This is a genomic window from Rhodococcoides fascians A44A, assembly GCF_000760735.1.
Taxonomy (GTDB): Bacteria; Actinomycetota; Actinomycetes; order Mycobacteriales; family Mycobacteriaceae; genus Rhodococcoides; species Rhodococcoides fascians_E.
Window position 1 is genome coordinate 248,947 of the sequence record NZ_JMEX01000004.1, and the last position, 56,516, is coordinate 305,462.

59 protein-coding genes and 2 tRNA genes (1 of these 61 running past the window's edge) are annotated in these 56,516 nt (G+C 64.4%); 35 read left to right on the forward strand and 26 right to left on the reverse strand.

Annotation, left to right across the window (positions count from 1 at the left end; translation table 11 throughout):
* The 4 genes from BH95_RS29355 to BH95_RS02145 all read left to right on the forward strand — a co-directional run.
* Positions 1-447: aldehyde dehydrogenase family protein (locus BH95_RS29355; protein WP_244164776.1), on the forward strand; the 447-nt coding region annotated here is incomplete at its 5' end.
* Positions 448-603: 156 nt separating this feature from the next.
* Entirely contained in the window at positions 604-1,761 is a 1,158-nt protein-coding gene (locus tag BH95_RS02135; RefSeq protein ID WP_037180822.1) for an iron-containing alcohol dehydrogenase, read from the forward strand.
* A 114-nt stretch (positions 1,762-1,875) separates the two neighbouring features.
* Positions 1,876-2,478: a superoxide dismutase gene (locus tag BH95_RS02140; protein ID WP_037142115.1), complete on the forward strand. Its 603-nt coding sequence runs from the start codon at positions 1,876-1,878 to the stop codon at positions 2,476-2,478.
* 54 nt (positions 2,479-2,532) lie between these two features.
* Positions 2,533-3,468: an NAD(P)/FAD-dependent oxidoreductase gene (locus tag BH95_RS02145; RefSeq protein ID WP_037180825.1), complete on the forward strand. Its 936-nt coding sequence runs from the start codon at positions 2,533-2,535 to the stop codon at positions 3,466-3,468.
* Here BH95_RS02145 and BH95_RS02150 read toward each other — a convergent pair.
* The 6 genes from BH95_RS02150 to BH95_RS02175 form a co-directional block, all read right to left on the reverse strand.
* Positions 3,465-4,256, reverse strand: a complete 792-nt coding sequence (locus BH95_RS02150; protein ID WP_020111574.1) for an MHYT domain-containing protein — start codon at positions 4,254-4,256, stop codon at positions 3,465-3,467. The genes BH95_RS02145 and BH95_RS02150 overlap by 4 nt on opposite strands.
* A 10-nt stretch (positions 4,257-4,266) precedes the next feature.
* The gene (locus BH95_RS02155) at positions 4,267-4,851 is read right to left on the reverse strand and encodes a GTP-binding protein (RefSeq protein WP_019667411.1); all 585 of its coding nucleotides are present in this window, start codon (positions 4,849-4,851) and stop codon (positions 4,267-4,269) included.
* The gene (locus BH95_RS02160) at positions 4,832-5,209 is read right to left on the reverse strand and encodes a DUF742 domain-containing protein (RefSeq protein WP_051127756.1); all 378 of its coding nucleotides are present in this window, start codon (positions 5,207-5,209) and stop codon (positions 4,832-4,834) included. The genes BH95_RS02155 and BH95_RS02160 overlap by 20 nt, the downstream gene beginning before the upstream one ends.
* 120 nt (positions 5,210-5,329) lie before the next feature.
* On the reverse strand, positions 5,330-5,743 hold the full coding sequence (locus BH95_RS02165) for a roadblock/LC7 domain-containing protein (RefSeq protein WP_019667414.1): 414 nt from the start codon (positions 5,741-5,743) through the stop codon (positions 5,330-5,332).
* Entirely contained in the window at positions 5,740-8,466 is a 2,727-nt protein-coding gene (locus tag BH95_RS02170; RefSeq protein WP_037180827.1) for a sensor histidine kinase, read from the reverse strand. Before BH95_RS02170 ends, BH95_RS02165 begins: the two co-directional genes overlap by 4 nt.
* Before the next feature lie 234 nt (positions 8,467-8,700).
* A complete protein-coding gene (locus BH95_RS02175) occupies positions 8,701-9,564 on the reverse strand; it encodes a LysR family transcriptional regulator ArgP (RefSeq protein ID WP_037141869.1) in 864 nt (287 codons plus the stop codon).
* Between the two features lie 69 nt (positions 9,565-9,633).
* On the opposite strand from BH95_RS02175, the gene BH95_RS02180 reads away from it, so the two are divergent.
* Genes BH95_RS02180 through BH95_RS02190 form a run of 3 tightly spaced genes read left to right on the forward strand, consistent with a single transcriptional unit; the run spans position 9,634 to position 11,147 of the window.
* Positions 9,634-10,257 (forward strand): LysE/ArgO family amino acid transporter, encoded by a 624-nt coding sequence (locus tag BH95_RS02180; protein ID WP_052059942.1) that lies wholly within the window; start codon positions 9,634-9,636, stop codon positions 10,255-10,257.
* 30 nt (positions 10,258-10,287) lie between these two features.
* A complete protein-coding gene (locus BH95_RS02185) occupies positions 10,288-10,737 on the forward strand; it encodes a MarR family winged helix-turn-helix transcriptional regulator (protein WP_037180829.1) in 450 nt (149 codons plus the stop codon).
* Positions 10,734-11,147 (forward strand): DUF5313 family protein, encoded by a 414-nt coding sequence (locus BH95_RS02190; RefSeq protein WP_037180833.1) that lies wholly within the window; start codon positions 10,734-10,736, stop codon positions 11,145-11,147. Before BH95_RS02185 ends, BH95_RS02190 begins: the two co-directional genes overlap by 4 nt.
* Here BH95_RS02190 and BH95_RS02195 read toward each other — a convergent pair.
* Positions 11,113-11,772, reverse strand: coding sequence for a TetR/AcrR family transcriptional regulator (locus tag BH95_RS02195; RefSeq protein ID WP_019667420.1), 660 nt, complete (start codon positions 11,770-11,772; stop codon positions 11,113-11,115). The genes BH95_RS02190 and BH95_RS02195 overlap by 35 nt on opposite strands.
* Positions 11,773-11,838: 66 nt before the next feature.
* Here BH95_RS02195 and BH95_RS02200 point away from each other — a divergent pair, with 66 nt between their 5' ends.
* A complete protein-coding gene (locus tag BH95_RS02200; protein ID WP_020111580.1) occupies positions 11,839-12,456 on the forward strand; it encodes a TetR/AcrR family transcriptional regulator in 618 nt (205 codons plus the stop codon).
* A gap of 114 nt (positions 12,457-12,570) precedes the next feature.
* Here BH95_RS02200 and BH95_RS02205 read toward each other — a convergent pair.
* The 3 genes from BH95_RS02205 to BH95_RS02215 form a co-directional block, all read right to left on the reverse strand.
* Positions 12,571-12,645 (reverse strand) — tRNA-Val (locus tag BH95_RS02205).
* A 119-nt stretch (positions 12,646-12,764) separates the two neighbouring features.
* Entirely contained in the window at positions 12,765-13,229 is a 465-nt protein-coding gene (locus BH95_RS02210; protein WP_019667426.1) for a peroxiredoxin, read from the reverse strand.
* A gap of 28 nt (positions 13,230-13,257) precedes the next feature.
* The gene (locus tag BH95_RS02215) at positions 13,258-13,680 is read right to left on the reverse strand and encodes a DUF3052 domain-containing protein (RefSeq protein WP_026348189.1); all 423 of its coding nucleotides are present in this window, start codon (positions 13,678-13,680) and stop codon (positions 13,258-13,260) included.
* 321 nt (positions 13,681-14,001) lie between these two features.
* Between BH95_RS02215 and aceE the strand changes: the two genes are divergently transcribed.
* The 6 genes from aceE (at position 14,002) to BH95_RS02245 (ending at position 22,503) form a co-directional block, all read left to right on the forward strand.
* Positions 14,002-16,770: a pyruvate dehydrogenase (acetyl-transferring), homodimeric type gene (aceE, locus tag BH95_RS02220; protein ID WP_230594158.1), complete on the forward strand. Its 2,769-nt coding sequence runs from the start codon at positions 14,002-14,004 to the stop codon at positions 16,768-16,770.
* Between the two features lie 167 nt (positions 16,771-16,937).
* Positions 16,938-18,224, forward strand: a complete 1,287-nt coding sequence (locus BH95_RS02225) for a PucR family transcriptional regulator (RefSeq protein ID WP_371828068.1) — start codon at positions 16,938-16,940, stop codon at positions 18,222-18,224.
* 128 nt (positions 18,225-18,352) lie between these two features.
* Positions 18,353-19,261: an ACP S-malonyltransferase gene (locus tag BH95_RS02230; RefSeq protein ID WP_020111582.1), complete on the forward strand. Its 909-nt coding sequence runs from the start codon at positions 18,353-18,355 to the stop codon at positions 19,259-19,261.
* Between the two features lie 144 nt (positions 19,262-19,405).
* Positions 19,406-19,708, forward strand: a complete 303-nt coding sequence (acpM, locus tag BH95_RS02235) for a meromycolate extension acyl carrier protein AcpM (RefSeq protein ID WP_019667431.1) — start codon at positions 19,406-19,408, stop codon at positions 19,706-19,708.
* An 8-nt stretch (positions 19,709-19,716) separates the two neighbouring features.
* Positions 19,717-20,967: a KasA/KasB family beta-ketoacyl-ACP synthase gene (locus tag BH95_RS02240; protein WP_026348190.1), complete on the forward strand. Its 1,251-nt coding sequence runs from the start codon at positions 19,717-19,719 to the stop codon at positions 20,965-20,967.
* Between the two features lie 102 nt (positions 20,968-21,069).
* Positions 21,070-22,503 (forward strand): acyl-CoA carboxylase subunit beta, encoded by a 1,434-nt coding sequence (locus BH95_RS02245; protein ID WP_020111583.1) that lies wholly within the window; start codon positions 21,070-21,072, stop codon positions 22,501-22,503.
* Between the two features lie 71 nt (positions 22,504-22,574).
* Here the strand turns inward: BH95_RS02245 and BH95_RS02250 are convergent, their stop codons facing one another.
* From BH95_RS02250 to BH95_RS02265, 4 genes are all read right to left on the reverse strand, one after another.
* A complete protein-coding gene (locus BH95_RS02250; RefSeq protein ID WP_019667434.1) occupies positions 22,575-23,003 on the reverse strand; it encodes a cold-shock protein in 429 nt (142 codons plus the stop codon).
* A 106-nt stretch (positions 23,004-23,109) separates the two neighbouring features.
* Positions 23,110-23,622, reverse strand: a complete 513-nt coding sequence (locus BH95_RS02255; protein WP_019667435.1) for a DUF3145 domain-containing protein — start codon at positions 23,620-23,622, stop codon at positions 23,110-23,112.
* A gap of 141 nt (positions 23,623-23,763) precedes the next feature.
* On the reverse strand, positions 23,764-24,576 hold the full coding sequence (locus BH95_RS02260) for a serine hydrolase domain-containing protein (RefSeq protein ID WP_019667436.1): 813 nt from the start codon (positions 24,574-24,576) through the stop codon (positions 23,764-23,766).
* Between the two features lie 43 nt (positions 24,577-24,619).
* The gene (locus tag BH95_RS02265) at positions 24,620-24,973 is read right to left on the reverse strand and encodes a hemophore-related protein (RefSeq protein ID WP_019667437.1); all 354 of its coding nucleotides are present in this window, start codon (positions 24,971-24,973) and stop codon (positions 24,620-24,622) included.
* A gap of 232 nt (positions 24,974-25,205) precedes the next feature.
* Between BH95_RS02265 and BH95_RS02270 the strand changes: the two genes are divergently transcribed.
* From BH95_RS02270 to BH95_RS02280, 3 genes are all read left to right on the forward strand, one after another.
* A complete protein-coding gene (locus BH95_RS02270; RefSeq protein ID WP_037180836.1) occupies positions 25,206-27,341 on the forward strand; it encodes a molybdopterin-dependent oxidoreductase in 2,136 nt (711 codons plus the stop codon).
* Positions 27,342-27,379: 38 nt separating this feature from the next.
* A tRNA-Ile gene (locus BH95_RS02275) sits at positions 27,380-27,453 on the forward strand.
* Positions 27,454-27,518: 65 nt separating this feature from the next.
* Positions 27,519-28,613, forward strand: a complete 1,095-nt coding sequence (locus BH95_RS02280; RefSeq protein ID WP_037180839.1) for a hypothetical protein — start codon at positions 27,519-27,521, stop codon at positions 28,611-28,613.
* Positions 28,614-28,656: 43 nt separating this feature from the next.
* Here BH95_RS02280 and BH95_RS02285 read toward each other — a convergent pair whose 3' ends face one another.
* Entirely contained in the window at positions 28,657-29,124 is a 468-nt protein-coding gene (locus BH95_RS02285) for a universal stress protein (RefSeq protein WP_019667440.1), read from the reverse strand.
* 144 nt (positions 29,125-29,268) lie between these two features.
* Between BH95_RS02285 and BH95_RS02290 the strand changes: the two genes are divergently transcribed.
* Positions 29,269-29,724 (forward strand): cupin domain-containing protein, encoded by a 456-nt coding sequence (locus BH95_RS02290; protein WP_037180841.1) that lies wholly within the window; start codon positions 29,269-29,271, stop codon positions 29,722-29,724.
* Between the two features lie 110 nt (positions 29,725-29,834).
* Positions 29,835-30,557, forward strand: coding sequence for a GAF and ANTAR domain-containing protein (locus BH95_RS02295; RefSeq protein ID WP_170947465.1), 723 nt, complete (start codon positions 29,835-29,837; stop codon positions 30,555-30,557).
* A gap of 6 nt (positions 30,558-30,563) precedes the next feature.
* On the opposite strand, the gene BH95_RS02300 is transcribed toward BH95_RS02295, so the two are convergent.
* Positions 30,564-32,048 (reverse strand): DHA2 family efflux MFS transporter permease subunit, encoded by a 1,485-nt coding sequence (locus tag BH95_RS02300; RefSeq protein ID WP_020111608.1) that lies wholly within the window; start codon positions 32,046-32,048, stop codon positions 30,564-30,566.
* Entirely contained in the window at positions 32,045-32,662 is a 618-nt protein-coding gene (locus BH95_RS02305) for a PadR family transcriptional regulator (RefSeq protein WP_244164779.1), read from the reverse strand. The genes BH95_RS02300 and BH95_RS02305 overlap by 4 nt, the downstream gene beginning before the upstream one ends.
* 188 nt (positions 32,663-32,850) lie before the next feature.
* Here BH95_RS02305 and BH95_RS02310 point away from each other — a divergent pair, with 188 nt between their 5' ends.
* From BH95_RS02310 to BH95_RS02320, 3 genes are read left to right on the forward strand one after another with little or no spacing between them, the layout of a single operon-like run.
* Positions 32,851-36,981 carry a bifunctional nitrate reductase/sulfite reductase flavoprotein subunit alpha gene (locus tag BH95_RS02310; protein ID WP_037180847.1) on the forward strand — a complete coding sequence of 1,377 codons (4,131 nt, stop codon included), beginning with the start codon at positions 32,851-32,853 and terminating at the stop codon, positions 36,979-36,981.
* A 13-nt stretch (positions 36,982-36,994) separates the two neighbouring features.
* Positions 36,995-37,549 (forward strand): isochorismatase family protein, encoded by a 555-nt coding sequence (locus tag BH95_RS02315; RefSeq protein ID WP_037180850.1) that lies wholly within the window; start codon positions 36,995-36,997, stop codon positions 37,547-37,549.
* A gap of 44 nt (positions 37,550-37,593) precedes the next feature.
* Positions 37,594-37,986: a VOC family protein gene (locus BH95_RS02320; protein ID WP_019667447.1), complete on the forward strand. Its 393-nt coding sequence runs from the start codon at positions 37,594-37,596 to the stop codon at positions 37,984-37,986.
* Positions 37,987-38,013: 27 nt separating this feature from the next.
* Here the strand turns inward: BH95_RS02320 and BH95_RS02325 are convergent, their stop codons facing one another.
* Positions 38,014-38,403, reverse strand: coding sequence for a VOC family protein (locus BH95_RS02325; protein ID WP_019667448.1), 390 nt, complete (start codon positions 38,401-38,403; stop codon positions 38,014-38,016).
* Positions 38,400-38,705 (reverse strand): ArsR/SmtB family transcription factor, encoded by a 306-nt coding sequence (locus BH95_RS02330; RefSeq protein WP_019667449.1) that lies wholly within the window; start codon positions 38,703-38,705, stop codon positions 38,400-38,402. Before BH95_RS02330 ends, BH95_RS02325 begins: the two co-directional genes overlap by 4 nt.
* A gap of 53 nt (positions 38,706-38,758) precedes the next feature.
* Between BH95_RS02330 and BH95_RS02335 the strand changes: the two genes are divergently transcribed.
* Positions 38,759-39,052 carry a hypothetical protein gene (locus tag BH95_RS02335; RefSeq protein WP_026348192.1) on the forward strand — a complete coding sequence of 98 codons (294 nt, stop codon included), beginning with the start codon at positions 38,759-38,761 and terminating at the stop codon, positions 39,050-39,052.
* 59 nt (positions 39,053-39,111) lie between these two features.
* Positions 39,112-39,534 carry a DoxX family protein gene (locus BH95_RS02340; RefSeq protein ID WP_037141849.1) on the forward strand — a complete coding sequence of 141 codons (423 nt, stop codon included), beginning with the start codon at positions 39,112-39,114 and terminating at the stop codon, positions 39,532-39,534.
* A 9-nt stretch (positions 39,535-39,543) separates the two neighbouring features.
* Here BH95_RS02340 and BH95_RS02345 read toward each other — a convergent pair whose 3' ends face one another.
* Positions 39,544-39,999, reverse strand: a complete 456-nt coding sequence (locus BH95_RS02345) for a MarR family winged helix-turn-helix transcriptional regulator (protein ID WP_019667452.1) — start codon at positions 39,997-39,999, stop codon at positions 39,544-39,546.
* A gap of 33 nt (positions 40,000-40,032) precedes the next feature.
* The gene (locus tag BH95_RS02350) at positions 40,033-40,608 is read right to left on the reverse strand and encodes a TetR/AcrR family transcriptional regulator (protein ID WP_230594140.1); all 576 of its coding nucleotides are present in this window, start codon (positions 40,606-40,608) and stop codon (positions 40,033-40,035) included.
* 88 nt (positions 40,609-40,696) lie between these two features.
* Between BH95_RS02350 and BH95_RS02355 the strand changes: the two genes are divergently transcribed.
* Together BH95_RS02355 and BH95_RS02360 are read left to right on the forward strand one after the other, a co-directional pair.
* A complete protein-coding gene (locus BH95_RS02355; protein ID WP_019667454.1) occupies positions 40,697-42,910 on the forward strand; it encodes a glycoside hydrolase family 3 C-terminal domain-containing protein in 2,214 nt (737 codons plus the stop codon).
* A complete protein-coding gene (locus BH95_RS02360; protein WP_230594139.1) occupies positions 42,907-43,785 on the forward strand; it encodes an alpha/beta fold hydrolase in 879 nt (292 codons plus the stop codon). The genes BH95_RS02355 and BH95_RS02360 overlap by 4 nt, the downstream gene beginning before the upstream one ends.
* Before the next feature lie 11 nt (positions 43,786-43,796).
* Here BH95_RS02360 and BH95_RS02365 read toward each other — a convergent pair whose 3' ends face one another.
* Positions 43,797-44,120: an ArsR/SmtB family transcription factor gene (locus BH95_RS02365; protein ID WP_244164783.1), complete on the reverse strand. Its 324-nt coding sequence runs from the start codon at positions 44,118-44,120 to the stop codon at positions 43,797-43,799.
* Positions 44,121-44,136: 16 nt separating this feature from the next.
* Here BH95_RS02365 and BH95_RS02370 point away from each other — a divergent pair, with 16 nt between their 5' ends.
* Together BH95_RS02370 and BH95_RS02375 are read left to right on the forward strand one after the other, a co-directional pair.
* Entirely contained in the window at positions 44,137-44,607 is a 471-nt protein-coding gene (locus tag BH95_RS02370; RefSeq protein ID WP_019667457.1) for an SRPBCC family protein, read from the forward strand.
* Positions 44,608-44,626: 19 nt separating this feature from the next.
* A complete protein-coding gene (locus tag BH95_RS02375) occupies positions 44,627-44,992 on the forward strand; it encodes a RidA family protein (RefSeq protein ID WP_019667458.1) in 366 nt (121 codons plus the stop codon).
* A 79-nt stretch (positions 44,993-45,071) separates the two neighbouring features.
* Here the strand turns inward: BH95_RS02375 and BH95_RS02380 are convergent, their stop codons facing one another.
* A complete protein-coding gene (locus BH95_RS02380) occupies positions 45,072-45,698 on the reverse strand; it encodes a dihydrofolate reductase family protein (protein ID WP_037180855.1) in 627 nt (208 codons plus the stop codon).
* Between the two features lie 299 nt (positions 45,699-45,997).
* Here BH95_RS02380 and BH95_RS02385 point away from each other — a divergent pair, with 299 nt between their 5' ends.
* The 5 genes from BH95_RS02385 to BH95_RS02405 are packed head-to-tail and all read left to right on the forward strand — an operon-like array spanning position 45,998 to position 53,099.
* Positions 45,998-46,096 carry a potassium-transporting ATPase subunit F gene (locus tag BH95_RS02385; RefSeq protein WP_019667462.1) on the forward strand — a complete coding sequence of 33 codons (99 nt, stop codon included), beginning with the start codon at positions 45,998-46,000 and terminating at the stop codon, positions 46,094-46,096.
* 5 nt (positions 46,097-46,101) lie between these two features.
* Complete coding sequence (kdpA, locus tag BH95_RS02390) at positions 46,102-47,856, forward strand: potassium-transporting ATPase subunit KdpA (protein ID WP_033190474.1); 1,755 nt, start codon at positions 46,102-46,104, stop codon at positions 47,854-47,856.
* Positions 47,853-49,967 carry a potassium-transporting ATPase subunit KdpB gene (gene kdpB / locus BH95_RS02395; protein WP_037180858.1) on the forward strand — a complete coding sequence of 705 codons (2,115 nt, stop codon included), beginning with the start codon at positions 47,853-47,855 and terminating at the stop codon, positions 49,965-49,967. The genes kdpA and kdpB overlap by 4 nt, the downstream gene beginning before the upstream one ends.
* A 1-nt stretch (position 49,968) precedes the next feature.
* On the forward strand, positions 49,969-50,601 hold the full coding sequence (locus BH95_RS02400) for a potassium-transporting ATPase subunit C (RefSeq protein ID WP_037180861.1): 633 nt from the start codon (positions 49,969-49,971) through the stop codon (positions 50,599-50,601).
* The gene (locus tag BH95_RS02405; protein ID WP_037180865.1) at positions 50,601-53,099 is read left to right on the forward strand and encodes a sensor histidine kinase; all 2,499 of its coding nucleotides are present in this window, start codon (positions 50,601-50,603) and stop codon (positions 53,097-53,099) included. Before BH95_RS02400 ends, BH95_RS02405 begins: the two co-directional genes overlap by 1 nt.
* Before the next feature lie 23 nt (positions 53,100-53,122).
* On the opposite strand, the gene BH95_RS02410 is transcribed toward BH95_RS02405, so the two are convergent.
* Positions 53,123-53,479, reverse strand: a complete 357-nt coding sequence (locus tag BH95_RS02410; RefSeq protein WP_230595655.1) for a putative quinol monooxygenase — start codon at positions 53,477-53,479, stop codon at positions 53,123-53,125.
* A 163-nt stretch (positions 53,480-53,642) separates the two neighbouring features.
* Here BH95_RS02410 and BH95_RS02415 point away from each other — a divergent pair, with 163 nt between their 5' ends.
* On the forward strand, positions 53,643-54,635 hold the full coding sequence (locus tag BH95_RS02415) for an AraC family transcriptional regulator (protein WP_037180868.1): 993 nt from the start codon (positions 53,643-53,645) through the stop codon (positions 54,633-54,635).
* Here the strand turns inward: BH95_RS02415 and BH95_RS02420 are convergent, their stop codons facing one another.
* A complete protein-coding gene (locus BH95_RS02420; RefSeq protein ID WP_037180870.1) occupies positions 54,636-55,526 on the reverse strand; it encodes an alpha/beta fold hydrolase in 891 nt (296 codons plus the stop codon).
* A gap of 19 nt (positions 55,527-55,545) precedes the next feature.
* Positions 55,546-56,151 (reverse strand): TetR/AcrR family transcriptional regulator, encoded by a 606-nt coding sequence (locus tag BH95_RS02425; RefSeq protein ID WP_231383831.1) that lies wholly within the window; start codon positions 56,149-56,151, stop codon positions 55,546-55,548.
* Positions 56,152-56,260: 109 nt separating this feature from the next.
* Here BH95_RS02425 and BH95_RS02430 point away from each other — a divergent pair, with 109 nt between their 5' ends.
* Positions 56,261-56,516, forward strand: the start of a protein-coding gene (locus BH95_RS02430; RefSeq protein ID WP_037180872.1) for an alpha/beta fold hydrolase. The gene runs 686 nt beyond the window's last position; only the first 256 of its 942 coding nucleotides appear in the window; its start codon is at positions 56,261-56,263; the stop codon falls past the right edge of the window.

Consider the following 56,516-nt stretch of genomic DNA (forward strand, 5'->3'; position numbering starts at 1 on the left):
GGTGCGAGCGAAGCGACGAGGGATGTCTCCGGCGGCTTCTGGCTCGGCCCGACGCTCATCGACCATGTCAAAACCGACATGTCCATCTACACCGACGAAATCTTCGGACCCGTGCTCTCCGTCGTCCGCGTCGACACCTACGACCAAGCCCTCGAACTGATCAACAACAACCCCTACGGCAACGGCACCGCCATCTTCACCAACGACGGCGGCGCAGCACGACGCTTCCAGAACGAAGTCGAAGTAGGCATGATCGGCATCAACGTCCCCATCCCCGTCCCCATGGCCTACTACAGCTTCGGCGGCTGGAAAAACTCGCTGTTCGGCGACACCCACGCCCACGGCACCGAAGGAATCCACTTCTTCACCCGCGGCAAAGCCGTCACCTCCCGCTGGCTCGACCCCAGCCACGGCGGCATCAACCTCGGATTCCCCGAAAACAACTAGACCCCACGTGAGTGGAAATGTAGGCCCTGAGTCAGGAGCGGAGCCCGCGGAGCGACCAGAGAGCACCTACATTTCCACTCACGACGGGGGTCAGGCCGCGTCGGTGGCCGATAGTGTGCAGGTAAGTGCGCTGACGTATCTACAAAGGAGTAGTACATGGTTGCCAACATCTCGTTCCCGCGTTTTCTCAAGCTCGGGCCAGGAGCCGTGGAGAGCCTCGGTGACGTGCTGACCGACTTGAACGTGCATCGGCCCCTGCTCGTCACCGATGCGTTCATGGTGAGCAACGGCTCCGCGGAACGGCTTCTGAAGATCATTGCCGGAGCAGGCAAAGAGGGTGCACTGTTCTCCGGCACGGTCCCGGACCCCACCACCGAGTCCTTGCACGCGGGCTTGGACGCAGCGGCAGCTCACGACGCAGATGCTGTCATCGGGTTCGGCGGTGGCAGCCCGATGGACACGGCCAAAGCCCTCGCGGTGCTGTCGAAGCAGGGCGGCGAGATGCGCGATTACAAGGCGCCACGCCAGTACACCGGGCCTGCGTTACCCATCATCGCGATCCCGACGACCGCCGGAAGCGGTTCGGAGGCAACGCAGTTCACGATCATCACGGACGTCACGTCGGACGAGAAGATGCTGTGTCCCGGCCTGTCGTTTCTTCCCATAGCGTCGATCGTGGATTCCGAGTTGACTGCATCCATGCCGCCCCGCTTGACGGCGGACACCGGCGTCGACGCGTTGACCCACGCGATCGAGGCCTATGTGAGCAAGAAAGCCAACCCGATCTCCGACGGACTCGCTTTGTCCGCGATGCGGACCATCGGCCGGTTTCTGTTGCGCGCGTATCGGGATGGCTCCGACACCGAAGCGCGCGAGGCAATGATGCATGCGTCGACTCAGGCGGGTATGGCGTTCTCCAACGCCAGTGTCTGTCTGGTTCACGGTATGAGCCGACCGATCGGAGCGCACTTCCATGTCGCACACGGCCTGTCGAACGCGATGTTGCTCCCCGCCGTCACTGCGTTCTCCATCCCCGGGGCTCGCGACCGGTACGCCGAGTGCGCTCGCCAGCTCGGGGCGGCCGAACGCACGGATTCCGACGACATCGCGTCCGCGCGGCTGATCGAGTTCATCAACACACTGTGCGCCGACGTGGAGGTTCCACGCCCGAGCACCTACGGTATCGACGAAGCCAAGTGGGACAGTCTGATTCCGCTCATGGCGGAGCAGGCATTGGCGTCGGGATCGCCGGGCAACAACCCCGTCGTGCCGACGGCCGACGAGATCGCAGATCTGTATCGCACCGTGTTCTGACCGCTCACGTCCACAGCCCACGCGCACAACCAGTACGGCGCTGGGCTTGACCTCGAGTGCGGTCGAGGTTCGAGGATGGTCATGTACCGATCGCACAGACCCGAAAGCGAGATCATGACCACCGACAAGTACGTACTACCCGAACTGTCGTACGACTACGCTGCCCTCGAACCGCACCTCAGCGGCGAGATCATGGAGCTTCATCATTCGAAGCACCATGCGGCCTACGTCGCGGGCGCGAACACCGCACTCGAACAGCTTGCGGCTGCACGTGAATCCGACGATCATTCACGGATCTTCCTGCACGAGAAGAATCTTGCGTTCCATCTGGGCGGGCATCGCAATCACAGTCAGTTCTGGACCAACATCTCCCCGGACGGTGGTGACAAGCCGGTCGGCGAACTCGCAGCCGCCATCGACGATCAGTTCGGGTCGTTCGACAAGTTCCGTGCACAGTTCACCGCTGCGGCGAACGGACTTCAGGGTTCCGGCTGGGCTGTTCTCGGCTGGGACGAACTGGGGCGGAGACTGCTCACTTTCCAACTCTACGACCAGCAGGCAAACGTCCCTCTCGGGATCACTCCCCTACTGCTGTTGGACATGTGGGAGCACGCGTTCTATCTCCAGTACAAGAACGTCAAGGCGGATTACGTCACGGCGTTCTGGAACCTGGTCGACTGGGCGGACGTCGCACGTCGTGGACCGTGGAACGACTAGTGTCTCGCGTATGAGGATTTCGGGACGGCGCTCGGTGTCGACGACGAGCCGATCGTGAGCACCGGGCGAACTCCGGTCACCATCGTCGGCGCGGGAATGGCCGGCGCCGCATGCGCGGTCGCGCTCAGGGACGGCGGCGTCGAGTGTCGTCTCGTCGATCGCGGCCGTGCGGTGGGCGGGCGGATGGCGTCTCCGCAACTGCACGGTCGCCGTGTGGACATCGGCGCGGGCTATTTCACCGTCCGCGACGACGGTTTCGCCGAGCTGGTCGAGGCGTGGGAAGCAGCCGGTCTGGCCAGGCCGTGGACCGACACGTTCGGAGTACTGGCTCCCGACGCTGACGCCACCACCACCACAGGTCCGACGAGGTGGGCAACTCCGGGCGGGCTGCGTTCACTGGTCAGGGACGTGTTGGGCGCCGCCGGCCCGGGCGAGATCAAGGCCGAATCCACCGAGCTCACCACACTTCCCGACGGCATCGTCGTGTTGGCGATGCCGGATCCGCAGGCATCGAGACTCGCCGACGTGCCGGACCCGGTGAGCTACGACGCGGCTCTCACCCTGGTCGCCGGGTTCGAGAACATGCCGTTGCCGTTCGAGAACGCAGCGTTCGTCAATGCGCATCCCGTGATCGAGTTCCTCGCCGACGACGGAGCGCGGCGGGGCGATTCGGCGCCGGTACTCGTCGCGCACACCACGGCGGAGTTCGCCCGTGCGCATCTGAGTGACCCGGACTCGGCGGTGGCGCAGACTGTGGCGGCGGTTCGATCTGTGACCGGGCTGCCGGCACCGTCGTGGACGCACGTTCATCGGTGGACCTTCGCGAAGCCCGCGCAGGCACACGACTCGACTTTCGGTTCGGTCGATCTCGCGAACGGAACCGTGTACTTCGCGGGCGATCAGTGGAGTCCGTCGGGGCCGCCTCGTGTCGAGAGTGCGTGGAGGTCGGGTACGGACGCGGGCCGCGCGATCTGCGCCAGGTTGTCCTAGCTCACGCGAGAGGCTGCATGCGGCTGGTCGAGCTGCATCGATTCGATGTCGTCGTCTTCGTCGTCGGTGAGGGTGAACAGCGCAGCGATCGGTGCCGCGAGCGCCAGGAGTCCGATGACGAAGACCGGGAACAGGAATCCGAACACTTCGAGCCCCGCGGGTACAGGTGCGTCCGGGTCGACGGTGACGCGCATGGCGGCCATTCCGGTGTAGTGCATTCCGACGACGGCGACGCCCATGACGAGACCTGCGGCCAACAACAACATCGGTTTCTGCAGGACCAGGGTGAACCACAGGGACAATGTGCCTGCGACGACGGCGATGGCCACGGAGACAGCAACGAGAGTCGTGTCGTAGGACACCGCGCCCTGGATACGGACCGCGTTCATTCCGGTGTAATGCATGACGTTGACGGCGATTCCCATCACGACGCCACCGACGAGGAGCGTCCAGATGTTGACCTTGCGGCCGATGATGAGCAGTCCGACGAGGGTCGCTCCGATCGCCAGCAACGCCGAGACGACGGTCCACAGAAGGTCGTACCGTGCGACGCTGCCGGTCACGGTGAATCCGAGCATGGCGATGAAATGCATCAACCAGATACCGATGCCCCCGATCGAGACCGCCGCCATCGCCAACCATCCGAACCGAGCACGTGGTGACGAGACGACCGCGGATTGCCTGGTGCAGGCGAGGCCGACGACACAGCCCACGACGGACACCCCGTAGGCGAGGAACACGAGCCAGATGCCCATCGAGAAATGCTGCATCTCGTGTGAATGATCCATGGTGCTGCTCCTAGGTTGCCGAGTGCACGCGGTCGAGGGCGTACTCGGTGAGGGTGATGAGGGCGCCGCGTACGGAATCCGCGCGTCGCGCATCGACTTTGACTATCGGCACGAACGGGGCGATCGCGAGCGCTTCGCGGATGTCGTCGATCTCGAAACGCTGCGCACCGTCGAACTCGTTGACGGCGACGACGAAGGGAAGTCCACGAGCTTCGAAGTAGTCGATCGCCGCGAAGCAGTCGTCGAGACGACGCGTGTCGATGAGGACGATCGAACCGATGGCTCCGCGAACCAGGTCGTCCCACATGAACCAGAATCGCCGCTGGCCCGGAGTACCGAACAGGTAGAGCACCAGGTCGTCGGAGAGTGTGATTCTGCCGAAGTCCATGGCAACGGTCGTGGTCGATTTACTGCCCGCGGAGTCCAGTTCGTCGATTCCTTCGGATTCGTCGGTGATCATCGCTTCGGTTCGGAGCGGCACGATCTCCGACACCGCGCCGACGAGTGTCGTCTTGCCGACGCCGAATCCACCTGCGACGACGATCTTCGTCGAAGCCGCTGTCCGACCTCTCGTGTCAGAGTGCGCGTAGTCCACGAAGTGTCCTTCCGATGAGTTCGCGGCGCTCGGCCGCGGTGGCGTCGTCGTCGAGAGTCGCCGACACACGCAATGTTCCAGATTCGACGAGGTCGCCGACGAGTACGCGGGCGACACCGAGGGGCAGGCTCAGGCGCGCGGAGATCTCGGCCACGGACGGGCTCTCCGTACACAGCGCGACGATTTTCGATCTCATGTCGCTGGGCGGCCACATACTCGTCACGACCGGGGAGACGGTGTGCACGGGAGCTTCGAGAGGAAGGTAGACCTCGGATCGGGTTCGGCCCGCGGTGAGGGTGTACGGCCTCACCAGATTGGGAGTTGGTGCCGCGGCGTCGAACTCGTCCGAATCGTCCACGTTCACAGGAGCTTCGGGTGCAGACTCGTCGGTCGACTCGGATGCGCCCGATCGATCGGGTGAGGCGACCTCGACCAGCGCGTCGTCTACTTCAGGTATTTCCGACGGTGCCACCGTGCATCACCGATCTCGTATCCGCGCGGCCGGCTGCACCATACTGCCCACACGATCGACCAGCACGGCCATCTCGTAACCGACTTGGCCGATGTCGCACGATGCCGCCGTCAGTGCGGCTAGGTGCGATCCATCGCCGACGCTCATCAGCAGCAGATACCCGTTCTCCATCTCGACGATGGATTGGAGTACCGGACCACCGTCGAACAGTCGCGCTGCGCCGGAGGACAGGCTCGCCAGCCCGGACGTCACCGCGGCCAGCTGCTCGGCGCGTTCGCGAGGAAGTTGTTCGCTGGTGGCCATCAGCAACCCGTCCGCCGAGACCAGGACGGAGTGCGCGACTCCGACGATGTCGCGTGCGAAGTTCGACACGAGCCAGTCCAGGGACCGATCGGGGGTCGACGCGATGGGGTGGTTCATTCGCCTTCTTCCGTTCTGTGTCGGCCGGTGACGTCTTCGGCGCGCCCGGTGCGGACACCGGTGAAGTGACTGGTGAGTTTCTCGCGTACGGCGTCGGGTGACCGTGTGCGCGACGACGTCGGCGCGTCGTTACGGCTGTGCGTCGGGGTTCGTCCGGTGTCCACGGCGCCCGGGACCAGGCGGGCACCTGGTTTACGCAGCGGCAGCCCGGAGTCCGTTCTGGTGCGTGCGCGTGCGTCGTCGGCGTTCTCGGCGGCGGCCCAGCCTGCGTCCGCCGGTGACGACCAGGTGCGCGAACGGCCTTGTCCGGTAGCAGGGTCGACGAGCCACTCGGAGACCATTCGCTGGTAGATCGGCATCGCCTGGGTCGGCGGTGCCAGCGGATCCGGCGGTGGTGGGGTCGCATCCTCGGTACCCTGTGCGGTGTCGTTCTTCGCCGCGAGTGCCGCCGGGCGGGCGCCGAAGAACGACGAAGTGTCCGAGGTCCGTCTGACGGCTGCCATGTCGCCGGACGGGGCCGATTCTGCTCTGCCGGACGACAGGGCGATGTGTTCGTCGACGCCGCTCGCGCCTGGACGACGCCGGGGCAGCGATGCGGAGGTGACGTCCTTCGTGTCGGATCGACCGTTCCGCGTCTGGGCGACGTATCCGTTCTGCTCGGCAGGCGCCTGTGCGTCGGCACCTGGGGACGGCACTCCCGCCGTCGCGAGTCCGTTGAGCGCCATGAGCGACACCGGACCCGTGCGTTCCGTGGCGGTTTCGGCGACCGTCGCGGTGATCGGAGGCGCCCCGTTGCGCGGTGGCAGCGCAGATGCCGATCGACCGGCCGACAGATCCCTGCGGTTGGCGCGGACGTTCTCGGCCGTCGGGAATGCCGTCACGACGAGTGACACGGGGATGTGAACGCTGACAGTCACTCCCGACGCTCCTCCCTGCACCTGTGTCGCGCGTAGTCGTACCGTCACTCCGTGGCGCTGGGCGAGACGTCCGACCACGAACAGGCCCATTCGACGCGCAGTTTCGGGCGTGACTTCACCGCCGGCGGAGAGCCGTTCGTTGGTTTCGTCGATGTCCGCTGCAGGCATTCCCAGCCCGCGGTCGGCGACTTCGAGCAGGATTCCGCCTTCGACGGCGCGCGCGGCGGTGACGGCGACGGCACTGTCGGGCGGTGAGTAGCGCAGCGCGTTGTCGATCAACTCGGCGACAAGGTGCACGATGTCGGCTGCTGCTGCCGCGGTCAGTGCGGCTTCCGGCACATCGAGCATGAGCACGCGGCGGTAGTCCTCGACCTCCGACACGGCCGCGCTCATCACTGCGTCGAGTGCGACGGGGCGGTCACCCTGTGCGCGGCGCGACGGGGTGCCTGCCAGCACCATGAGGTTGGCACCGTTTCGGCGCATCCGGGTGGCCAGGTGGTCGAGGCGGAAGAGACTGTCGAGGCGGCGCGGATCGTCCTCGTCGCGTTCCAGCTCTTCGATCAAGGCCAGTTGCTGATCGACGAGCGATCGGCTTCGGCGAGAGAGCGTTTCGAACATGTTGCCGACCTGCACTCGAAGTCGCGCCTGTTCGCCGGCGAGCTGCAGCGCTTCCTCGTGGATGGCGTCGACTGCGCGGGCAAGCTGGCCGATCTCCTCCTGTGTGTGGACGGGAATCGGCACGATCTCCGGGGTGTGTCCACCGGATCTGATCCTTTCGATCTCAGCCGGGAGCGCGCGTCGAGCGACACCGAGAGCGCCCAACCGGAGCCTGCGGATGGGGCGGACGAGAGAGCGGGCGACGATCAGCGCGAGCACGAGCGCGGTGAGGACCGAGCCGAGTACGAGGGCAGTGTCGCGCAGCGCCACCGATCGACTCTCGGTGGCCTCGGATGTCAGTGTCTCGACGAGGCGGCCTGCGTAGCGGTCCGCGATGGAGGTGTAGATGTCGGTGGACTGTCCGGCCGAGAGGAACGGATTGGTGGGCCCACCGCTTGCCGCCGCGGAGTACATTCCGAGCCTGGTGTCGAATTGTGCCTGCAGCGCTTGCACTTCGGCGGACTCCGGACCGAGCACGGTCGAGAGTGCCGCGATGTCGGCGGCCTCACTGCCCGCGGCCCGGTTGACCTCGTCGAGAATCGTGACGTCGGGGGTGGAGACGAGTAGCTGCTGGGTCTGCGCGGCGCGACGGCCGGACATGGCGTCGACGATCGTGGACGTGAGGGTTCGAGGCTCGGCGCTCTCGACGGACAGGCCGTCGGCGATCAGCTCTGCGATCGATTCGGTGACGGCCGATGCGACACCGACGCGCTCGACGGGGGCTACCGGGCCTTGCCGCAGCCTGTCGCTCAGTTGCTCCGCGCCGGAGACGGCGCTCTCGAAGTCGACGAGGGCGCCTGCCTCGGGGCCTCCGCCATCCTGGTCACCGCTGGTTCCGAGTGCGTCGCGCACGGCGGTGAGACCGGATTGCGCTTCCTCGCCCGAGCCCGGCACACCGCTCAGCGTAAGATCTCCGACGGCCCGGTCGAGGGCGAGGAGTGGCGCCACGATTCGTGAATTGTCTGCAGCGGCAGACAGATCGGCTGCGGCGGACAGTTCGGTCTGGATGCGCAGGGCTCCGAAACCCATTGCGAGGATCAACGGCAGCGCGACGACGGCCGCGACCTTGGCCCGAACGGGCCATGCCGAGAGCGACCACGTGCGCTCGGTGGGCACCGTGTTCGGTGGTTCGGTTCCTATTTCGACCACTAGCCGGACTCGCTTCGACTTGCCCAGGGGCGGGCGGGGACAAGGGCGGGCTGACAGCTCCCGTGAACAACACAGACCCGTCCGTGCAGGCTGTGAAGAACAACAAACCGCACGGACTTATTCTGTCCGGAGAACATATACCAAGATCCTGTTTCAGGAAAGATTTACGACTTGATGACTTTTTGAGCGTTCTTTGCCGATTAACACGCCTCCTCCCGCGTCCAGTCCGGGCGGTCAGTCCAGCGAACTTGCCGCCGCGACGGCGATCACCGACGCCAACTCGGCCAAAGCGGCCGTTTTCAACGTCCACTGCTGCCAGTAGAGCGTGACGTCGACGCCGGTGCCCGGCGCGAGGTCGACGACGTCCACTCCTGTGCGCATTCTGTCGATCTGCTGTCGAGGCAGGACGGCCCAGCCCATTCCGAGCCTCACCGCTTCGGCGAAGTCGGCCGACGACGGCACGAAGTGCGTGGGACCTGCACGCCTCGTCACACCCCACTGTTCGAGATATCGGTGTTGTAGATCATCGGAGCGGTCGAACACGATCATCGGAGCACGGGACAATGCGTCGCCCGACGGTCCGTCGCGAAACCATGTGTCCCGGAACTCCGGCGAGCACATCGGCCGATACTTCATCACCCCGAGTCGGGTCACGGAGCACCCCTGGACGGCATCCGCCGACGTGGTGACCGCCGCTACGACAACTCCCTGACGTAGCAATTCCGCGGAGTGGTCCTGGTCTTCTCTCTTGATGTCGAACTCCATGCGGTGCGACAGCTGTGCCACTGCAGGAAGAACCCAAGTGTTGAGCGAGTCACCGTTCACGGCAATCGGTACCGACGCGGGCGCGCCTGGAGTCAGCTCTGCGACGAGCGTTCCTATTTGCTGCGCCAGCCGCAGGTAGGGCATCCCCGCCTCGGTGATCCGGGCCGGCTTGGAGCGGTGAACCAGCACCGTCCCCACCGATGTCTCCAACGCTTTGATCCGTTGGCTGACCGCCGAAGGAGTGATGTGCAATTGCGTGGCTGCGGAATCGAACGAGCCCTCGGAGACGACGGAGACGAGAGCGTGAAGCTGCGACAGGTCGGGTGCGCGCATAAGTAATACTAATCATGGTGAAGAAATATTCGCTGTACTTCAGATCTGACCGTTCTTAATCTTTGCTTCATGACGTTCGCACTCGGTCCTACCCTCGCGGGCCTGGCTTTCGGCCTGTCGCTCATCGTGGCCATCGGAGCTCAGAACGCGTTCGTTCTGAGGCAAGGGATCGCGCGGACGCACGTGCTTCCCGTCGTCGCGGTCTGCGCGGCGTCGGACATCGTCCTCATCGCGGCCGGCGTGGCCGGGGCAGGTTTCCTCGTCGACAACTCCCCCTCCTTGATGACGATCGCCTATTGGGGCGGCGCTGCGTTCCTTCTCGGATACGGCGCATTGTCGATGCGTCGTGCTCTGCGCCCGTCCGCCATGTCCGCGGATCGTGCGTCGCAACCGGCCAGGATCGGCACCGTCCTCGCTACAGCGGTGGCGCTGACCTGGCTGAATCCGCACGTGTACCTGGATACGGTGGTCCTCCTCGGATCAGTGGCGGCAACGTACGACACCGCGCGAATCTGGTTCGGAATCGGTGCGTGTACCGCCAGCCTCCTGTGGTTCACCTCGCTCGGATACGGTGCCCGCCTTCTGCAACCGGCATTTGCGAAACCGATGGCCTGGCGGGTCCTCGACGGCGCGATCGCAGCGTTCATGGTCGCTCTGGGCTCGACGTTGGCAGTACAAGCAGTGAATAGTTAGTGCACTAACCATTCGTGTACTATCAAAAACGTGTCCGACGACGATCCACTCGCTCTCGACAGGCAGGTCTGTTTCGCACTGGCGGTTGCCAACCGAGCCGTTCTCGCCGTCTACCGGCCCCTCCTGGAGCCGATGGGGCTCACTCATCCTCAGTACTTGGTCATGCTGGCGCTCTGGGAGTCCTCGCCGCGGTCGGTGAAAGAAATCGCAGCGGCATTGCAACTGGACTCCCCCACCCTGTCCCCGTTGCTCAAACGGCTGGAGGCAGCCGGTCTCCTCGTTCGAACCCGCAGCCGTAGCGACGAGCGTCAGCTCGCCGTCGAATTGACCGCAGACGGTGCCGAACTGAGGACGCAGGCGGAGAACATCCCCCCTGCCGTCGTCGAACGACTCGGAGTGGACATCACCGAACTCGAAGAACTTCGCACGGTGCTCGGGCGCATCAACCAAGCCGCTATCGATGCAGGGGCGCTGCAATGAGCAGGACACCACGAACACGACCGAACTTTCTGCAGTGGCTCGGCTACGTGGCCGGGCGCAGGCTTCCGATGTCCATGCAGGATTGGGTCCGCAACGACCTGATCGGGCGAGGGGCCGTTCCGAGACACCTTCTCCGATCCATGATTCCGTTCCTCCCGATCTTCATCGGGTTCTTCGTACTGTTTCCCGGCGCACTGTGGTTGCGCGGAGCGATGGTGTTGCTGAGCGTGCTGCTCGCACTCTTCTACACCGTGGCGTTCATGGAGCTCAACCGCGCCCGCCGGCTCGAATTACACGGTCTCCCATCGAATCTTCAGAGCGATCGCAAGACGGCGGCACTCGAGGACGAGCGCGTTCGATACGAGCGCCTGCACCTCAGGAATCGTCAGCCGCCCCCGCGCCGACGATGATGCGTTGGCCGACCGTCACCACGGCACGGCTCAAACTCTTGGATGCGTGCTTGCTCAACGGACCTTCGTCCATGCGGAGGGCGTGCACGATCATCAGCAGTTCGATGAGCGTGCGAGTGGACAGGGTATGCGTGGCATGCTGACTCGCGGCAGCGCGCCGGCTCAGTGGTGTGGGGCTGGGCGGCAGGTACTCGAATGCGCGTTGCACGTGAGCTTCCTCGAACTCACGTCGTAGCACCGACGCCTCAGCCGTGGCACCGGGCAGATGGTAGTGGAGCAGGCGTGACTCGTCGGGATGCGACTCGACCCATTTCCACACGGCGAGGATCACGGCCTCGAGCGACGGATCGTCGTCGCCCTCCTGGGCACGAACCTGGGCTACGACAGCGTCGACCATGTCGAGCACCTGCCGCATGGCCAGCTCGAACAGCTCGTCCTTACCAGCGAAGTGGTAGTAGACGGCCGATGGAACGACGTCTGCTTCGAGCGCGACGTCCTGAATACTCGCGTCCGAGAAGCTCTTTGCTGCGAAGACTTTGATTGCCGCCGACACGATCTCGTGCCGCCTCGATGGCCTGTGCGGTGATTTCTTGCCCATGCCGACGCCCGCCCCCTTCTCGCTCACCTGGAAGTCTCACCTCTCGTTCGCCGAAGCACTAGTGTTGCATGACCCCGTTACAGAGGAGATCGAATGTCGGCAACAGTCAAGCGGCCCGCTCACCGTCCGTCGCGGCGGGGCGTCATAGTCTCCACCGCTTTCGAACTGTTCGCCGCTCGACCCGCTGATTCGATCACTGTCGCCGACATCGCGGCCGCCGCCGACATGACATCTGCGGCCATCTACTACCACTACCCCTCCCGTGAGGAGATTCTTCTCGAGGGTCTGCGGGAGTTCGCCGCCGACTACGTGAACGAAGTGGAACGCATTGCAACGGAGGTCGTTGTTCCCGAGCGGCAAATGGGAGCACTCGTCGCGCCGTTCGTGAAGTGGCTCGGCGACAACCGAACAGCCGCAACGGTGTATTTCGTCGCCTCCCGCGGCGCGAGCCAGCAAGTGGAGGCGATTCGGCGCGAGAACGCGCTCGTTCTGATTCCCGTCCTGGCGGCAGCCGCGAAGAAGGTCAGAGGGAAGGTGCCGGCTGCGGAAGCCGGAGTCATCGCGGTGGCGACGATCTCCGAGATCGAGATTTTCGCGTCGGCGTTCCTGTCCGACGACCGATCCTTCACGACCCTGGGGCGCCGCCGTTTCATCGAAGAGGGTGCGCGTCTGGCGGACCGCATTGCCGGAACAACGAAGCCGACGGACTGAGGTTCTGCACACAGCACTACTCAGGGCGGTAGGCCTGTAAAGCATTCTGCGGCAGATCGATTGCCTGCCGACTTGCGCGAGACCGGTCGTCGAACCCAGACGATCGACGAAATGTGGTGGGCGCAGAGGGGTTCGAACCCCCGACCGCTGGTGTGTAAAACCAGAGCTCTACCGCTGAGCTATACGCCCGGATCCCGATGACCGAGGCCACCGGAACACGGAGAAAAACTTATCCTGTCCGCCGGGAATCTACAATTCCGCAGGTCAGCCCACGTGAGTGGAAATGTAGGCCATCGCCTAGTTTCCACTCACGTACGGACTGTGCTGAGAGCTGTTTCCCAAGCGGTCTGGTCACGCGCTTCGCCGGGCTCTTTCATCTCGGCGAAACGAATGATGCCGTCGGTGTCGATGACGAAGGTTCCGCGGTTGGCGAAGCCTGCTTTGTCGTTGAACACCCCGTAGGCCTGTGCGACCGAACCGTGTGGCCAGAAGTCGGACAGCAGGGGAAATGTGTACCCCTGTTCTGCTGCCCAGATCTTGTGCGTCGGCGGTGGACCGACCGAGATGGCAAGGATCGCGGTGTCGTCGTTCTCGAACTTGGGCAGTTCGTCGCGAACCTTGCACAGCTCGCCCTGGCACGTGCCGGTGAAGGCGAGTGGATAGAACACGAGCAGTACGTTCTTGTCGCCTCGGTACGAGGACAACGTCACGTCCTGATTGTTCTGATCCTTGAGGGTGAAGTCCGGCGCCTCCGCGCCCACCTCGAGTGGCATGGAATCAAACTTCCTTGTCGACGGATCGTTAGCGCTTGACCGCGCGAGTCTTCGGCTGCACCAACCTGCTGCCGATCCAGTCACCGAGGTTGGCGGCCGACGTCTGAGTCAGTCCCGCCGTGGGGGCGGACTCGGCGATCTCACTGGGCTCGACGTGGCCGGGGAGGCCGGTCTTGGGGCTGAGGACCCAGACGAATCCGTCGTCCGACAACGGACCGATGGCGTCCATCAGTGCATCGACCAGATCACCGTCGCCGTCGCGCCACCACAGCAGCACCACGTCGATGACTTCGTCGGAGTCCTCGTCGAGGGTTTCACCGCCGATGGTGTCCTCTACGTCGGCCCGCAGATCGTCGTCTGTGTCCTCGTCCCAGCCCAGCTCCTGAACGACCAAGTCGCGGGTGATTCCAAGTTTCTGAGCGTAGTTCTGAGCGTCCGCCGCGGCGACCACGGTGGTGACCTCCTTGCATAGTGGGTGAAGTAGTGCAAGCGAACAGTGTTTCTCCCGTTCGCGCAAGCTGACCGCGCCGAAATTGCGTACATAAATTTCTACTGGTGGGTATTGGGACTCCGTACTACGTCGGTGAAACATATGTAGGAGGATTGAGCGGAGTCACCGAGAAACCGAGAAGTAGCTCGCCGTCACAGAGCGCGAGTTGCATGGACCGGCCGCCGCACCGAGCGACCGCCACATGGAGGAGTACACACGTTGTCCGAGTTGAACCAGGACGATCGGCAGAGCACACAATCTGCAGGCAAGACGAACGGGCCCATCGGCTCGGAGGGTCGGGTACGCGTCATCCGTGAGGGTGTCGCCTCGTATCTGCCCGACATCGACAACGACGAGACCAACGAATGGATCGAATCGTTCGACGGCCTCCTCGAGCGGTCGGGTCCGAACCGCGCGCGCTACCTGATGCTGCGTCTGCTCGAGCGCGCAGGAGAACGACGTGTTGCGCTGCCGTCCCTGACTTCGACCGATTACGTGAACACCATCCCGACCGAGAACGAGCCGTGGTTCCCCGGTGACGAAGAGGTCGAGCGCCGCTATCGCGCGTGGATCCGCTGGAACGCCGCGATCATGGTGCACCGCGCTCAGCGGCCAGGAGTCGGCGTCGGCGGACACATCTCGACCTACGCGTCCTCGGCCGCTCTGTACGAGGTCGGCTTCAACCACTTCTTCCGCGGCAAGGACCACCCGGGCGGCGGCGACCACATCTTCATCCAGGGCCACGCCTCCCCCGGCATCTACGCCCGCGCGTTCCTCGAGGGTCGTATCCCGGCCGAGCGGATGGACGGATTCCGTCAGGAGGCCAGCCACGAGACGCAGGGTGGCGGACTGCCGTCCTACCCGCATCCGCGTTTGATGCAGGATTTCTGGGAGTTCCCGACGGTGTCGATGGGCCTCGGTCCGATGAACGCCATCTACCAGGCGCGTTTCAATCACTACCTGAACGACCGCGGCATCAAGGACACCTCGGACCAGCACGTCTGGGCGTTCCTGGGCGACGGCGAGATGGACGAGCCGGAATCGCGCGGCCTCGCACACGTCGCCGCGACCGAGGGCTTGGACAACCTCACGTTCGTGGTCAACTGCAACCTGCAGCGCCTCGACGGCCCGGTCCGCGGTAACGGCAAGATCATCCAGGAACTGGAGTCGTTCTTCCGCGGCGCAGGCTGGAACGTCATCAAGGTCGTCTGGGGCCGCGAGTGGGATGCGCTGTTGCACGCCGATCGCGACGGCGCACTGGTCAACCTGATGAACACGACGCCGGACGGCGACTTCCAGACGTACAAGGCCAACGACGGCGGCTACGTGCGCGACCACTTCTTCGGCCGCGACCCGCGGACCAAGGAGCTCGTCAAGGATCTCTCCGACGGCGACATCTGGAACCTCAAGCGCGGCGGTCACGACTACCGCAAGGTCCACGCTGCGTACGCCGCTGCGATGGCACACAAGGGCCAGCCGACGGTCATCCTGGCGCACACCATCAAGGGCTACACGCTCGGCAAGCACTTCGAGGGTCGTAACGCCACGCACCAGATGAAGAAGCTGACGCTCGACGACCTCAAGACCTTCCGCGATCTGCAGCACATCCCGATCTCCGACGAGGAGCTCGAGAAGGATCCGTACATGCCGCCGTACTACCACCCCGGTGCGGATGCTCCCGAGATCCAGTACATGCTCGATCGTCGCAACAAGCTCGGCGGGTTCGTCCCGGAGCGTCGGGTCAGCCCCAAGCCGCTTCCGCAGCCGGGCGATGCCACCTACAAGACGCTGCTCAAGGGCTCCGGCAAGCAGGAAGTCGCCACCACGATGGCGCTCGTGCGCGTCATGAAGGAGCTGCTGCGCGACAAGGAGATCGGCCACCGGATCGTGCCGATCATCCCGGACGAGGCGCGCACGTTCGGTATGGACTCCTGGTTCCCGTCGCTGAAGATCTACAACCGCAACGGCCAGCTGTACACGTCGGTCGACTCGGAACTGATGCTCGCCTACAAGGAGAGCTCGGTCGGTCAGATCCTGCACGAGGGCATCAACGAGGCCGGCTCGACGTCGTCGTTCACGGCGGTCGGAACGTCCTACGCGACGCACGGCGAGGTCATGATCCCGCTGTACATCTTCTACTCGATGTTCGGCTTCCAGCGGACCGGTGACGGCCTGTGGGCAGCGGCGGACCAGATGGCCCGCGGCTTCGTCCTCGGCGCCACTGCGGGACGTACGACGCTCACCGGTGAGGGTCTGCAGCACGCGGACGGTCACTCGCTGCTGTTGGCGTCGACCAACCCGGCCGCGGTCGCCTACGATCCGGCGTTCTCCTTCGAGATCGCGCACATCGTCAAGGACGGTCTGCGACGGATGTACGGCGGCACCGAAGGTGTGGACGGCTTCGGCGGCGAGAACATCTTCTACTACATCACCCTGTACAACGAGCCGTACGTGCAGCCGGCCGAGCCGGAGAACCTCGACGTCGAGGGCCTCCTCAAGGGCATCTACCGGTTCGAGGCTCCGCAGGACGGCGACGGACCCGAGGCACAGCTCCTCGCGTCGGGCGTCGGTCTCGTGTCGGCCCGCAAGGCTCGTGAGCTTCTGCTCGACGAGTGGGGCGTCCGGTCGGCGGTCTGGTCGGTGACGTCGTGGGGCGAGCTCCGCCGCGACGGTGTCGAAGCCGAGCAGGAAGCACTTCGCAATCCCGGTGCGGACAAGCGCGTCCCGTTCGTGACGACGGCTCTGCAGAACGCTGCCGGACCGGTCGTCGCGGCGTCGGATTGGATGCGGGCCGTTCCGGATCAGATCCGCCAGTGGGTTCCGGGCGACTACGTCACCCTCGGAACCGACGGATTCGGATTCTCGGACACGCGTCCCGCGGCTCGACGGGTGTTCAACGTCGACGCCGAGTCGATCGTCGTCGCGACGTTGTCCGCTCTCGCGGCCTCGGGTGAGATCGACAAGTCCAAGGCTGTCGAGGCCGCGGAGAAGTACAAGATCGACGACGTGACGGCGGCTCCCACGTCGTTCGCGGACACCGGCTCGGCGTAACGACCGACCGGAGACCACCAGTGCGCCCGTCCATTCGTACCGCTTCCCCGCGGACGAGTGGACGGGCGTAGGTTTTTCCTGTGGTCGCAGACAGAACGCCGACCGGCGCCGGTGACACACCGCCCGGAGTCGGCGACAGAACGGCATCCGCCGCCGGGGAGGAATACATCACCGACAACGAGGTGCATCTGCCGGTGACGGCGTTGACGTCGGCCCGCCAGAAGCGCGACCCCCTTCCCGACGCATTGCTGCGGCGCGTCAAGCAGTTCTCGGGGCGGCTCTCCACCGAGGCCGTGACCGCGATGCAGGATCAGCTGCCGTTCTTCGGTGGTCTCGATGCCGCGCAGCGTGCGAGTGTGCAGTTGCTGATCCAGACGGCGGTGGACAACTTCCTGGAGTGGTTGAAGAACCCGCAGAGTGATATCCGCTTCAGCCTGGACGCGTTTCAGGTGATCCCGCAGGATCTGGCCCGACGGTTGACGCTTCGCCAGACGGTGGACATGGTGCGGGTCGCGATGGAGTTCTTCGAGCAGTGGCTTCCTGCGTTGGCTCGAAACGATCAGCAGCTCGTTGCACTGACCGAGGCTGTCCTGCGGTACGGACGCGAGCTCGGTTTCGCTGCGGCGTCGGTGTATGCGAGTGCCGCCGAGTCCCGAGGCGCATGGGACACCCGCCTGGAAGCTCTCGTCGTCGACGCTGTGGTGCGAGGTGACACGGGTTCGGACATGCTCTCGCGTGCCGCAACGCTCAACTGGGACGCGACAGCGCCGGCGACGGTTCTCGTCGGTACACCGCCGGACGATCAGGGGGTGTCGGTCGTCGGCACCGTTCACGCCGTCGCACAGAAGCACGGTCGAGCGGCGCTCGCGGTGGTTCAGGGCACTCGGTTGGTGATGGTGGTCAGTGGGCAGCTCGTGGACGATTCTGCGAGCGCGGCGTTTCTGGCGGACATGTTGGAGAATTTCTCCGACGGCCCGGTCGTCATCGGGCCCACGACGAGGACTCTGGGCGCCGCGCATTCCAGCGCGGTGGAGGCGTTCGCGGGTATGCAGGCCGTTGCGGGGTGGCGCGGTGCGCCCCGTCCGGTGCACGCGGGCGAGCTTCTGCCGGAGCGCGCACTGTTGGGTGACTCGGCTGCGATCAGCGCTCTGAACGACCTGATCGTGCACCCGCTGTCGAGCGCGGGCCCCGGCCTTGCCGACACGTTGGACGCTTACCTCGACAGCGGGGGCGCTGTCGAGACTTGTGCACGTTTGCTGTTTGTTCATCCAAATACGGTGCGGTATCGCTTGAAGAAAATCACAGAGGTCACGGGCCGCGACCCCACGACTCCGAGGGATGCGTACGTGCTTCGAGTTGCGGCAACGGTGGGCAGACTGACTCAAACGCATCACGAACCGCACTATCCAGCCCCACAAATCCCACACGTCACATTCGGGGAAATCGTCACGTAACGCGAATGCGGACCGTGGCGATGTCGCGACTCCGGCCGAGCATTTGTTGGGACCCTACAAATTGGGCGGTAAGAGTTCATCGAGAGCGACATCTCCCAAACGGGTAGTCACGGTGTTCTCTTAACGATGTGATTGCGTTGCTTGCGCCCGGCCAGGGCTCCCAGACACCCGGCATGCTTCTGCCATGGCTCGAACTACCCGGAGCCGCCGACCGCGTGGCCCTGTGGTCCAAGGCGTCCGGACTCGACCTGGCACGGCTCGGTACCACCGCGACGGCCGAGGAAATCACCGACACGTCGGTGACCCAGCCCCTCGTCGTCGCGGCGGCTCTCCTCGCGTTCGAGGAGATCGCCGGCCAGGACCTGCTGCCGCAGGACGCGCTCATCGCCGGACACTCCGTGGGTGAGCTTGCCGCTGCCGCCGTCGCCGGCGTCATCTCCGCCGACGAAGCCGTCACCCTCGCTGCCGTGCGCGGGTCCGAGATGGCCAAGGCGTGCGCTCTGGAGCCGACGGGCATGTCCGCTGTGCTCGGAGGAGACGAGGCCGCTGTGCTCGCTCGGCTGGAGGAGCTGGGACTCGAACCCGCCAACATCAATGCTGCCGGGCAGATCGTTGCAGCCGGGTTGCACAGCGCGCTCGAGGAACTGGCCGCCAACCCGCCGGAGAAGGCACGGGTCCGCTCGCTCCCCGTGGCCGGTGCTTTCCACACTCGCTTCATGGCGCCCGCGCAGGAAGCAGTCGCCGCTGCTGCCGCCGCGATCACCCCGTCCGACCCTGTCCGCACCCTGCTGTCGAATTCCGACGGCAAGGCGGTCACCAACGGTGCGGACGCACTCACCAAACTCGCAGCACAGGTCACCAAGCCTGTGCGGTGGGACCTCTGCACCGCGACGATGCGTGACGCCGCCGTCACGGCTGTGGCAGAGTTGCCGCCGGCCGGAACGCTCGTCGGTATCGCCAAGCGCGAACTGAAGGGCACACCGAACCTGGGCCTCAAGACACCCGAGGACATCGCCAAGCTGGCGGACCTGATCTGACCGCACCCGCGGCCGCCGATGACAGGCAGCCTCGCCGCGCACTCGCTCGATGAACGTACGAGTGCGCACCCATGACTTCGGTATGCCGATTCACGGCGTGCCGACCCGAAAAAGATAGACACCAACAAGAAGGGAGCCACTCAAGTGGCCAGCCAGGAAGACCTCATCGCCGGACTTGCAGAGATCATCGAGGAGGTCACGGGTATCGAGCCCTCCGAGGTGACCATCGACAAGTCCTTCGTGGACGACCTCGACATCGACTCCCTGTCCATGGTCGAGATCGCAGTGCAGACCGAGGACAAGTACGGCGTGAAGATCCCCGACGAGGACCTCGCCGGTCTTCGCACCGTCGGTGACGCAGTGTCGTACATCCAGAAGCTCGAAGCGGAGAACCCGGAAGCCGCAGAGGCAATCAAGGCCAAGCTCGACGACTCCGCGAGCGAGTGAGTCGGACCGTGACCAACCCATCCACCAACAACGGACGCTTCCCGAGTGTCGTCGTCACCAGCCTCGCTGCGACCACGTCCATCGCCGGTGATGTGGACGCAACGTGGAAGGGTCTACTGAACGGCGAGAGCGGAATCGGAGTGCTCGAAGACGATTTCGTCGCCGAGTACGACCTTCCCGTTCGAATCGGCGGACACCTCGCGGTGAACCCGGCGACGCTTCTGAGCCGAGTCGAGTGCCGCAGGCTGAGCTACGTGGAGCAGTTGTCCACGGTTCTCGGTCGCGAGGTGTGGAAGAACGCCGGCAGCCCCGAGGTCGATCCGCTCCGTCTCGGAGTGTCGATCGGCACCGGTCTGGGCGGCGGTGACTCCCTCATCGACGCGAACGACAAGATGAAGTCGGGCGGCTACCGCAAGGTGTCTCCTCTCGCGGTTCAGATGGTCATGCCGAACGGACCCGCAGCGGTCGTCGGCCTGGAGCTGAAGGCACAGGCAGGCGTCATCACGCCTGTGTCGGCATGCTCCTCCGGATCGGAAGCCATCGCGCATGCGTGGCGGATGATCGTCATGGGTGACGCCGACATGGTGGTCACCGGTGGCGTCGAGGGATACATCGACGCGGTGCCGATCGCGAGTTTCTCCATGATGCGAGCGATGAGCACCAACAACGACAACCCCAAGGGCGCGTCGCGACCGTTCGACAAGGATCGCGACGGATTCGTCTTCGGCGAGGCAGGCGCACTCATGGTCATCGAGACCGAGGAGCACGCCAAGGCTCGTGGGGCGACGATTCACGCCCGGCTGCTCGGCGCAGGCATCACTTCGGACGGTTTCCACCTCGTGGCACCCGACCCGGAGGGCAAGGGTGCTGCTCGTGCCATGCAGCGGGCAATCGAGAACGCTGGTCTGCAGAAGTCCGACATCAAGCATGTGAACGCGCACGCAACGGCAACACCTATCGGTGACACCGCCGAAGCGCTCGCGATCAACAAGGCAGTCGGTACCCATGCAGCGGTGTACGCGCCGAAGTCCGCTCTCGGACACTCGATCGGCGCTGTCGGCGCCCTCGAATCGGTGCTGACCGTTCTCTCGGTCCGCGAGGGAATCATTCCTCCCACGCTGAACCTGGATAACCAGGATCCGGAAATCGATCTCGACGTGGTCAAGGGCGAAGCCCGCAGCCTCGAAATCGATTACGCGATCAACAACTCGTTCGGATTCGGTGGGCACAACGTCGCGCTCGCCTTCGGTCGGGCCTGAACCGGCTCGACACCGTCGTAGCACCCGGGCGGGAGCGCACTCTCGCTCCCGTCCGGGGATCGCCCCTTCGATCGTGCGAGGGGCATGTAGAAGGAGAACGCGATGACCATCCTGTCCCCCGCCACTCGCTCAGGTCAGTCCACCGACCCCCGCGATCCCGTTACCCGCCTCGAGAAGCTGTTCGACGCCGGGACGATGACTCCTCTGCACGATCGTGACAAGTCCGGCCTTCTCGCCGCTGCAGGCGACATCGACGGCGTCCACACGATCGCCTATTGCTCCGACGCCACGGTCATGGGTGGCGCCATGGGTGTCGACGGTTGCGCACACATCGTCGACGCCATCGACGTCGCCATCGAACGCCGCGCACCGATCGTCGGAATCTGGCATTCCGGCGGTGCCCGCCTTGCCGAGGGCGTCGAAGCGCTGCACGCCGTCGGCCTCGTATTCGAGGCCATGGTCCGCGCTTCCGGCCTCGTCCCACAGATTTCCGTCGTTCTCGGTTTCGCAGCCGGTGGCGCCGCGTACGGTCCAGCGTTGACCGACGTCGTCATCATGGCTCCCGAGGGACGCGTGTTCGTCACCGGTCCCGACGTGGTTCGCAGCGTCACCGGCGAGCAGGTCGACATGGCGTCGCTCGGCGGCCCGGACACCCACTTCAAGAAGTCGGGCGTGTGCCATATCGTCGCCGACGACGAACTGGATGCGCTGACCCGCGCACGCCGGCTGGTATCGATGTTCAGCGAACAGGGCACCTTCGACATCGCGGCAGCCGAGCACGGTGACACCGATCTTCGCGCACTGCTGCCCGAGTCGAATCGTCGTGCCTACGACGTGCATCCGATCATCGACGAACTTCTGGACAACGTCGAGGGTGAGTCGACCTTCGAAGAATTTCAGGGCGGTTGGGCTCGCAGTATCGTCGTCGGTCTCGGTCGTCTCAGTGGACGTACCGTCGGCGTCATCGCCAACAACCCGATCCGGCTGGGTGGGTGCCTCAACTCCGAGAGCGCCGAGAAGGCAGCGCGTTTCGTTCGCCTGTGCGACGCCTTCGGCATCCCGCTCGTCGTCATCGTCGACGTTCCCGGCTATCTGCCGGGTGTGAGCATGGAATGGGAAGGCGTCGTACGCCGGGGAGCGAAGCTTCTCCACGCCTTCGCCGAAGCGAAGGTCGCTCGGGTGACGCTGGTGACCCGCAAGATCTACGGCGGGGCCTACATCGCCATGAACGCCCGAGCATTGGGTGCGACGGCGGTCTACGCGTGGCCCGGATCTGAGGTCGCGGTCATGGGCGCCAAGGCGGCCGTGGGCATTCTGCACAAGAAGGCGCTGGCCGCTGCACCCGACACCGAGCGTGATGCGCTGCACGACCGTTTGACGGTAGAACACGAGGCGATTGCCGGCGGTGTCGATCGAGCGGTGGCCATCGGTGTCGTGGACGAGGTCATCGATCCGGCGAAGACGCGCTCCATCGTCGCGAAGGCGTTGTCCTCGGCACCGGCACTTCGCGGAAATCACAAGAACATTCCGCTCTGATCAGGGGCGAACAGCACTGTGCCCCGGCGACTTCGGTCGCCGGGGCACAGACGTTCGTTCCACCGACTCGTTCAGCCCTCGAGCCACTTGTGCGACTGCGCGATTCGCATGACGACCTGCCGGACGTCGAGGATCTGTTCGGCAGTCAGTCCGCGGTTCGCACGCAACAGACCTTCGGTCAGTTCGGCCGAGAACTCCTGCAGCGACAGAACGTCGCACACGACGTCGTCGTACTCCGTCGTTTCCGCATTGGGGACGACCGCAGGAACCGCTGCACGAGTTACCGGCTTCGGCGAATCGATGATCTGAACCTGGGCGGCCTTGAGACCGCGGTCGCCTTCCTCGACGACGTACTCGACGCGCACGCCGGGCGCCAGCAGCCGCTTGTCGAAATCCAGATCGTTGACGTGGATGAACACATCCTCGCCGCCCTCGTCCGGAGCAACGAATCCGTAACCCTTGAATTCGTCGAATCGGATGACCTTACCGGTCGACAACATCCCAACCACCCTGTCTCACTACTCAGCCACACATACCAACCCACATGCCCACCTCGGACACGGTCGTCACGTTACCGGACGTGCGACGGCCGGTGCGGTGAGTCGGTCAGCCGGCGTTACGGCTCAGCCAGGTCACTTCGGCGCCTGCGCCGCCCGTTCGATAGGGCTCGAGGGCCTCGTCCCAGCTGCTGCCGAGGGCGTGTTCGATTTCGGCAGCGAGGTTGCCGGAATTGCCGTCGATCATCGACTTGAGCCTCATCTCGCCGAGGATGACGTCGCCGTTGGCGCTCGTCGTCCCACGCCACAGACCCAGGCCGGGAACGTGGGCGAATCGCTCACCGTCGACGCCGTCGCTCGGGTCCTCGGTCACCTCGAAGCGCAGCATCTGCCACGCACGGAGAATCCCTGCGAGTGAGGCGGCGGTACCGACCGGGCCGACCCAGTTGCTCGTCGCGCGCAGTTGTCCGTCCGAGGACGGCTGCGCGGACCACTTCAGGTTGGCCCTGCAGTTCAGGGCGTCGGACAGTGCCCATTCCACGTGCGGGCACAACGCGGCAGGCGACGAGTGGATGTACACAACACCCGACGTCGCATCCGCGAATTGGTTGGACTCGCGCATTAGAAACACCTCCAGCTTCGACGAGGGACGTCTTCCCCAACGACCTCGATCTGCTGCGATGTGTCTCGTACACGCGTGTGCATGTACCAGTGTGCCCCGAGTTACCCCTGTTGCGCCAGTGCACCGGCGTGTCGCGATGGACTAGCGGGGGTTGTTGTGCAGAATCTCGTCGGACAACTCCGGCCAGAGCGGCTTGGCCCACTCCCCGAACGCAAGGTCGGTGAGTACCACCGTTGCCAGACCTGCATCCGGGTCCACCCACAGGAACGTTCCGGACTGACCGAAGTGTCCGAACGTTCGCGGCGAGTTCGCAGCCCCGGTCCAGTGTGGAGTTTTGCCGTCCCGAAGCTCGAATCCGAGCCCCCAGTCGTTGGGCTTCTGGTTGCCGTATCCGGGCAGGATTCCCGGCAGCCCGTCGAACTGGATGGACGTTGCAGCCTGGAGAGTCTCCGCGGACACCAGCGTCGGCGTGAGGAGTTCGGAGGCGAAGACCTCCAGGTCCTGCACCGTTGACCGTGCGCCGTGTCCGGCCGATCCCGGGAGCGTCGAGTCGGTCATCCCGAGCGGTTGAAAGACGGCCTCGTCGAGGTAGTCCGTGAACGCGATCGACGTTTCAGCAGCAATGGTGTCCGCGAGGACCTCGAATCCCGCGCTGGAGTAGATCCGCTTCGTTCCCGGATCTGCCTGCACCTTCTGCTCGGCGAACGCCAGACCCGAGGTGTGCGCGAGCAGATGGCGAACCGTCGAGCCAGTGGGTCCGGCGGGCAGGTCGAGCGAAATGGCTTCTTCTTCGAGGGCGACCAACGCCGCGTACGCCACCAGGAGTTTCGTCACCGACGCCAACTCGTAGATCCGGTTCTGGTCGCCGTAGTGTTCTCGCGTCCCGGCCGTCGACACCACCGTCGCCGACGCATTGTCCACGGGCCATCCTGCGATCAAATCCAGACTGTGCACGTGGGCAACTCTAGTGTGCCCCCGGCTGGTCCCGAATTCGCTGTCAGTACTGCGTGCAGGTGTCGAACACAGTACGAACGAATCCGGAGCCCGGCCCGCCGAAGAAGGCGTTGACGCGATCGACCACGGCCGGCTGCGAAGACAGGAAGATCTGACGCTGCCACGGCGGCGCGGCAAGGAACGCGGCGAAGGACGACGAGAGGGGCGACGATGCGAGGGCCGCGCCTTCCTCCGGGCTCACTGCGTACGTCGCGGCGACGATCTGAGAGAACGAGCACGGCGAGTTGACGATGGTGTCGGAGGGGGCAGCACTGGCCACCGAACCGAACACCAGCGATCCTGCGGCGACGGCGCCCAGGACTGCTGTACCTCTGATCGTTGCTGTGCGAAAGTCCATGAAGATCCCCAGACGTGTAGTGCATGTGGTGGTCGACAGATCCGCCGACAGGGCAAACGATACCGCCCGGCCGGGTATCGCGTTCGGGTTAAGCTCGGCCGGGCGAGAGTGGAGCCAGCAGAAACGACCTGACAGAGGCGAGAGTGGAGCCTGCAGAAACGACCTGACAGAGGCGAGAGTGGAGCCTGCAGGCTGAGTGTTCTGGGCGTGACCGGGACGATGGGAGAACGAGATGACGGTCGAGTTCGGGACGTGCAATCTGTGCGAGGCGATGTGCGGTCTCGAGTTCACGGTCGAGGACAACGCCGTCACCTCGATTCGCGGTGACAAGAAGGACCCGTTGTCTCGGGGTCATATCTGCCCGAAGGCATTGTCGCTGATCGACCTGCATGCCGATCCCGACCGGTTGATCAAGCCGGTACGCCGCACCGATTCGGGGTGGCAGGAAATCGAATGGGACGAGGCCTACCGCATCGTCGTCGACGGTCTGGTGTCCACGCGCCGGGATCACGGTGCCAACGCGGTCGGGATCTACCAGGGCAATCCGAACGTGCACAGTCTCGGCGCGATGACCCACGGTATTCCGTTCACGTCGATGCTGCGGACCCGAAACAGGTACTCGGCGACGTCGCTGGATCAGCTCCCCCACCAGTTGGTCAATCACCTCATGTACGGGCATCAACTCGTACTCCCCATCCCGGACATCGACCGGACGGATTTCTTTCTGGTTCTCGGGGGCAATCCGATGGCGTCGAACGGTTCGATGATGACCGTTCCGGATTTTGCGCAGCGTGTTCGAGATCTGAAAGCCCGCGGGGGGACACTCGTCGTGGTCGATCCGCGTCGAACCGAAACTGCTGACGTCGCCGACGAGCATCATTTCGTACGTCCCGGCACCGACGCGTTGTTGCTGCTCGCACTTGTCAACGTCGTTCTCGAGGCAGGCGCGACCCGCGTTGCCGACTATGTCGACGGGGTGTCCGAGATCGCTTCTCTCGTGCGAGATTTCACACCGGAAGCCGTCGCTCCCGTCGTCGGCATGGCGGCCGAGGCCATCACCGATCTGGCAACCCGGTTCGCCGGCGCCGAGTCCGCCGTCGCATACGGGCGGATGGGCGTGTCCACGCAGAAGTTCGGGACCGTGTGTCAGTGGGCAATTCAGGTCCTCAACATTCTCACCGGCAATCTGGACCGCGTGGGCGGGGCGCTTCTGACGGACCCCGCAATCGATCTGGTGGAGCGAAAGATCGTGGGCCGCGGCCACTTCGACAAGTGGCGCTCACGGGTGCGTGACCTGCCCGAGTTCGCCGGTGAGTTCCCCAGTTCCACACTTGTCGACGAGATGACGACTCCCGGAGACGGCCGCATCCGTGCGATGGCGGTGTTCTCCGGCAACCCGGTGCTGTCGATGCCCGGTGGCGACACACTCGACCAGGCCTTCGCCGATTTGGACTTCATGGTGTCGTTCGATTTCTACATCAACGAGACCTCGCGTCACGCCGACGTGATCCTTCCTCCGACGATGTCGTTGGAACGCGATCACTACGATCTGATCTTCTCCACCTTCGCGGTACGCAATACCGCCAAGTTCATGCCCGCGGTGTTGCCGAAGAAACCGGGTGCGAAGGCGGACTGGGAGATCTTCCGCGACCTGGGCATCCGGTATCAAGCGGCGCTGGCGCAGTCTCCGGTGGACCGCGTTCGACGACGCCTGTCACCGAAATCGGTTGTGGCCGAGGCACGTCTACGCCTCTCGCCGCGTCGAACGGTGGATGCACTGCTACGCAGCGGAAGGAAGGGACTGTCGGTCCGGGCTCTGTCCAAGTCCCCTCACGGCACCGATCTCGGCCCGTTGAGGCCCGGGCTTCCGGCCAAACTGCGTACCCGCGACAAGCGCATTCACCTGGTTCAGGATGTCGTAGTGGGCGATCTGCCTGCCGTGCACGACATGCTGACGACGGCGTCCGTGCCCGCGGACGGTCAGTTGCTCATGATCGGGCGACGACACCTGCGCAGCAACAATTCCTGGATGCACAACACCGCTCGACTGACGAAGGGCAAGCCACGGCACCAGCTGCTCGCCCATCCCGACGACCTGCGCGCACGCGGGATCGGCGACGGGGCGCTGGTGACGGTCACGTCCGCAGCAGGCTCGGTCAGCATCGAAGTGCTCGCATCGGATCGTATGATGCCCGGAGTGGTCAGCATGCCCCACGGCTTCGGCCACCAACGCACAGGCGTCGAACTGTCCGTCGCATCGACCGTGAAGGGTCCGAGTGTCAACGACATCACCGATCCTCAGCAGGTCGACGCGGTCTCGGCCAACGCAGTTCTGAACGGTATCCCGGTCACCATCGCAGCTGTGTGATTGTTGTAGCATTCGTAACCGCTCGCCTTGCGCGAGATGGGGCGGTAGCTCAGTCGGTTAGAGCCGTGGACTCATAATCCATTGGTCGCGGGTTCGAGCCCCGCCCGCCCCACGTCTGGTCCACCGCGCACCGACACGCCTCGGTAAAACCATATGGTTTCGTGTCAAAATTCGCCGGTGAACTCAATACGCGTCCGAGTCCAGTCGGCGTCGGCGAAGCAGATATCCGCGGTCATCGATGTTCCCGGTGGCGGCAGTTTCGACGTCTCCACGCAGTCGAACTACACGTTGGATCACTCTGCGACACCGTGGCTTGCGCCGGCGCTGGCAGCGGGTATGCGTCGGCACCGAGATCTCGTCATCGACGGGACGGTAGACCCGACGGCTCTCGATGGTGCGACGAAGGCCCAGAAAGTGTTGGCCGACTGGTACAGGACCTATCGTCGGATCGAAGTTTCGGCAGCGCAATCACCGCCCACCAGGGCGCTTCCTGAGCGGGCGACCGGCGTCGGCTGTTTCTTCAGTGGTGGCGTCGACAGTTTCTATTCGGCGATCACGCAAGCGGATCGCATAACTCACCTGATTTTCGTTCACGGTTTCGATATCGCTGTCGGCGATTCCGAACTGGCCCGGAAAGCGTTGACCGGCGCCCGCGCTTCTGCTGCAGAACTCGGTAAGCCCCTCATCGAGGTCCAGACCACGGTCCGGTCGGCACTCGGGGACCCTTTGGCTCTCGATTGGGGGCACGTCTTTCACGGGCCGTCGCTCGCCCACGTCGGACTTGCACTGTCGAAACACTTGGGGACGGTTGTGATTCCCTCGTCCTACAGTCGCGATCAGTTGCACCCGTGGGGCTCGCACCCGTCCCTCGACCCGTTGTGGTCCAGCGACTCGGTGTCGTTCGAGCACCACGAACTCGACGTCGGCCGGTTCGGGAAGATCAGGAGAATCAGCAATTCGGACACTGCGATGAACAACTTGCGTGTGTGCTGGCTCAACACCGACGGGGCTTTCAATTGCGGAGAATGCGGCAAGTGCGTTCGAACGAAGCTCGGTCTCAGGACAGCGGGAGTGGAGAGCCCCACGCTCCCCGGATCCATAAGTCCTGAAGCTGTCCGGACCATGTATGTCAGCGAGGGTGAGCGCACGTTCTTGCGGGAAGGTCTCGCCGCAATGCAAGACGCTGGAATTCGAGACGAAGCGCTGGCCAGAGCACTCCGGTATGCCATTCGCCGCAGCTACGTTCGACGCTTCATTCCGTTCTCTCGCTGATCGAGCTCGATATGTCCACCGTTGCCTGGATCAGCGGCAAGCTTCACGGCACCACGGTCACCGGCCATCGCCCGGCTTTGACCAATCGCACGGCGACGGATCCGAACATTCGATGGCCTGCGTGCTCGGAGGCGCCGACGACGATGGCGTCGGCGCGTAGTTCGTCGGCGACGGCGACGAGGCCGTTGAAGGGGTCACCGGTCGCGGTGCGGAATTCCCACCGGATCGCGTCGGTGTCGTGGGTCGACTTCTGAATGTAGGCGAGGAGTTCGTCGGCGATTTCCTTGCCGGTTTCGACGAGAGAGATTCCGGCTTGGCCCCAGGCGGCGGTTGCGATGGGTTGGACGTAGACCAGGACGAGCAGCGAGCCTTGCCGGCGAGACAGTCCGGCGGCATAGGCTGCGGCACGCCAGGCCGAATCGGAGCCGTCGATCCCGGCGAGGATGACCTTGGGCCCGTCCACTCCGTACTCGAAGACGGAGGAATCGGGGGCATGCGCTGGCTCGTCCACCCTTGCAGGTTACCCAGCCTCACGATCGCGTCGGTCACTCCTCCCGACTCCGCTCTCGGCCGCGGAAATTTCGATACCGACTCCGCGATTGACCTGCGTATCTACGCTGGGTGCGGGTCGGCCCTTCGACGAGAGGTGAACCACATGTCCGTGCTTTCTCGCTGTGCCGCGGTAGGCGTGTCCTGTGTCGCGTTGGCCGGCCTCTCCCCTGCTCTTGCCGGTGCGACGCCTCCGGCCGGAGTGACAGCGGAAACTCTGGCTCATGTTTCGTTTCCGCTGATCGCCGGCAGCGCAGAGTTCGCCGGCACCGATTTCACTGCGCGCCGGATCACCATTGCACCCGGCGGAACCACGGGATGGCACTATCACGACGGTCCGGTGTACGCGTACGTCGAATCCGGTTTTCTGACAAGGACTTTGCACGACTGCACCAGGGTGTCGACGCCTGCGGGTCAGGTTGTTGCCGAGGAGGTCGACGCCAGCCACGTCCATCAGGGCGCCAACCTCGGCGACGTCCCCGTGGTTCTGTACGCTGCCTACATCGAGCCTCCGGGCAAACCGTTTGCCGAGGATGCGCCGGCGCCCCTGTGCGCCGGGTGATCGATCCACTGTGACCACTCGGTATCCTTGACGGTCGAATGCAGCTTCTCGAGTCCAGGGCAGCGACACCAGACCCTGTGCGATATCCGCACACCCCGATCGGAGTGTTCATGACCGGTGATTTACACGCCAACGGAATCGCGTCGACCGATCCGGCGACGGTGTTCGCGGCTCTTGCGGACATCGTGTATCGCGGTACCAGCGCCGACGAGGTGTACTCAGCCATCTGTGTTGCTGCGACGCTGCTGGTCGACGGGTGTGACCATGCGAGTTTGATGGTCGTTCAGCGGGGTCAGCCGGTCACTGTGGGTGCGTCCGATCAGGTGGCGCGGACGGTGGACGACATCGAGCGCGCCACCGGCGAGGGCCCGTGTCTGGACGCGATCGAGCAGGAATCTGCTCAGATCGAACCCGATTTCCTGTCGCCGACGCAGTGGCCGGCGCTTGCGCGAGGCGTGGTGACGCGGACTCCGGTCCGCGGAGCGATGGGTTTTCGGTTGTTGCTGGGCACCAAGAAGGTGGGCGCGCTCAACCTGTTCAGTGACACCCCTGGGGCGTTCGACGGTGCCGTCGCGGATCGCGCCATCGTGATCTCGGCGTTCGCCGCGGTGACGGTGTCGGCGATCGCGAGCGGCGAGGAAGCCAGCACCCTGCGTGCCGGGTTGGAGAGCAACCGTGAGATCGGCAAGGCGATCGGCCTTCTGATGGCGACGCACGACGTCGGCGACGATCAGGCGTTCGAGATGCTGCGCAAGACGTCGCAGGACATGAACGTGAAGATCGCTGCGCTTGCGCGATCGGTGATCGAAGCGCACAAGCGCAGCCTCCCCTAGTAGGGGTCACTCACTCCGGACAGGTGGCCCTGGTGCGTCGACTCGCTTGGGCAGAGCGAAGACGAGCAGCAGTGCCGCGACACCGAATGCCGCACTGACGGCCATTGCGACGGACGCGGCGTGCATGAATCCGCTGGCCACGGTGTCGGGGCCGGTGATCGTCAGCGATCCGAAGAGGACACTGCCGATCACCGCGATGCCGACGGCGCTGCCGATGCGCTGCATCGTCGAGATCACGCCGCTGGCCGCTCCCGCATCCTGACGGTCGACCGTCGCGACGATGAACTGCGCGTTCGGTGCGATGAAGGCGCCGTTGCCGAGTCCGCCGATGAACAAGGGCAGCAGCAGTTTCCAGTTGGTGAGGTCTGCGGCCTCGGTGGTCGCGAGAACGATCCAGATCCAGATCAGACCGATGGCGACGAACGACGTCCCGAGCAGCAATACTGTGCGCCCGAGGCGTTGGGTGAGCTTGTTGCTCTGCGACGACGCGATGATGCTTCCGATTGCGAACGGCAGCATCACTGCTCCCGACGACAGCGCGGAGTTGCCCAGACCTGATTGCCACAGCAGCGACAGCGTGAAGAAGATACTGGTGAACGACGCGAAGTACACGAGCGCCAGGATGGTGCCACCGGTGAAGGCCGGGTGGGTGAAAAGCTTGGGCGGCACCAGCGGGTTGCGTCCGCGTCGTGTGTATCGGACTTCCCATACGGCGAACGCAGCGATCAACAGCACACCTGCGACGAGCGTCAGATACGTCCACAGTGGCCAGCCCTGGTCCTGGCCTTCGATCAGCGGTACGAGCAGCGCGACGAGACCTGCGGTGACGAGAACGAGGCCCACCCAGTCGATTCCGGATTGCGGCGTGGTCTCCGTCTCGGATCGCTTCGGCAGCAGAACCGCGGCGGCGATCAGTCCGACGATGCCGATGGGCAGGTTGACCCAGAACACTCCGCGCCAACCGTTCTCGTTTCCGAACGCCTCGATGATGAGACCGCCTGCTATGGGACCGAGCGCGGTGGAGACGCCGATGACTGCGCCCATGATCGCAAAGGCCTTGCCCCGCACCTGCCCTGGGAACAGCAGCTGGATGAACGCGGTCACGGCGGGGACGAAGATGCCACCGGCCAGTCCCTGGACGATACGGGCGACGACGAGTTGAATGTCGTTCTGAGCCAACCCACATGCGAAGCTGGCCACGGTGAACAGTGCCAATCCGGCGAAGAACACCCATTTGTGACCGATTCGGTCACCTACTTTTCCAGCTGGAATGAGCGCAAGCCCGAACGCGAGGGCGTACCCGGAGATGATCCAGGACAGCGTGGCCTCGGACGCGTCGAGACTGGTTTCGATGGTCGGGAGTGCGACGTTGACGATGGTGGTGTCGAGCAGCGCCATGAACATTCCGAGCAGCAGCACCACCAGCGCCTGCCATGAGCGGCGCGGCACCACCGCGGCCGGTGCCGAAGCTCGTGAGTTGATTTCGGTCATGGTGTGGAAGAGCCCTTCGATCGGTGTGATGGCGGTGAGTGACGTGGTGGCGGAAAGTGTGTGCGTGCACGTTCCTCGGCGACGAGGTCGGGTAAGGCGTCGACGAGGCTTTCGTGCCAGTCGATTTCTGCGTGCAGGCGTTTCTCGCGATGTTCCAGAGCGAACGTCTCGGCCCTCGACAAGTACGGCCGCGCCCGTGCATTTGCTTCTCGGGCGGTGTGCAGTAGTTCTTTCAGCATCGCGATGCGCCCGGTGACGATGCCGGGAAGCTCGTCGAGACGGTCGGGGTCGAGCCTGCTCAGGGCCAGGTCGAACGGATCGGGTCGTAGCGCGTAGTCGGTCAGTCCGTCACGTCTGAGTTCGCTCAGTGCGACGCGACCGGCCTCGGTGATGCCGTACACCTGGCGAGCTGGGAAGTTGCCTTCCTGCTCGGTGCGTACATCGGAAATCAGACCTTCGGCATGCAACCGCTTCAGCGCGCCGTACAGCCCGCCGACGGAGATGTCGGTCCACATGTGGACGTGCTCTTCCTCGGCCAGCAATTTGAGGTGATGGCCGTGCATCTCACCACGCTGGGCAAGAGACCCCAGGATGAACAGGCGGATGGACGACACGGAACTACTCTCGCAGGAGTACTCGCGCAAGTCAAAGCGTCTACCAGCGGAAATATCCCATTCATCGGATTCGTCCGGATCCGATCCGGTCGACTTCACGTCGTGCACCGGGCAGCCGTGAGGACAACGTCACATCGGCCTAACCGACAGGTCATCGATGGGAATCCTCGGACGATGATCGTGGGTTCGTGGCAACAGAAACAGTCGACGTCAGTGTGGACACCGTCAAGACGGTGTGCGCGTACTGCGGCGTTGGATGCGGAATGACGTTGCAGATCACCCGGGGACCCGACGGCCCGGCGACGGTCGAGAAGTCCGTCGGAGACAAGTCTCATCCGTCGAACTTCGGCCGACTCTGCACGAAGGGTTCGACGACGTCGGACATGCTGCTGGCTCCCGGGCGCCTCACCACTGCGCTGACCAGAGCCAGGCGTGGGGACGACCCGATGCCTTCGGACACACGTCGGACGATCGAGGAGACGGCGCGGAGGCTGCGGGCGATCCTCGACGAACACGGACCCGACTCCGTTGCGATCTACGTGTCCGGGCAGATGTCCTTCGAGGCGCAGTATCTGTCGAACAAATTGGCCAAGGGTTTCATCGGCACCAACCAGATCGAATCCAACTCGCGACTCTGCATGGCCAGCGCAGGTACCGGCTACAAGCAATCGTTGGGAGCGGACGGCCCTCCCGGCTCGTACGAGGATTTCGATCACGCGGACGTGTTCTTCGTCACCGGGGCGAACATGGCCGACTGTCACCCCATCTTGTTCCTACGCATGATGGATCGGGTCAAGCAGGGCGCCAAGCTGATCGTGGTCGATCCTCGGCGCAACGCAACAGCGGACAAAGCTCACCTGCATCTGCAGATCACCCCCGGAACCGACCTGGACCTGTTGAACGGTCTCCTGCACCTTCTGGTCGCCGACGGTCACGTGGATCGCGAGTTCGTCGACGAGTTCACCGACGGCTGGAACGCCATGGAGAGCTTCCTCGCCGAGTACACGCCGGCCGATGTGAGCAGGAGAACCGGCATCGACGAGCAGGCACTACGGACGGCCGCGACGTGGATCGGCGAGGCCGGCAACTGGATGAGCTGCTGGACAATGGGTTTGAACCAGTCGACGCACGGAACCTGGAACACGAACGCCGTGATCAATCTACATCTGGCGACCGGGGCGATCTGCCGTACCGGCAGTGGTCCGTTCTCTCTGACCGGTCAGCCGAACGCCATGGGCGGCCGCGAGATGGGGTACATGGGCCCCGGTCTACCGGGTCAGCGGTCCGTGCTGTCGGAGGAGGATCGGACGTTCGTGGAGAACCGGTGGGATCTTCCTCCGGGAACACTCCGCACCGAGGTCGGCGGCGGCACCATCGACATGTTCTCACGCATGGCCGACGGCGACATCAAGGCATGCTGGATCATCTGCACCAATCCTGTTGCCTCGGTGGCAAACAGGAAGACAGTCATTGCCGGACTCGAACGTGCCGAGTTGGTGATCACTCAGGATGTGTTCGCGGACAACGAGACCAACGGATACGCCGACGTCGTCCTTCCCGCCGCACTGTGGACGGAATCGGAGGGTGTCATGATCAACTCCGAACGCAACCTCACACTGTTCCAGAAGGCCGTCGACGCTCCGGGGCAGGCGTTGCCGGATTGGCAGATCATCGCAGCGATGGCGTGCGAGCTCGGATTCGCCGACGCTTTCACCTATTCGAGCGCCGAGGAGATCTTCGAGGAGATCAAACAGTTCTCCAATCCGCGAACCGGGTACGACCTGCGCGGAGCGACGTACGACCGTCTGCGCGCCACCTCGTTGCAGTGGCCGTGCCCGCCGGACGACGACGCCGACCGGCATCCCATTCGCTACGTCAACGACGGAATCAGCCAGACTCAGCGCGTGCTGAGCGACGGATCGGTTCCGCGCCTGTCATTTCCGACGCCGACCGGCCGAGCGCAATTCTTCGCTCGACCGTCCATGGCACCGGCGGAGATGCCCGACGACGACTACCCGTTCCTGCTCAACACCGGCCGACTTCAGCACCAGTGGCACACCATGACGAAAACCGGAAAGGTGGCCAAACTGAACAAGCTGAACCCTGGTCCCTTCGTCGAACTTCATCCCCTCGATGCCGAACGGCTCGGCGCTGCGAACGGCGACCGGATCGAAGTAGCGTCCCGGCGTGGCCGAGCAGTGCTGCCTGCCGTGATCAGCGATCGCGTCCGACCTGGAGACTGCTTCGCGCCGTTCCACTGGAACGACTCCTTCGGTGAATACCTGTCCATCAACGCCGTGACCAACGATGCGATCGATCCGTTGTCCCAACAGCCCGAGTTCAAGGTGTGCGCCGTGACGTTGACCAAGGTTGCCGGGGCCGTCGAGAAAAGCGACCCCGTGCCCGCTTCCGCTTCGCCTTCGGCAGTCGACGCGTTGGCCGGCCTGGTCGGCGATCACGCCGGACCGGCGCTACCACTTCCCGTGCACGAACAGCGTTACATCGCAGGCCTTCTCGCCGGTCTCCGCGCGGACGGTTCGTTGGCCGGCACTCCCATGTTGCCCGCCACTACTCCCCTCTCCCCCGAGACCCGAGCGTGGGTGGAAGGACTGCTCGCAGGCCTGTTCTCGCGCCAGGACGTAGCCGCACTGGACGCACGGGCGGGGAGCGACGCGCTCGGGCGGGATGCATCGGGCAAGGCAGCGGTGCTCGTCCTGTGGGCGTCGCAGACCGGCACGGCCGAGGAGTTCGCCTACTCCAGCGTGGATGCGTTGAGGAACGCCGGCATCGCGGTGACGGAGCACGTCATGGACGATTTTCCGGCCGCTCGTCTGTCGCAGTACACAGACGTGCTGCTGATCAGCAGCACGACCGGTGACGGTGACGCACCCGACAACGGCGCGACGTTCCTCGACGGACTCAGCGGGGACGACGCCCCGGATCTGACCGGACACCGCTTTTCGGTCCTCGCATTCGGAGACTCAAACTACGACGACTTCTGCGGCAACGGGCGTCGACTCGACAGCAGATTGGCCGATCTCGGCGGCGAACGCCTCGTGGGCCGAGTCGACTGCGAACCCGACCACGAGGAAGCGTCGGCGATGTGGCTCGAACGGGTGCTGGCCAAGCTGAACACGGCATCGCAGCCCGTCCCGCCGGCCGTGATCGCTCCGACGTCAGCATCGGCCGCCGGAGCGCCGTCGTACGGCAAGAAGGCGCCGCTGCCCACTGCACTGGTACGAAACACCCCACTGAGCGCGGCCGGCTCGAGCAAGGACGTCAGGCAGTTCGGATTCCACTTGCCGGAAGGCACGCTCACCTACTCGGCGGGTGACGCGCTCGGCGTCTGGCCGCGCAACAGTGACGTGTTGGTCGAGGAATGGCTGGGCGCAACGGGTCTGGACGGAGACACCGTCGTCGACCTTGCCGGGCACGAGTCGATGCCGCTTCGCATCGCTCTCCGCGACCGGCTCGAGATCGCGAAGGCCACACCGGACCTGCTGAAGTTCGTGCACTCCCGCACCAACGACGCCGACCTCGAACGAATGCTGATGCCGGAGAACAAGAGTGCGCTCGCGGACTGGATGTGGGGTCGGCAGTCCATCGACGTACTGGCTCACGCTCCGGTGACAGCGGACGTGGACCAGTGGCTGACGGTACTGAAGCCGCTGCAGCCGCGGCTGTACTCCATTTCGTCGAGCCCGAAGGAAAGCCCGAGCGAAGTGCAACTGACCGTGTCCACGGTGCGGTTCAACGTGCACGGCATACCGCGTCGCGGTGTGTGTTCGACGTATCTCGCCGACCACGCCGAGGGTGAGGACGTGGGAATCTTCGTTCAGAAGTCGGCGCATTTCAAACCCCCGGAGGACCCGACCGTACCGATGATCATGGTCGGACCAGGGACGGGAATCGCCCCTTTCCGCGCCTTCCTGCACGAGAGGCGCGCTCTCGGCCACACCGGCCCGAACTGGCTGTTCTTCGGTGAGCAACATGCCGCAACGGACTTCTACTACCGCGACGAGCTGACTACGATGCTCGACGACGGTTCCCTCACGCGCCTCGACGTCGCGTTCTCTCGGGATCAGGCATCCAAGGTGTACGTGCAGGATCGGATGGTCGAGCACGGTCCTACGCTGTGGAAGTGGCTCCAGGAGGGCGCACACTTCTACGTCTGCGGCGACGCGTCACGCATGGCGAAGGACGTCGACAACGCACTCAAAGGAATTGTCGCTCAGCATGGTCGGCTCGCTCCAGCCAGCGCCGACGCCTACGTCAAGTCGTTGTCGGCCGAGAAGAGGTACGTCCGCGACGTGTACTGAGTATCGTCGTCGCATGACGATGTGGAAGGACCGCCCGCGTACCGCGCTGCTCGTCGTCGACGTTCAGGTCGACGTGATGGCGGCGTCGATCGATTCCGACACCGTGGTGGGTCGCATCGTCGACTTGGTGGAGAAGGCACGCTTCGCTGGTGCGCCGGTGGTGTGGGTTCAACACTCGGCCGACGACCTCGTCGTGGGATCTCCGGGCTGGGAGTACGTGCCACAGTTGAGACGGGACGCGTCCGAACCCGTGATTCACAAAACGTACGGCGACTCGTTCGAGGACACCGATCTCGACGCCGTCCTCGCGGCGTCGGCCGTCGGCAGGATCGTCGTCGCGGGCGCCCAGACGGACTTCTGCATCAGAAGCACACTGCACGGCGCGCTCACCCGCGGTTACGACACCGTTCTGGTCGGTGACGCGCACACCACGGAGGATTTGACCGAGTGGGGTGCGCCGAGCCCGGAACAGGTGATCGCACACACCAATCTGTACTGGGACAACCAGCGCGCCCCGGGAAGGAAAGCCGGAACGGTTTCGACCGACGAGATCGACTTCGGCCGGTAGAGCAGCGCTAGGCTCTGCCGAGGTGCCGGGCTCGAGGAGGACACATGGACATGAAGTTGGAACTGATCCCTATCGCGGTGAGCGACGTCGATCGAGCCAAAGCGTTCTACGTGGACAAGCTCGGGTTCGTCGCCGACGTGGATGTCACTCCCGCGGAGGGTGTTCGCGTGGTTCAGCTGACCCCTCCCGGGTCGGCATGTTCGATCAGCATGGGAACCGGGCTCGGTGCGTACTCGATGCCTCCCGGTTCGACCAAAGGGCTGCATCTGGTCGTCGCGGACATCGAGGCATCGCGGGCCGAGTTGGAACACCGCGGCGTTCGGGTCGACGACGTCCAGGATGTGGGGGGCGGGGTGAAGTACGCGGCATTCGCCGATCCCGACGACAACACGTGGACACTGCAGGAGATGGCGTGGCGCACCGGGGACGCGTTCTAGACGCCCGAGCCACGCCTGCGCTCCATCTCAGCCTGCGTAGCTGGAAATCTGAATCAGGTTGCCGCAGGTGTCGTCGAACGTCGCGACGGTGACCGGGCCCATGTCGGTGGGCTTCTGCGTGAACACGACGCCGAGGCCGACAAGACGCTCGTATTCGGCGCGGACGTCGTCGACGGCGAAAGACGTGGCAGGAATGCCGTCGGCCATCAGGGCGTCGCGGAATGGCTTCACCGCGGGGTGTTCCGCAGGTTCGAGGCCGAGTTCGGGGCCGTCTTCGTTGCCTGGACCGACCAACGTCAGCCACTTGTGTTCGCCCAGCGGAATGGCGTGCTTGACGACGAATCCCAATATGTCGGTGTAGAACGCAAGCGCTTTGTCCTGGTCGGACACCATGAGGCTGGTGATGTAGATCTTCATGATTTCTCCTGTTCTCCGGCGACCGGCCATCGGTCGCCTATCGAGCGAAGCGGTGACGTGTCGAGATAGTGAAACTTGTAGCGGCCCTTGCGTTCCGAGCGAATCAATCCGGCGGCCTCCAACACGTCCAGATGCTGGGACACCGCCTGCCTGGACAACGAAAACCCGTGGATCGAGATGAGTCGGGTGCACAACTCGAACAGCGTCTGCTCGTCGCGGAGCACCAATTCGTCCAGAATCACTCGACGGGTGGCATCAGACAACGCCTTGAACAGTTCGGGAGTCCCCGAGTCCTCGGGCATGGGAAAACAATAGGCAAGTACGCGCTTGCATGTCAATGCGTACCGTCGACTTCATGCCCGATGGCCCCGAGCGCACCGAAGACGGTCGATACGTCGTGATCAACGGTCGCCGATGGAGGGCGACCGACCCGGCAATTCCGGAGGACCGAGCCGCGGAGCTACGGTCGATACTCATGGCGTGGCGTCGAGACGTGAAGGCAACGGGCGGCGCCCCGGAGTCACGGGCAGGAGTTCAGGCCTCCAAGGTTGCGCTCGGCGAACGCGGCACACCCTGGTGGGACCAAACCGACGACGAGCGTCGCCGACGCTGGGAGACCCCGGTCCCCCGCCCCGGCGACGACACCTGACCGCCGACTCCGCGGAGCCGATCACCACGATCGAGGAATGACTGCACGCGGTGCGGGGTATGCGGCCGGGCATGTCGAGAACCGAACTTCCCGAAACCACCCCCGCTCGCACGGTTGCCCGCTACTCGCTGGCGGGCATCCTCGTCTTCGCCGGCGTCAGCCACCTGTTCTGGGCCCGCGACACCTTCCGCGCGCAGGTGCCCAAATCGATCCCCCTCGACGAGGACGGCGTCGTGATGGCGTCGGGGGGTGTCGAAATCATGCTCGGCGCCGGTCTTGCCGTCGTGCAGAAGGATCGAGTCCTGCTGGGTCGCCTCGTTGCCGCGTTCTTCGTCGCGATCTTTCCCGGCAACATCGCCCAGTTCGTCAACAAGCGTGATGGTTTCGGCCTGGACTCGGACGGAAAGCGTTTCGTCCGGTTGCTGTTCCAACCGCTGCTCGTCCTGTGGGTGCTGTGGTCGACAGGCAAGCCGCGCTCGTGATCGAACCTGTCAACCGGTGATGTGTGACCTCATGCGATCGAATGCCTGTCCCAGTGACGCGACGTCTTCGGTTGTCAGGCGATCGAACATCAACTCCCGCACGGCAGCGACGTGTCCCGGGCTGGCGTCGGCGAGCTTTGCCATCCCCGCGTCGGTGAGTTCGGCCGACATCCCACGCTTGTCGTCGTCGCATTTGACTCGGTGCACCCAACCGGCGTCCACGAGCCTGGTGGTTGCGCGCGTGACGCCGCTGCGGGTGGTGGTCACGGCGTCGGCGAGTTCGCTCATGCGCAGCCTGCCACCGGGCGCCTCGGACAGCACGACCAGTAGTTCGTAGTCGGCGAACGAGATGCCCGAGTCACGAGTCAATTGCCCGTCGAGCGCGCGCACCAGCAGGCGGGTCGCGTCGAGATAGGCACGCCATGTGTGCTGCTCGGAGTTATCGAGCCACCGTGTGGACGTCATGCGGTGAGCTTACCTATTTGATTGATTCGGAAACTACTTACCGGCCCGTCGCAGTACTTCCCAGAAGTAGGACACATGCTGCGCCATGTCGAGCTCCGGGTCGAACATCCAGTGCGTCTGCAGTCCGTCGATCATGGCGAACATCATGATCGCGATGCGCTCGGCATCGAGATCCGACGGTAGTTCACCGGACGCTTGCATGCGCTCGACCTCGGCAGCAAGCCCGGCGCGAGACAACCGGTAGCGCTCACGGAAGAACTCGTGGGACGGGTGATCCTTCTCGGCCGCCTCGGAGGCGAATCGCGAGTACAGCTGCACCAGGCCCGGCACCTCCGCATTGTGCTCGACCAATTCGACCAAGGAATCCTCGCCGGGGTCACCGAGCGCGCGGTCGACGTCCACCTCGTCGCGTCGCTGCAGAATCGCGGTGAACAGCACTTCCTTGGTACCGAAATAGTGGAGCAGACCGGCCTGACTCAGTCCGACGGCGTCCGCCAGTTCTCGCACGGTGGCCTTGCTGTAGCCATCGCGCGCGACGATCTCGAGGGCCGTCGTCAGGATTTCCTCCCGCTTGGCCACCCCTTTCGAGTACGCACCTCGTCGAGCCACGAGGAGAACTGTACGGCGGGTCCGTTGCAGACCAAAACCGAGCGACGTACTGTTTTGGTATCACTTCCTTTCGACGACGAGGCGAGCCATGGACCAGAACACCGAGATCACCGACATGTCGCTTGCCGACAAGATTGCGCTGGGAAGCGGAGCGGACTTCTGGACCACCCGCGCTGCCGGATCCGTGCCGTCGCTGATGCTGACCGACGGCCCACACGGCGTCCGAAAGCAGACCGGGGCGACGGATCACCTCGGACTTGCCGGCAGCGCCCCTGCAACATGTTTTCCGCCCGCTGTGGGACTGGGCCAGTCCTGGGACCCCGAACTGGTCGGTCGCGTCGGCGAGGCCCTCGGCGTCGAAGCCCGCGCCCTCGATGTCGACGTGCTTCTCGGCCCCGGCGTGAACATCAAGCGAGACCCCCGCTGCGGCAGGAACTTCGAGTACCTCTCCGAGGACCCTGTCGTGGCAGGTGTCCTGGGTGCGGCGTGGGTGAGCGGTCTGCAGAGAACCGGCGTAGGGGCGTCGCTGAAGCACTTCGCGCTGAACAACACCGAGCACGATCGAATGCGGTCGAGCTCGGACGTCGATGCGCGGCCGCTCCGCGAGATCTACCTGAACGCTTTCTCACACATCGTGCGCACCGCGAACCCGTGGACGGTGATGTGCTCGTACAACAAGATCAACGGCGTCTACGCCTCCGAGAACACGTGGCTGCTGACGGACGTGCTGCGCGGTGAGTGGGGTTTCGACGGCGTCGTCGTCAGCGACTGGGGTGCCGTCGCCGACCGTCCGACGTCGGTTGCGGCCGGTCTGGACCTCGAAATGCCCGGCCGCGGTGGCGCAACCGATGCACAGGTCGAGTCGGCCGTGAAGTCCGGCGCAGTTCCGATGGCTGCAGTCGACCGCGCAGCCGAGGCCGTCGCCCGACTCGCAGGACGCGTGCGCCGCAATGACGGAGCCACCGCGCCCGACCTCGATGCTCATCATGCCCTGGCACGCGAAGTAGCTGCTCGGAGCGTCGTTCTGCTGAAGAACGACCGCGACGTTCTCCCTCTGCGACCCGATCACCGGATAGCCGTGATCGGCGAGTTCGCACAGGAGCCGCGTTATCAAGGCGGTGGCAGCTCGCACGTCAATCCCACCCACCTCGACGTGCCAGTCGACGAAATCCGGCGGCACGCATCGTCCGTCACATACCACCAAGGCTTCACGACGACCGACAACCCACCGCATGCCGACGCTTCACTGCATGCCGACGCGGTCGCTGCTGCCGCCGACGCGGACGTGGCCGTGGTGTTCGTCGGACTCGGCGCACGTCAGGAGTCCGAGGGATTCGACCGCGAAGACATCGACATCCCCGACGATCAGCTGGACCTGATCACAGCCATCGCGCGGACGCAGCCGAGAACCGTCGTCGTACTGTCCCACGGCGGTGTTCTTCGCCTGCAGCCGATTTCGACGATCGTCCCTGCGATCCTCGACGGCGCCCTACTCGGCCAGGCAGCAGGCGGCGCTCTCGCGGATGTACTGTTCGGCGTCGTCAATCCGTCGGGCCGGTTGACCGAGACGGTCCCGGAGAGAATCCAGGACGTGCCGGCCTATCTGAACTTCCCGGGCGAGAATTCACACGTCCGCTACGGGGAAGGCATCTTCGTCGGGTATCGCTGGTACGACGCCCGCGAGATCGAGGTGACCTATCCGTTCGGACACGGATTGTCCTACACCGAGTTTCGATACTCCGATCTCGACGTGTCCGTGACGGACTCCGGCGTTACCGTGTCGGTCACCGTCACGAACTCCGGTTCCCGGTCCGGCCGCGACGTCGTTCAGGTCTACGTGGGCAAGCCCGATTCGACGCTCGTTCGAGCGCCCCGCGAGCTGAAAGGGTTCGCCGTCACCTCCGAGCTGGATGCAGGTGCCGACGAGCGCGTCGAGGTTCACCTCGACAGATCCGCGCTCGCCTACTGGGAAACTCGAACGGACCGATGGGCCGTCGAGGACGGTGACTACACCGTCGACGTCGGCGCGTCGAGTCGCGATATCCGCGCGTCGGCAACGGTGGCAATTTCCGGCGATTCCGTCGAGATCCCGCTGACCATGAACTCGACTCTCGGAGAAGCACTCGCCGACCCGCGGACCGCTCCCGCCCTGGCCGACATGTTCCCTTCCGCACCATCGGGTTCCGACGACGCACTGGGCGTCGACATGGTGCGCATGATGGCGTCGATCCCGTTGAACCGACTCGTCGGATTCGGAATGGCACCGGAGGTGTTGAACGGAATCGTCGAATCGGACCGATGAGACGGATGCCACCCCTGCTGGCAGGTAGGGCGAACCCCCACCAGCGCGCAGGGTATCTGGCGGCCAGCCGCGACGACATCGTCGGCCCGGGAGACGAGAGTTTCGTTAAGAACACACCGTTCTCTCGTCTTCCGGAAGGCACCATCATGGCCAGCACTCCCACGGTTGTACTGATTCACGGCGCTTTCGCAGATGCGTCAAGCTGGACACCAGTCACACGACGGTTGATCGACAAGGGCTACCGCGTTCTCGTGCCCGCGGTGCCGAACCGCAGCCTCCTCGGAGACTCCGCGTACATCCGATCCATCGTCGAGTCGATCGAGGGACCCGTCCTCCTGGCCGGGCACTCGTACGGCGGCGCTGTCATCACGGTGGCGGGCGCCGCAGACAACGTCGTCGGCCTGGTCTACGTGTCGGGTTACGCCCTCGAGGAGGGTGAATCTCTCGGTGAGCTGCAGGGGAGGTTCCCCGACTCCGACCTCGCTGCCAATCTCGTCTACACACCCTTCCCCGTCGCGGGCTCCGAGGACGGTACCGACGTCTCGGTGAAGATCGACTCGTTTCACGAGGTCTTCGCCGCCGGCATTCCGCCGGAGACTGCCGAAGTACTCGCAGTGTCTCAACGACCCTTGGCAGCAGCGGCATTCGGTGAAGCGGCGCCCGTCGCAGCGTGGAAGACCAAGCCGGGCTGGGGAATCGTGAGCAGCAACGACCGCACCATCAACCCCGATGTGGAGCGTTTCGGTTACGAACGTGCGGGGCTGCGCTCCGTCGTCGAGATCGGTGCACCTCACCTGGTCATGATTGCCGAGCCGGCCGCGGTCGTGTCCGTCATCGAGGAGGCACTGGCCGCCGTCACCGCGCCTGTGGTCTGACCCCGGCTCGGTCACGACTCGTCGAGGCGCCCCAGCAGGTCGACGGCGGCGCGGGTGTACTCCCCTATCCACCGGTCCGAGATTCGCTTGATCGGCAGCGGCGCCAATGCGAGGTGGCGCTCGCGGCCGATCTTGCGACCGGTCACGAGTTCGGCGGATTCGAGGACTCGCAGGTGCTGCAGCGCTGTCGTCCGGTCGATGTCGGGAAACAGCGCACACAGTTCGCCCGTGCTACGGGGAGCTTCTTTCAGGGCGTCCAGCATACGTCGACGTAGCGGCGATGCAAGCGCTTTGAACACGCGGTCGTCGTCACCCTTGTGCCCGGAAGCCGTCATGTTGTAAAAATACAACATGTCTGAGAATCTGACCGAACTGTCCTTCACCGTGTCGGGACGAATTTCCCGACCCGTCGCCGATGTCTACGAGGCCGTCGCCGACCCCGAGCAGCTGTCGAGGTACTTCACCACCGGAGGTGCACGCGGGCGGCTCGACGCGGGCACCGAGGTGACCTGGGATTTCCACGACTTTCCCGGCGCGTTCCCCGTTCAGGTGATCGACGCCGATCCACCCAACCGGATCGTGATCAGGTGGGACGGCGAAGGTACGTCCTCCGACGACGGGAGCACCACGACGACCTTCGAGTTCGAGCCGCTCGATGACGACACCAGGACACTCGTGACGATCACGGAGTCCTCGTGGAGGCCGACGCCTGCCGGTGCGAAGAGCGCGTTCGGCAACTGCCAGGGCTGGACGGGAATGCTCGCTGCCCTCAAGGTGTGGGTGGAGCACGGAATCAACCTGCGCGACGGGTTCTACAAGTAGAGCAGCATAATTGGGCCCCATGAGCCAAAGACAGAACATCTCGTCCGGGTCCGAGTGGGAACCCAAGATCGGGTACAGCCGCGCAGTCCGGATCGGCAACCACATTGCGGTGTCCGGCACCACCGGTCAGGGAGCAACCGCGGCCGAGCAGGCCCGAGCCGCACTCGAGACCATCGAACGCGCGCTCGTGGAGGCGGGTGGTTCGCTGCAGGACGTCATCCGCACCCGCATCTACCTGACCGATGTGTCGCTGTGGCAGGAAGTCGCCGCAGTCCACGGCGAGATCTTCGCCTCGATTCGTCCGGCGTCGACGCTTCTCGGAGTCGGCGCACTCATCGACGAAGCACTGTTCGTGGAGATCGAAGCCGACGCGATCGTGTCCTGACACCACCCCGACTCCGAGCCCGCGCAGGGTGCCCCGGTAGAAGTCCGGGGCACCCTGACGTGCATCCGGGCCTTCCGAATCACTGCCGCTCGGCGGACATGTCGCCTGTCTGCGGCGTGCCGTCGAGTCGCCCGTACTGGAGGTAGGTGACGCCGTTGTCCGTGGCCTCCGGCGGAGCCAGCAACTCGAGGTTGGTGGGGACCGCACCACCGTCGAACACCTTCTTGCCCACTCCGAGAACTATGGGATACAGCCACAGATCGATGCGGTCGAAGAGCTTCTCGCGCACCAGCGTCTGCACGAAGTTCAGGCTCCCGACGACCTTGATGTCCTGGTGCCGATTCTTGATCTCCCCTATCGCCGACGCCAGGTCGGAGCCCAGGTGCGTGGAACCGTTCCACGACAGATCGGGCGTGCCGCGCGACGCCACGTACTTGGGGACGCGGTTGAACAATGTCGCGATCGAATCGTCTTGACCACCTTCCTGGTGCGGCCAGTACGCGGCGAAGATGTCGTACGTTCGACGCCCGACCAGTAACGCGTCGGTTCCCTCGTACGCAGCCTGCACCTGAGCTCCGGTGAGTTCGTGCATGAGAGGTGCTTGCCATCCTCCGAAGGGAAACCCGGTGGGATCCTCTTCGGGGCCTCCCGGCGCTTGAGCCACGAGGTCGAGCGTTGCGAACAGTTCCAGCCGTATCGTGCCCATGTTCTTTCTCCTTCGAGGTCGTCTGCAGTACCGACCGTCGTGTCGCTCGAAATTCATCGCTGCCGTCTTGTTCGCGTCAGAACTCGGTTCGGTCCCGTAAAGGATCCGTAAGGATCCGTTCCGCGGCGCACACACGGCAGTAGACATGCAGTCGACCGGCAGGCACTGGGCCGCCGGAACGCTACGAAAAAGAGGGCGAAGAAATTCATGGCTGATCTCGGCTACCTCGTGGTCATGGCCGGCGGATTCGGTGTGTGCGCATTGATCCTGAAGGCCATCGCCTCGAACGGGGTGTCCAAATGACACTCGACGGCGCAATCAGCGTGATCCTGCTGGTGATCGCGGCCGCAACGATCGTGTACCTGTTCGTTGCACTCGTCGATCCCGAAAGGTTCTGACGGCGATGAACTCTGCTCTGGCTTCTGCCCTTCAGATCGGCGTCGTGGCAGTCGTACTCGCGGCCGCCTACGTCCCGCTGGGCGACTACATGGCGAAAGTGTTCGCGCACGACAGCGACCGAGCACCGGACGTCGCCTCCGCCTCGGGTGGGACGGCGACCGTGGTGCGGTCACCGGCGATGGCGGACCTCCGCGTCGAGACCTGGATCTACCGGTTGTGTCGGATCGATTCACGGTCGCAGCAGACCTGGATCGGGTACTCGTTGTCCGTTCTGGGATTCTCGATTGCGAGTGCGTTCTTTCTTTATGTGCTGCAACGAGTTCAGGGCGTGCTCCCGCTGAACGGTGGCCTACCCGGCGTCAGTCCCTCGGTTGCGTTCAACACGGCGATATCGTTCGTGGCCAACACGAACTGGCAGTCCTACGTGCCGGAGACGACGATGTCGAACTTCACTCAGCCCGTAGGACTTGCCGTGCAGAACTTCGTGTCGGCGGCCGTCGGGCTTTCGGTGGCCATCGCAGTTGTCCGTGGATTCGTCCGCGTACGGACGGGCGGTGAACTCGGCAACTTCTGGGTCGACCTCGTACGCGGTTCACTTCGCATCCTGCTCCCTTTGTCCTTCGTAGTCGCCCTGATCCTGTTGACCCAGGGCGTTGTGCAGTCCTTCGCCAGCAGTTTCGCGTCCACCGGACTCGACGGGTCGACGGCCGGTAATGCGCTGGCTCCTGCCGCATCGCAGGAAGCCATCAAGGAGCTCGGTACCAACGGTGGCGGCATCTTCGCCGCCAACTCGGCGCATCCGTTCGAGAATCCGACGCCGTTGTCCAACGTCGTACAGATCATCTCCATCTTGCTCGTCCCGGTGGCATTGACCCGGACGTTCGGAACCATGGTCGGCGATCGAAAGCAAGGCCTGACACTGCTCGCCGTGGTGACAGTTCTCTTCGGCGCCCTGCTCGCGGTGACCGCTGCTGCAGAATCGGGCGCACGCGGTGTGGCTGCCCAAGCCGCCGGAGTGATGCTCGAAGGCAAGGAAGTTCGTTTCGGCATCCCTGGATCCACGTTGTTCGCCGTGGCGACCACCGGTACGTCCACCGGCGCGGTCAATTCCGCACACGACAGCATGTCCCCACTGGGCGGCGGTGCGGTGCTACTGAACATGCTGCTGGGTGAAATCGCCCCGGGCGGTGTGGGAACCGGCTTGTACGGCCTACTCGTCCTCGCCGTCATCGCAGTCTTCGTCGGCGGTCTGCTCGTCGGCCGAACACCCGAGTATCTCGGTAAGAAGATCGGCCAACGCCAGATAACCCTCGCCGCACTGTCGGTGCTCGTCATGCCCGCGTTGGTTCTCACCGGTACGGCGATCACCGTGATCCTGTCGTCCACCACCGGTTTTCAGGGCAACGCCGGTGAACCGGGCACTCCCGGCTCCATCCACGGTTTCACGGAGGTGCTCTACGCGTTCGCCTCCGCTGCCAACAACAACGGCAGCGCTTTCGGTGGGCTCACCGTCACGAGCGACTGGTTCCAGACATCGCTCGGCGTCGCGATGCTGCTCGGTCGCTTCCTCCCGATCATTTTCGTCCTGGCACTCGCCGGATCACTCGTCACCCAGCGGCGCAGCGCACCGAATCCTGGAACCCTGCCCACCACCGGTCCGTTGTTCTCGGTCCTGGTACTGGGAACCGTGGTTCTCGTTGCGGCACTGACATTCTTCCCGGCCCTCGCTCTGGGCCCGATAGCAGAGGCATTGCAATGACCATCACCACCTCCCCGCTCCTCGCAGACGAATCCGACGTCGACGAGTCACCGTCACCGTCACCGGTCAGGTCGGGATATTTCAGTCCACGTCAGTTGTGGACTTCGCTGCCGAACGCCGCGGCCAAACTCGATCCCCGGCATCTCGCACGCAACCCCGTGATGTTCGTCGTCTTCGTCGGATCGGTGGTCTGCACGGTCCTCGCCGTGCTGTCCCCGTCGGTGTTCGCGTGGCTCGTCGCGGCATGGTTGTGGTTCACCCTCCTGTTCGCGAACCTCGCCGAGTCCGTCGCCGAGGGGCGCGGAAAAGCACAGGCCGCCAGCCTGAGAGCCGTCAAACGTGACACCGTCGCCAAGCGTCGGGCAACCGACGGAAGCATCGAGGAAGTTCCGGGTACGGACCTGCGCGTCGGGGATCACGTGGTCGTCTCCGCAGGAGAGGTCATCCCAGGCGACGGCGACGTCATCGAGGGGATCGCGACGGTCGACGAGTCCGCCATCACCGGCGAATCCGCACCCGTAGTACGTGAATCGGGCGGCGACCGGTCCGCGGTCACCGGTGGCACCACAGTTCTCTCGGATCGTATCGTCGTCGAGATCACGTCCGCGCAGGGCGAGACGTTCGTGGATCGGATGATCGCTCTCGTCGAGGGCGCCTCGAGGCAGAAGACCCCGAACGAGATCGCGCTCGACATCCTGCTCGCGTCCCTGACGATCATCTTCCTTCTCGCCGTCGTCGCGATCGGTCCCATGGGCGCGTACGCGGGTGAGGCGCAGGATCCCGTCAAACTGATCGCGCTGCTCGTCTGCTTGATTCCGACGACCATCGGCGCCCTGCTGTCGGCAATCGGGATTGCCGGGATGGACCGGTTGGTCCAGCGCAACGTGCTGGCCATGTCCGGGCGCGCCGTCGAGGCAGCAGGCGACATAGACACTCTGTTGATGGACAAGACCGGCACGATCACCTACGGAAACCGCCGCGCTACCGGGCTCCATCCGATTCCAGGCGTCACGGCCGACGAATTGGCTGCGGCCGCCCGGTTGTCCTCCCTCGCGGACGGAACGCCGGAGGGGCGCAGCATCGTGGATCTGTGCGCGCTCGATTTCGGATTGCCCCTGCACCCGACCGAATCGGAGAAGTCAGCGGAGTTCGTCCCGTTCACCGCACAGACGCGAATGAGCGGAATCGACCTGGACGGCATTCGAATCCGCAAGGGGGCGGCGGATTCCGTCCTCGCGTGGGTCGACTCCCACGTGCGTGGAAATGTAGGCCCTGGCCTACATTTCCACGCACAGGAGACCGTCACCTCGATCGCGGAGATGGGCGGCACTCCCCTGGTCGTCGCCTCCGCCGGACAGGACGACTCGGCGCGTGTCCTCGGCGTGATCGAGTTGTCGGATGTGGTCAAGCCTCGAATCGCGGAACGTTTCGCGCAACTACGCGCAATGGGAATCCGCACGGTCATGGTCACCGGCGACAACCCGAAGACCGCCAAAGCAATTGCCGCACAGGCCGGGGTGGACGACTTCCTGGCCGAGGCCACCCCCGAGGACAAGCTGGAACTGATTCGCCGAGAACAGCAGGGTGGTCGTCTCGTGGCCATGACGGGTGACGGGACCAACGACGCTCCTGCCTTGGCGCAGGCGGACGTCGGCGTCGCCATGAACACCGGCACATCGGCCGCGAAAGAAGCCGGCAACATGGTCGATCTCGACTCCGATCCCACGAAACTCATCGAGGTCGTCGAGATCGGAAAACAGCTGCTGATCACGCGGGGAGCGCTGACGACCTTCTCGCTCGCCAACGATCTCGCGAAGTACTTCGCCATCCTGCCGGCACTGTTCAGCGTGGTGTATCCGCAACTCGGCACGCTGAACATCATGGGGCTGGCAACGCCGGAATCGGCCATTCTGTCGGCGGTGATCTTCAATGCACTGGTCATCATCGGGTTGATCCCCCTGTCGCTGAAGGGCGTTCGTTACGTGCCGTCCAACGCGGGGACGTTGCTTCGGCGGAATCTTCTCGTCTACGGAGTCGGTGGTGTGATCACCCCGTTCATCGGTATCTGGCTCATCGATCTCGTTGTTCGTTTCATCCCAGGGATAGGCTGACATGCGCTTCGTTCAAAGGTTCTTCGGTCAGATCGTCGCCGGACTCGCCGTCCTGTTGACACTCACGGTGATTCTGGGCGTCGGGTACCCGGCCGCGGTGTGGGCGGTGAGCAGGCTCGGATCGGACTCCGCGGAAGGGTCGCCGTTGACCGACAGCGCCGGCTGCGTGGTCGGCAGCAGCTTGATCGGCGTGGACCCTCAGGTCGAGGACGGCATGCCGGATCCGTTCTTCCACACCCGGGTCACCGGATCGGTGGCCGACGAGGACGCGTTCGCACCGGGTGATCCTGCCGCCGCACTTCCCTCGAACCAGGGACCGAGCAGCGAGACGCTTGCCGATTTCGTCGAGCAGCGACGCGTGCAGGTCGCCGAACGTGAGAACGTCGACCCGGATCAGGTTCCGGCCGACGCAGTGACCGGATCCGGATCCGGCATCGATCCACACATCAGCCCCGCCTACGCGGCAATCCAGATCGCCCGAGTCGCGGAGGTGAACGGGCTGAGTCAGGACACGGTGAGGTCCCTCGTCGACGAGTACACCTCGGGACGCCAACTCGGTTTCCTCGGCAACGAGCGAGTCGACGTGCCGGAGCTCAACGTCGCGCTGGGTCTGACCGCCCCCGGCTGCAGCTGATGTCCCCCGACGCCCGCGGTGAACTGCGCATCTATCTGGGCGCCGCTCCTGGCGTCGGGAAGACCTTCGCGATGCTCGGCGAAGCGCATCGCAGGAAGGAACGCGGATGCGATGTCGTTGCGGCCGTGGTGGAAACCCACGGCCGCGCGCGCACCGCAGCCCTGCTCGAGGGAATCGAGATAGTCCCGATGCGCACCGTGGACTATCGCGGTAGCACAGCGCTGGACATCGACGTCGACGCCGTCATCGCGCGTGGACCTGGTCTGGTCCTCGTCGACGAGCTCGCGCACACCAACACCCCCGGCAGCCGAAACGGCAAACGCTGGATGGATGTCGAGGACTTGCTTGCCGCCGGGATCGATGTGGTGTCGACTCTCAACGTCCAACATCTCGAGAGTCTCAACGACGTCGTCGAACACATCACCGGCGTCCCGCAGCGCGAGACCGTCCCTGATTCGGTGGTCCGAGCCGCGGATCAGATCGAACTGGTGGACGTCACTCCCGAAGCACTGCGACGCCGCCTGTCGCACGGGAACATCTACGCCGCCGACAAGATCGACGCAGCACTGAGCAACTACTTTCGGCAGGGCAACCTCACTGCGCTGCGGGAACTCGCCCTTCTGTGGATTGCCGATCAGGTCGATGCGGCCCTGGCCAAATACCGAACGGCACACCGGATAACCGAGACGTGGGAGGCGCGCGAGCGGGTCGTCGTGTCGGTCACCGGTGGACCCGAATCGGAGACGCTGGTGCGTCGGGCGCGGCGTATCGCATCGAAGTCGTCCGCGGATCTGATGGTGCTGCACGTCATTCGAGGAGATGGGCTCAGCGGAGTGTCGGCGCCGCAGATGGGTAAGGTCCGCGCATTGGCCGAGCGTCTCGGAGCCAGCATGCACAGTGTCGTCGGCGACGATGTTCCTGTCACTCTGCTGGAGTTCGCCCGCGGCGTGAACGCAACCCAGTTGGTGATCGGAACGTCGAGACGCTCTCGGTGGGCCCGCATTCTCGACGAGGGTATCGGTGCTGCCGTGATCCAGAAGTCGGGGAAGATCGACGTCCACATGGTCACGCACGACGAGGTCAGCCGCGGGTGGCGTCTGTCCCGACTGATCAGACCCGATCCGACGCACCGGCGGATTATCTCCTGGGCGGCAGCCGTCGTCGTCCCGTTCCTGTCGGCGCTGGCGATGTTGCTCGTGGACCCCTATCTCGACCTCGGCGGCGAGAGTGCCTTGTTCTTCATGGTGGTTCTTGCAGTCGCCTTGCTCGGTGGTGTTGCCGCAGCGGCGCTGTCGGCACTGATAGCCGGGTTGCTTCTCAATTTTTTCTTCGCCGACCCCCGCTACAGTTTCACCATTGCCGAACCGGACAATTTCGTCACGACGGTGGTGCTGCTGATCATGGCCGTCGCCGTCGCCTTCCTGGTCGATGTCGCCGCTCGCCGTGCCGCGCGGGCGAAACGTGCATCTCAGGAGGCCGAGCTGTTGACACTGTTCGCAGGCACGGTTCTGCGCGGCGGCGACCTGCACGCCTTGCTGGAGCGAGTCCGTGAAACCTATTCGCAGCGTGCAGTATCGATCATTCGACGGTCGGGCGACGTCGTCGAATCCGTCGGTAGCGACGCGCCCATCGACGCCCCCTCGGCCGACACCGCGATCGAGACGCCGGACGCCGATTTCGCGTTGCTGTTGGCCGGATCGAAAACCGGTGCACACGATCGACGAGTACTCGCAGCGGTCGCGAACCAGGCGGCGGGACTCATCCGTCAAGCCGAACTGGCCGAGGAAGCGAGCACAGCATCGGTTGTGGCGGAGGGTGACCGCTTGCGGCGGGCCCTCCTGTCATCCGTCAGCCACGACCTTCGAACTCCCCTCGCCGCTGTCAAGGCGTCGGTCTCCAGCCTGCGCAGCACCGACGTCGAATTCTCCGCCGACGACACCGCTGAGTTGCTCGCGACGATCGACGAGTCCACCGACACGTTGACCGCTCTCGTCGGGAACCTGCTCGATTCGTCTCGCCTCGCCGCCGGTGTCGTTCGGCCCACGCTGTCGACCGTTCGGGTCGAGGACGCGGTGCGAGCAGCGTGCGACTCCACTACGCGAGGCACACCCGACCTCGTCGTCGACGTCGGTGACACCACCGTCGCGGCCGACCCGATTCTGCTCGAACGGGTACTGGCCAATCTCGTCGACAACGCAGCCAGGCACGCCGCTGACACCACGATCCGGATCGGCGCCGCTACCGTCGGCGACCGCACGATCATCACTGTCGCCGACAGTGGCCCGGGGATCACGCTCGGCTCGAAAGACGCTGTGTTCGAGCCGTTTCAGCGACTCGGCGACACCGACAACACCACCGGCGTCGGCCTCGGACTGTCCGTGGTCCGCGGTTTCGTCGACGCGATGGGCGGATCGGTCTCGGTGTCGGACACCCCCGGCGGCGGCGTCACGATGACGGTGGAGCTGGCGTCGTCCATCTCACCGACATCCGACACCTGATCAGCCCGAGTTGGCGGTGCGCCTCAGTCGCTCAACGGCCGGAGCCATTCGGCCTCGAGGTCGCCCTCGACGAGTTCGGGGAGCGCACCGAAATAGGTTTGCATGAACGGTTGCTGGAGGTGGCGGGCGATATCTGCCCCGGTCGACCATCGCTCGTAGAACGCGAACGCACCCGGCTGCGCCGGCGTGGTGTGCACCGAGTACTGCTCGTATCCTTGTTCGGCGCGTACGGCGGGAACGATCGAACGGATGAGGCGTGCGAGTGCCTCTTCTTTTCCTGCCTTGGCGCGAGCGAAACCGTACACCGCGACAGGCGTGGTCGAGTTCAGTACGTCGCTGGGAACGAGGCCATCGGGAACTGTGTTGTCGTGTGTGCTCATCAGACTTCTCTCATCCAGGTCGCGGGCGGTGTGCTCGCGGCTGTGATCCACGCTAGAACCGCAACGACGACGCATCCATGGCTGAAACTCCCCGAAAAATACCCGAATGAACCACTCGAACATCGTTATGAGCATTTCGGTGCGCCGTTGCTAACCTCGACTGGTGGATGTTCTCTCCGAGATGTTGTCGGTCTCGTCGGTACGGGGCAGTGCAGGCGCTCGGATCACCGCCGCAGGCGAATGGGGTGTGCAGTGGGCGAGAGACCGTGATGCCGTCGTGTATGCAGTCACCGCCGGGATCGCATACCTGATCGTCGACGGTGACACACCCCGCATGATGATGCCTGGCGACGTCGTAGTGCTCGCCCAGGGCTCGGGTCACACGCTCGCCAGTGCACCGTCGGCTCCGGTGCACTCCTGCGACAATGCGGCCGCGGTCGATGCCAGGCTCCGCGGCGCGGCCCTCGCGCTCGGGGACGGCGGCACTCGGACCCACATCCTCGGAGCCTCGTACAGTTACGATTTCGCGGCTCCCGTTCCCGTTTTCGCGGTTCTACCTCCCGTACTTCATCTCTCTGCGCCGCAACTCGACGCGAGTGCGTCCGATATCGTCACCATCCTCGGCAGGGAGCTTGCCGCACCTGGACCCGCCACGGATCTGTTGCTGGACCGTCTGGTCGACGTCCTCCTGGTGGAAGTCATGCGAGCCTGGCTCTCGACCGACACGGAACTGTCGGCGTCCTGGTGGGGCGTTCTTCGTGACCCGTTGCTCTACTCGGCAGTCAGCAAGATCCACGAGGAGCCCAGCCGTCCGTGGACCACGGAGTCACTGGCGCGCGAAGTGTCGACGTCGAAACAGACTTTGATGCGGCGATTCGCCGTCTTCGCCGGAACCACTCCCGGCAAGTACATGACCGACTGGCGCATGAATCTTGCAGCCCGACGGCTACGCGATACCGACGACTCCCTCGACACGATCGCAACCGATCTCGGGTACGCCAGCGAATTCGCTTTCAGTCGTGCCTTTCGCCGCGAACGACAGATCCCGCCCGGACGATACCGCTCACGATCGCGGGACGTCGGGAGCCGTTCTCGGACGCGACCGTCGCCGACAGTGGAACCGTCGCCGTCCATAGCGCCGACATCCGGCACCTGATCAATCCAGGACGGAACGCAGCGCTGCCGCGAATTCGACGGGCCTGCCGTTCTGGCCGAACTCGCCGCCACAGAACCCCTGGTGTCCGCCGGGGAACACGACGGCGTCGCGGCCCAGCAGCGCAGCAACGGCATATCCAGCGCGACCGGCTAATTCACCGTCGACCGGACCGCCGGATTCCTCACCGACGGCGACGACGATGCGGGTACCGGACGCCTTCAACGCGTCTACGTCGGGCGCGAAATCCACAACGCCACCGCGCATGTTGGACATCAACGGGTCGTTGCGCGATCCATCGTCGTCCGTCGGCAGGCCGAACTGCGATGGATCCGGCGCCGGTCGATCGAGGTAGTCATGGTCGACCTCACCGCGGTGCATCACCAGCATGATGAATGCAGCCATCGCGGGGCCGGAGCCCTGCGCGTCGTAGATGGAGACCATGTCCTCGCAGACGGCGCGGATGTGGTCGCGGTCCGGCAGCGTCGCACCGGCCGGTGGTTCGTGTGCGACGAGCGTTCGAACGAGTCCGGGGTGGGCAGCCACGAATGCCAGCGCATTCACTGCTCCCCCACTGGTCGCGAAGACATCGACCGTGTCCGAGCCCAGTTCGAACAGGAGCGCGCGGAGATCGTCCGCGTGCTGAGCGGCTGTCACTGCGGCGGTGTCGTCCTCGCATGTACTGCGACCGGTGTTGCGGGGATCGCAGGTGACCACCACCCTGTCGGTGAAGTGCGACGCCAGGGTTCCGAATCCGCTTGCGTCCATAGGTGAACCGATCAACAGAAGCGGTACCGCGTCTTCGCTCGACGGACCGACGACGTCGTACGTCAGAGTTGCACCGGGCACGGTGAAAGTGTGAGTTGTCATGCTCGTGTCGACCGCGCTGGGCATGAAAACTCATCGCGGCGCCTCACGAGTCGGCTCCGAGCCTGCTGCCGACCATCTCGACGATCTCCGACGCCGCCGACCCCGTGTCGAAGGTGGGGTCCTCCAGGAATTCGTCGACGACCGCGTCGATCATCCCTCCCGCGAGGATCGCCAGTGTGCGCTCGTCCCGTCCCGGTCCCCGGTCGTCACCCCTGGCCTCGGACAACAGTCCCGCAAGGGGACGCCAGCGCTCCTGCCTCTCGTGTCGGGACGCGCCGTTGTTCGCAGCTGCCAGTCCGGCCTGCACCATGGTTCGTGCGTGATCCGGATGATCCGCCAGGTATCCGATCATCGCGCGCACGTATGCCTCGGGGCGTTCCGGTGGCGGCGACGCGTCGACGTGCTCGCCGACGTGTGTGACCAGCGCGGTCAGAACATGCTGATATGCGGCCGTGAGCACCGCATCCTTGGTGTTGAAGTGGTACACCACCGTGCCCTTGACGACCCCCGCGGCATCGGCGATCCGCGCCAACGACGCGGCGGCATATCCGTGTTCGGCGACCAGTGAGACAGCTGCGGCGATGATCTGCGCACGCCGTTCGCGCTCGATTCTGGTCGGTCCATCGGCCCCTGACATACGCGCAGACATGACGTAAGGTTACCGACATCGACCAATTTTTGACCATAAGGTCAAGAAATGAGAGGTAGTCATGGACGATCCATCGCCAACCCGCCCCAGGAGAAGGCGTCGAGCATGGGTGATTGCGGCACTCGTCGTGGCGGTAACGGTGACCGCGGGCGCATTCGCCCTCCGCACCCCCAGCCCCGTCGGTCATTGGAACTCCAAGGACAAGCACGAGAAGTTCGTGGCCGATTACCAACGCGCCTGGGAGGACATGCCGACGCCTGACCGAACCCTGGACGTACGAACGGAATTCGGATTCGTTCGTGTCTACCGCTTCGACGGCACCGGACCGACCAGGACGGAGCACCCGTTCGTGCTGCTTCCCGGTA

What these genes read in the sequence shown, in the direction of transcription:
- BH95_RS02135 (WP_037180822.1), top strand. Translation starts at nt 604, where the DNA reads ATGGTTGCCAACATCTCGTTCCCGCGTTTTCTCAAGCTCGGGCCAGGA.
- BH95_RS02140 (WP_037142115.1), top strand. Translation starts at nt 1,876, where the DNA reads ATGACCACCGACAAGTACGTACTACCCGAACTGTCGTACGACTACGCT.
- BH95_RS02150 (WP_020111574.1), bottom strand. Translation starts at nt 4,256, where the DNA reads ATGGATCATTCACACGAGATGCAGCATTTCTCGATGGGCATCTGGCTC.
- BH95_RS02165 (WP_019667414.1), bottom strand. Translation starts at nt 5,743, where the DNA reads ATGAACCACCCCATCGCGTCGACCCCCGATCGGTCCCTGGACTGGCTC.
- BH95_RS02175 (WP_037141869.1), bottom strand. Translation starts at nt 9,564, where the DNA reads ATGCGCGCACCCGACCTGTCGCAGCTTCACGCTCTCGTCTCCGTCGTC.
- BH95_RS02180 (WP_052059942.1), top strand. Translation starts at nt 9,634, where the DNA reads ATGACGTTCGCACTCGGTCCTACCCTCGCGGGCCTGGCTTTCGGCCTG.
- BH95_RS02190 (WP_037180833.1), top strand. Translation starts at nt 10,734, where the DNA reads ATGAGCAGGACACCACGAACACGACCGAACTTTCTGCAGTGGCTCGGC.
- BH95_RS02200 (WP_020111580.1), top strand. Translation starts at nt 11,839, where the DNA reads ATGTCGGCAACAGTCAAGCGGCCCGCTCACCGTCCGTCGCGGCGGGGC.
- BH95_RS02210 (WP_019667426.1), bottom strand. Translation starts at nt 13,229, where the DNA reads ATGCCACTCGAGGTGGGCGCGGAGGCGCCGGACTTCACCCTCAAGGAT.
- BH95_RS02245 (WP_020111583.1), top strand. Translation starts at nt 21,070, where the DNA reads ATGACCATCCTGTCCCCCGCCACTCGCTCAGGTCAGTCCACCGACCCC.
- BH95_RS02250 (WP_019667434.1), bottom strand. Translation starts at nt 23,003, where the DNA reads ATGTTGTCGACCGGTAAGGTCATCCGATTCGACGAATTCAAGGGTTAC.
- BH95_RS02255 (WP_019667435.1), bottom strand. Translation starts at nt 23,622, where the DNA reads ATGCGCGAGTCCAACCAATTCGCGGATGCGACGTCGGGTGTTGTGTAC.
- BH95_RS02265 (WP_019667437.1), bottom strand. Translation starts at nt 24,973, where the DNA reads ATGGACTTTCGCACAGCAACGATCAGAGGTACAGCAGTCCTGGGCGCC.
- BH95_RS02270 (WP_037180836.1), top strand. Translation starts at nt 25,206, where the DNA reads ATGACGGTCGAGTTCGGGACGTGCAATCTGTGCGAGGCGATGTGCGGT.
- BH95_RS02290 (WP_037180841.1), top strand. Translation starts at nt 29,269, where the DNA reads ATGTCCGTGCTTTCTCGCTGTGCCGCGGTAGGCGTGTCCTGTGTCGCG.
- BH95_RS02295 (WP_170947465.1), top strand. Translation starts at nt 29,835, where the DNA reads ATGACCGGTGATTTACACGCCAACGGAATCGCGTCGACCGATCCGGCG.
- BH95_RS02300 (WP_020111608.1), bottom strand. Translation starts at nt 32,048, where the DNA reads ATGACCGAAATCAACTCACGAGCTTCGGCACCGGCCGCGGTGGTGCCG.
- BH95_RS02315 (WP_037180850.1), top strand. Translation starts at nt 36,995, where the DNA reads ATGACGATGTGGAAGGACCGCCCGCGTACCGCGCTGCTCGTCGTCGAC.
- BH95_RS02320 (WP_019667447.1), top strand. Translation starts at nt 37,594, where the DNA reads ATGGACATGAAGTTGGAACTGATCCCTATCGCGGTGAGCGACGTCGAT.
- BH95_RS02325 (WP_019667448.1), bottom strand. Translation starts at nt 38,403, where the DNA reads ATGAAGATCTACATCACCAGCCTCATGGTGTCCGACCAGGACAAAGCG.
- BH95_RS02330 (WP_019667449.1), bottom strand. Translation starts at nt 38,705, where the DNA reads ATGCCCGAGGACTCGGGGACTCCCGAACTGTTCAAGGCGTTGTCTGAT.
- BH95_RS02335 (WP_026348192.1), top strand. Translation starts at nt 38,759, where the DNA reads ATGCCCGATGGCCCCGAGCGCACCGAAGACGGTCGATACGTCGTGATC.
- BH95_RS02340 (WP_037141849.1), top strand. Translation starts at nt 39,112, where the DNA reads ATGCGGCCGGGCATGTCGAGAACCGAACTTCCCGAAACCACCCCCGCT.
- BH95_RS02345 (WP_019667452.1), bottom strand. Translation starts at nt 39,999, where the DNA reads ATGACGTCCACACGGTGGCTCGATAACTCCGAGCAGCACACATGGCGT.
- BH95_RS02355 (WP_019667454.1), top strand. Translation starts at nt 40,697, where the DNA reads ATGGACCAGAACACCGAGATCACCGACATGTCGCTTGCCGACAAGATT.
- BH95_RS02360 (WP_230594139.1), top strand. Translation starts at nt 42,907, where the DNA reads ATGAGACGGATGCCACCCCTGCTGGCAGGTAGGGCGAACCCCCACCAG.
- BH95_RS02365 (WP_244164783.1), bottom strand. Translation starts at nt 44,120, where the DNA reads ATGACGGCTTCCGGGCACAAGGGTGACGACGACCGCGTGTTCAAAGCG.
- BH95_RS02370 (WP_019667457.1), top strand. Translation starts at nt 44,137, where the DNA reads ATGTCTGAGAATCTGACCGAACTGTCCTTCACCGTGTCGGGACGAATT.
- BH95_RS02375 (WP_019667458.1), top strand. Translation starts at nt 44,627, where the DNA reads ATGAGCCAAAGACAGAACATCTCGTCCGGGTCCGAGTGGGAACCCAAG.
- BH95_RS02380 (WP_037180855.1), bottom strand. Translation starts at nt 45,698, where the DNA reads ATGGGCACGATACGGCTGGAACTGTTCGCAACGCTCGACCTCGTGGCT.
- BH95_RS02385 (WP_019667462.1), top strand. Translation starts at nt 45,998, where the DNA reads ATGACACTCGACGGCGCAATCAGCGTGATCCTGCTGGTGATCGCGGCC.
- kdpA (WP_033190474.1), top strand. Translation starts at nt 46,102, where the DNA reads ATGAACTCTGCTCTGGCTTCTGCCCTTCAGATCGGCGTCGTGGCAGTC.
- kdpB (WP_037180858.1), top strand. Translation starts at nt 47,853, where the DNA reads ATGACCATCACCACCTCCCCGCTCCTCGCAGACGAATCCGACGTCGAC.
- BH95_RS02400 (WP_037180861.1), top strand. Translation starts at nt 49,969, where the DNA reads ATGCGCTTCGTTCAAAGGTTCTTCGGTCAGATCGTCGCCGGACTCGCC.
- BH95_RS02405 (WP_037180865.1), top strand. Translation starts at nt 50,601, where the DNA reads ATGTCCCCCGACGCCCGCGGTGAACTGCGCATCTATCTGGGCGCCGCT.
- BH95_RS02410 (WP_230595655.1), bottom strand. Translation starts at nt 53,479, where the DNA reads ATGAGCACACACGACAACACAGTTCCCGATGGCCTCGTTCCCAGCGAC.
- BH95_RS02420 (WP_037180870.1), bottom strand. Translation starts at nt 55,526, where the DNA reads ATGCCCAGCGCGGTCGACACGAGCATGACAACTCACACTTTCACCGTG.
- BH95_RS02425 (WP_231383831.1), bottom strand. Translation starts at nt 56,151, where the DNA reads ATGTCTGCGCGTATGTCAGGGGCCGATGGACCGACCAGAATCGAGCGC.